Origin of the sequence: Pseudomonas sp. LTJR-52 (assembly GCF_003691465.1) — a bacterium.
Taxonomy (GTDB): Bacteria; Pseudomonadota; Gammaproteobacteria; order Pseudomonadales; family Pseudomonadaceae; genus Chryseomonas; species Chryseomonas luteola.
The window spans coordinates 4112501-4170171 of sequence record NZ_CP033105.1 but is presented as its reverse complement, the minus strand read 5'-3'; the positions used below and the strand labels follow the sequence as shown (position 1 = coordinate 4170171).

At 54.6% G+C, this 57671-nt stretch carries 51 protein-coding genes, 2 tRNA genes and 1 rRNA gene (2 of these 54 running past the window's edge); 33 read left to right on the top strand and 21 right to left on the bottom strand.

Annotation, left to right across the window (positions count from 1 at the left end; all coding sequences use genetic code 11):
• Window positions 1-253, bottom strand: the 5' portion of a protein-coding gene (gene yhbY, locus EAW52_RS19440) for a ribosome assembly RNA-binding protein YhbY (RefSeq protein ID WP_122043672.1). It extends 59 nt beyond the left edge of the window; only the first 253 of its 312 coding nucleotides appear in the window; it begins with the start codon at window positions 251-253; its stop codon lies off the left edge, out of view.
• A 255-nt stretch (window positions 254-508) separates the two neighbouring features.
• Between yhbY and EAW52_RS26890 the strand changes: the two genes are divergently transcribed.
• The 17 genes from EAW52_RS26890 (at window position 509) to EAW52_RS19355 (ending at window position 16344) form a co-directional block, all read left to right on the top strand.
• Window positions 509-826, top strand: a complete 318-nt coding sequence (locus EAW52_RS26890) for an SAM-dependent methyltransferase (protein ID WP_083397986.1) — start codon at window positions 509-511, stop codon at window positions 824-826.
• Between the two features lie 78 nt (window positions 827-904).
• On the top strand, window positions 905-2815 hold the full coding sequence (gene ftsH / locus EAW52_RS19430) for an ATP-dependent zinc metalloprotease FtsH (protein WP_019366086.1): 1911 nt from the start codon (window positions 905-907) through the stop codon (window positions 2813-2815).
• Window positions 2816-2822: 7 nt separating this feature from the next.
• Complete coding sequence (gene folP, locus EAW52_RS19425) at window positions 2823-3671, top strand: dihydropteroate synthase (RefSeq protein WP_122043671.1); 849 nt, start codon at window positions 2823-2825, stop codon at window positions 3669-3671.
• A 15-nt stretch (window positions 3672-3686) separates the two neighbouring features.
• Complete coding sequence (gene glmM / locus EAW52_RS19420; RefSeq protein ID WP_122043670.1) at window positions 3687-5024, top strand: phosphoglucosamine mutase; 1338 nt, start codon at window positions 3687-3689, stop codon at window positions 5022-5024.
• A gap of 66 nt (window positions 5025-5090) precedes the next feature.
• Window positions 5091-5849 carry a triose-phosphate isomerase gene (gene tpiA / locus EAW52_RS19415; protein WP_122043668.1) on the top strand — a complete coding sequence of 253 codons (759 nt, stop codon included), beginning with the start codon at window positions 5091-5093 and terminating at the stop codon, window positions 5847-5849.
• Entirely contained in the window at window positions 5849-6235 is a 387-nt protein-coding gene (gene secG / locus EAW52_RS19410; RefSeq protein ID WP_122043667.1) for a preprotein translocase subunit SecG, read from the top strand. The genes tpiA and secG overlap by 1 nt, the downstream gene beginning before the upstream one ends.
• A 12-nt stretch (window positions 6236-6247) precedes the next feature.
• Window positions 6248-6333, top strand: a tRNA-Leu gene (locus EAW52_RS19405).
• 84 nt (window positions 6334-6417) lie between these two features.
• Window positions 6418-6494, top strand: a tRNA-Met gene (locus tag EAW52_RS19400).
• Window positions 6495-6622: 128 nt separating this feature from the next.
• The gene (rimP, locus tag EAW52_RS19395; protein WP_010796808.1) at window positions 6623-7081 is read left to right on the top strand and encodes a ribosome maturation factor RimP; all 459 of its coding nucleotides are present in this window, start codon (window positions 6623-6625) and stop codon (window positions 7079-7081) included.
• A 47-nt stretch (window positions 7082-7128) separates the two neighbouring features.
• Window positions 7129-8610: a transcription termination factor NusA gene (gene nusA, locus EAW52_RS19390; RefSeq protein WP_122043666.1), complete on the top strand. Its 1482-nt coding sequence runs from the start codon at window positions 7129-7131 to the stop codon at window positions 8608-8610.
• Between the two features lie 26 nt (window positions 8611-8636).
• Complete coding sequence (infB, locus tag EAW52_RS19385; protein WP_010796810.1) at window positions 8637-11231, top strand: translation initiation factor IF-2; 2595 nt, start codon at window positions 8637-8639, stop codon at window positions 11229-11231.
• A 94-nt stretch (window positions 11232-11325) separates the two neighbouring features.
• The gene (gene rbfA, locus EAW52_RS19380; protein ID WP_019366080.1) at window positions 11326-11706 is read left to right on the top strand and encodes a 30S ribosome-binding factor RbfA; all 381 of its coding nucleotides are present in this window, start codon (window positions 11326-11328) and stop codon (window positions 11704-11706) included.
• Window positions 11707-11708: 2 nt separating this feature from the next.
• Window positions 11709-12623 carry a tRNA pseudouridine(55) synthase TruB gene (truB, locus tag EAW52_RS19375; RefSeq protein WP_010796812.1) on the top strand — a complete coding sequence of 305 codons (915 nt, stop codon included), beginning with the start codon at window positions 11709-11711 and terminating at the stop codon, window positions 12621-12623.
• A gap of 95 nt (window positions 12624-12718) precedes the next feature.
• Entirely contained in the window at window positions 12719-12988 is a 270-nt protein-coding gene (gene rpsO, locus EAW52_RS19370) for a 30S ribosomal protein S15 (protein ID WP_010796813.1), read from the top strand.
• A gap of 153 nt (window positions 12989-13141) precedes the next feature.
• On the top strand, window positions 13142-15247 hold the full coding sequence (gene pnp / locus EAW52_RS19365) for a polyribonucleotide nucleotidyltransferase (RefSeq protein WP_122043665.1): 2106 nt from the start codon (window positions 13142-13144) through the stop codon (window positions 15245-15247).
• Window positions 15248-15482: 235 nt separating this feature from the next.
• Window positions 15483-15845: a BON domain-containing protein gene (locus EAW52_RS19360; protein ID WP_019366077.1), complete on the top strand. Its 363-nt coding sequence runs from the start codon at window positions 15483-15485 to the stop codon at window positions 15843-15845.
• 55 nt (window positions 15846-15900) lie between these two features.
• Complete coding sequence (locus EAW52_RS19355) at window positions 15901-16344, top strand: PA2169 family four-helix-bundle protein (RefSeq protein WP_122043663.1); 444 nt, start codon at window positions 15901-15903, stop codon at window positions 16342-16344.
• Here the strand turns inward: EAW52_RS19355 and EAW52_RS19350 are convergent, their stop codons facing one another.
• The 16 genes from EAW52_RS19350 to dksA all read right to left on the bottom strand — a co-directional run bounded on the left by EAW52_RS19350 (window position 16345) and on the right by dksA (window position 36509).
• Window positions 16345-16656 (bottom strand): DUF2845 domain-containing protein, encoded by a 312-nt coding sequence (locus EAW52_RS19350; protein WP_019367431.1) that lies wholly within the window; start codon window positions 16654-16656, stop codon window positions 16345-16347.
• Window positions 16657-16665: 9 nt separating this feature from the next.
• A complete protein-coding gene (locus EAW52_RS19345; protein WP_010796818.1) occupies window positions 16666-16959 on the bottom strand; it encodes a DUF2845 domain-containing protein in 294 nt (97 codons plus the stop codon).
• Window positions 16960-16967: 8 nt separating this feature from the next.
• Window positions 16968-19826 carry a DUF748 domain-containing protein gene (locus EAW52_RS19340; protein WP_122043661.1) on the bottom strand — a complete coding sequence of 953 codons (2859 nt, stop codon included), beginning with the start codon at window positions 19824-19826 and terminating at the stop codon, window positions 16968-16970.
• 80 nt (window positions 19827-19906) lie between these two features.
• Window positions 19907-20923 (bottom strand): class I SAM-dependent rRNA methyltransferase, encoded by a 1017-nt coding sequence (locus EAW52_RS19335; RefSeq protein ID WP_122043660.1) that lies wholly within the window; start codon window positions 20921-20923, stop codon window positions 19907-19909.
• A 71-nt stretch (window positions 20924-20994) separates the two neighbouring features.
• Entirely contained in the window at window positions 20995-21873 is an 879-nt protein-coding gene (locus EAW52_RS19330) for an oxygenase MpaB family protein (protein ID WP_122043659.1), read from the bottom strand.
• An 87-nt stretch (window positions 21874-21960) separates the two neighbouring features.
• Complete coding sequence (gene acs, locus EAW52_RS19325; RefSeq protein ID WP_122043657.1) at window positions 21961-23910, bottom strand: acetate--CoA ligase; 1950 nt, start codon at window positions 23908-23910, stop codon at window positions 21961-21963.
• Window positions 23911-24070: 160 nt separating this feature from the next.
• The gene (gene pgi, locus EAW52_RS19320) at window positions 24071-25735 is read right to left on the bottom strand and encodes a glucose-6-phosphate isomerase (protein ID WP_122043656.1); all 1665 of its coding nucleotides are present in this window, start codon (window positions 25733-25735) and stop codon (window positions 24071-24073) included.
• A 182-nt stretch (window positions 25736-25917) separates the two neighbouring features.
• Window positions 25918-26772 (bottom strand): pantoate--beta-alanine ligase, encoded by an 855-nt coding sequence (gene panC, locus EAW52_RS19315; RefSeq protein ID WP_122043654.1) that lies wholly within the window; start codon window positions 26770-26772, stop codon window positions 25918-25920.
• Window positions 26769-27569, bottom strand: a complete 801-nt coding sequence (gene panB / locus EAW52_RS19310; RefSeq protein WP_122043653.1) for a 3-methyl-2-oxobutanoate hydroxymethyltransferase — start codon at window positions 27567-27569, stop codon at window positions 26769-26771. The genes panC and panB overlap by 4 nt, the downstream gene beginning before the upstream one ends.
• A gap of 255 nt (window positions 27570-27824) precedes the next feature.
• A complete protein-coding gene (gene folK, locus EAW52_RS19305; RefSeq protein WP_122043651.1) occupies window positions 27825-28310 on the bottom strand; it encodes a 2-amino-4-hydroxy-6-hydroxymethyldihydropteridine diphosphokinase in 486 nt (161 codons plus the stop codon).
• A 3-nt stretch (window positions 28311-28313) separates the two neighbouring features.
• The gene (locus tag EAW52_RS19300) at window positions 28314-29717 is read right to left on the bottom strand and encodes a polynucleotide adenylyltransferase PcnB (RefSeq protein ID WP_122043650.1); all 1404 of its coding nucleotides are present in this window, start codon (window positions 29715-29717) and stop codon (window positions 28314-28316) included.
• A 688-nt stretch (window positions 29718-30405) separates the two neighbouring features.
• Complete coding sequence (locus EAW52_RS19290; RefSeq protein ID WP_019367421.1) at window positions 30406-31836, bottom strand: sigma-54 dependent transcriptional regulator; 1431 nt, start codon at window positions 31834-31836, stop codon at window positions 30406-30408.
• A 62-nt stretch (window positions 31837-31898) separates the two neighbouring features.
• Entirely contained in the window at window positions 31899-34856 is a 2958-nt protein-coding gene (locus tag EAW52_RS19285) for a sensor histidine kinase (RefSeq protein WP_122043647.1), read from the bottom strand.
• Window positions 34840-35016 carry a hypothetical protein gene (locus EAW52_RS19280; protein ID WP_010796831.1) on the bottom strand — a complete coding sequence of 59 codons (177 nt, stop codon included), beginning with the start codon at window positions 35014-35016 and terminating at the stop codon, window positions 34840-34842. Before EAW52_RS19280 ends, EAW52_RS19285 begins: the two co-directional genes overlap by 17 nt.
• Window positions 35017-35120: 104 nt before the next feature.
• Window positions 35121-36008, bottom strand: coding sequence for a tRNA glutamyl-Q(34) synthetase GluQRS (gene gluQRS / locus EAW52_RS19275; protein ID WP_122043646.1), 888 nt, complete (start codon window positions 36006-36008; stop codon window positions 35121-35123).
• Between the two features lie 57 nt (window positions 36009-36065).
• The gene (gene dksA / locus EAW52_RS19270; protein WP_010796833.1) at window positions 36066-36509 is read right to left on the bottom strand and encodes an RNA polymerase-binding protein DksA; all 444 of its coding nucleotides are present in this window, start codon (window positions 36507-36509) and stop codon (window positions 36066-36068) included.
• A gap of 238 nt (window positions 36510-36747) precedes the next feature.
• On the opposite strand from dksA, the gene EAW52_RS19265 reads away from it, so the two are divergent.
• From EAW52_RS19265 to deoA, 6 genes are all read left to right on the top strand, one after another.
• On the top strand, window positions 36748-37920 hold the full coding sequence (locus EAW52_RS19265; RefSeq protein WP_122043645.1) for a pyridoxal phosphate-dependent aminotransferase: 1173 nt from the start codon (window positions 36748-36750) through the stop codon (window positions 37918-37920).
• Between the two features lie 21 nt (window positions 37921-37941).
• A complete protein-coding gene (gene sfsA, locus EAW52_RS19260) occupies window positions 37942-38649 on the top strand; it encodes a DNA/RNA nuclease SfsA (protein WP_122043643.1) in 708 nt (235 codons plus the stop codon).
• Window positions 38650-39016: 367 nt separating this feature from the next.
• Entirely contained in the window at window positions 39017-39955 is a 939-nt protein-coding gene (locus EAW52_RS19255; RefSeq protein ID WP_122044869.1) for a nucleoside-specific channel-forming protein Tsx, read from the top strand.
• Between the two features lie 59 nt (window positions 39956-40014).
• Window positions 40015-40428 carry a cytidine deaminase gene (locus tag EAW52_RS19250; protein ID WP_074829428.1) on the top strand — a complete coding sequence of 138 codons (414 nt, stop codon included), beginning with the start codon at window positions 40015-40017 and terminating at the stop codon, window positions 40426-40428.
• Between the two features lie 66 nt (window positions 40429-40494).
• Window positions 40495-41760 (top strand): NupC/NupG family nucleoside CNT transporter, encoded by a 1266-nt coding sequence (locus EAW52_RS19245; RefSeq protein WP_122043642.1) that lies wholly within the window; start codon window positions 40495-40497, stop codon window positions 41758-41760.
• Between the two features lie 69 nt (window positions 41761-41829).
• Window positions 41830-43137 (top strand): thymidine phosphorylase, encoded by a 1308-nt coding sequence (gene deoA, locus EAW52_RS19240; protein WP_122043641.1) that lies wholly within the window; start codon window positions 41830-41832, stop codon window positions 43135-43137.
• 236 nt (window positions 43138-43373) lie between these two features.
• On the opposite strand, the gene EAW52_RS19235 is transcribed toward deoA, so the two are convergent.
• From EAW52_RS19235 to EAW52_RS19225, 3 genes are all read right to left on the bottom strand, one after another.
• Complete coding sequence (locus tag EAW52_RS19235) at window positions 43374-44171, bottom strand: Crp/Fnr family transcriptional regulator (protein ID WP_010796840.1); 798 nt, start codon at window positions 44169-44171, stop codon at window positions 43374-43376.
• A 75-nt stretch (window positions 44172-44246) separates the two neighbouring features.
• Window positions 44247-44534 carry a TfoX/Sxy family protein gene (locus EAW52_RS19230; RefSeq protein ID WP_010796841.1) on the bottom strand — a complete coding sequence of 96 codons (288 nt, stop codon included), beginning with the start codon at window positions 44532-44534 and terminating at the stop codon, window positions 44247-44249.
• Window positions 44535-44649: 115 nt separating this feature from the next.
• On the bottom strand, window positions 44650-46191 hold the full coding sequence (locus EAW52_RS19225) for a bifunctional aminoglycoside phosphotransferase/ATP-binding protein (protein ID WP_122043639.1): 1542 nt from the start codon (window positions 46189-46191) through the stop codon (window positions 44650-44652).
• Window positions 46192-46308: 117 nt separating this feature from the next.
• Between EAW52_RS19225 and mrcB the strand changes: the two genes are divergently transcribed.
• From mrcB to EAW52_RS19210, 3 genes are read left to right on the top strand one after another with little or no spacing between them, the layout of a single operon-like run.
• Window positions 46309-48630, top strand: coding sequence for a penicillin-binding protein 1B (gene mrcB, locus EAW52_RS19220; RefSeq protein WP_162997660.1), 2322 nt, complete (start codon window positions 46309-46311; stop codon window positions 48628-48630).
• A gap of 11 nt (window positions 48631-48641) precedes the next feature.
• On the top strand, window positions 48642-49379 hold the full coding sequence (locus tag EAW52_RS19215; RefSeq protein WP_019367410.1) for a M48 family metallopeptidase: 738 nt from the start codon (window positions 48642-48644) through the stop codon (window positions 49377-49379).
• Window positions 49379-49705, top strand: coding sequence for a YqcC family protein (locus EAW52_RS19210; protein ID WP_010796845.1), 327 nt, complete (start codon window positions 49379-49381; stop codon window positions 49703-49705). The genes EAW52_RS19215 and EAW52_RS19210 overlap by 1 nt, the downstream gene beginning before the upstream one ends.
• 3 nt (window positions 49706-49708) lie before the next feature.
• Here EAW52_RS19210 and EAW52_RS19205 read toward each other — a convergent pair whose 3' ends face one another.
• Window positions 49709-50158 (bottom strand): DUF4124 domain-containing protein, encoded by a 450-nt coding sequence (locus EAW52_RS19205; protein ID WP_122043638.1) that lies wholly within the window; start codon window positions 50156-50158, stop codon window positions 49709-49711.
• Window positions 50159-50545: 387 nt separating this feature from the next.
• On the opposite strand from EAW52_RS19205, the gene EAW52_RS19200 reads away from it, so the two are divergent.
• The 7 genes from EAW52_RS19200 to EAW52_RS19170 form a co-directional block, all read left to right on the top strand.
• Entirely contained in the window at window positions 50546-52273 is a 1728-nt protein-coding gene (locus EAW52_RS19200) for an acetolactate synthase 3 large subunit (protein ID WP_010796848.1), read from the top strand.
• 2 nt (window positions 52274-52275) lie between these two features.
• The gene (gene ilvN, locus EAW52_RS19195; protein WP_010796849.1) at window positions 52276-52767 is read left to right on the top strand and encodes an acetolactate synthase small subunit; all 492 of its coding nucleotides are present in this window, start codon (window positions 52276-52278) and stop codon (window positions 52765-52767) included.
• A 39-nt stretch (window positions 52768-52806) separates the two neighbouring features.
• Entirely contained in the window at window positions 52807-53823 is a 1017-nt protein-coding gene (ilvC, locus tag EAW52_RS19190; RefSeq protein WP_010796850.1) for a ketol-acid reductoisomerase, read from the top strand.
• 168 nt (window positions 53824-53991) lie between these two features.
• The gene (gene pssA, locus EAW52_RS19185) at window positions 53992-54858 is read left to right on the top strand and encodes a CDP-diacylglycerol--serine O-phosphatidyltransferase (RefSeq protein WP_019367407.1); all 867 of its coding nucleotides are present in this window, start codon (window positions 53992-53994) and stop codon (window positions 54856-54858) included.
• A 63-nt stretch (window positions 54859-54921) separates the two neighbouring features.
• Entirely contained in the window at window positions 54922-55932 is a 1011-nt protein-coding gene (gene msrP, locus EAW52_RS19180; RefSeq protein ID WP_122043636.1) for a protein-methionine-sulfoxide reductase catalytic subunit MsrP, read from the top strand.
• Window positions 55932-56549, top strand: a complete 618-nt coding sequence (gene msrQ, locus EAW52_RS19175; protein WP_122043635.1) for a protein-methionine-sulfoxide reductase heme-binding subunit MsrQ — start codon at window positions 55932-55934, stop codon at window positions 56547-56549. The genes msrP and msrQ overlap by 1 nt, the downstream gene beginning before the upstream one ends.
• A gap of 471 nt (window positions 56550-57020) precedes the next feature.
• Window positions 57021-57671: ribosomal RNA gene (locus EAW52_RS19170) — 16S ribosomal RNA — on the top strand; it runs 886 nt beyond the window's last position.

Genomic DNA, 57671 nt, shown 5'->3' with positions numbered 1-57671 from the left:
AGATAAGTGCCATTTTGCCAATGGTTTGAATCAGTTCGCATTTGGCGGACTGGCAAAGTTCTTCCATTAGGGTTCGCCGATCTTCGCGCTCGCTTAAATTGAACTTGACCTTGATGAGCTCATGATCGTTGAGTGCCCGCTCAAGCTCAGCCAGTACACCTTCAGTAAGACCATTTTCACCTACTATCAATACAGGCTTTAAATGGTGCCCAATAGATTTGAATTGCTTTTTCTGCTCTTGATTGAGAGCCATAATTAAACCCCAGGGAAAAGGTATCTATTGTACCCTAGCGGCTAGGTATAGCCCAGAAGGACAGGATAAATTACACGTGGCTCAATTAGAAAAGCAGCGTGTTTTTGCTCAGGTAACATTGTTCAGAGTGTTTTCACGCAACATAAGGTTTTGAACGAATTAGCAAGGCGATTAGTGGAGCTTCCGAAGACCTTGTTATTTCTGATGGGGCCCCAATATGTGGGGTTTGAGTACAGTAAGTCAGCTGCAAGCTAAATATTTTGTAAGCTGGCGCCTGATCTTGCGCAGTGTCTACTGCGTCCGGCTGGTGAATTCTTAATCAAAATATTTCAAGACGAGGGGTTTGGCAGTTACCTGAAGCTGGAGCGGGAGAACTTCGACAAGGTTGTTATGCGCACGTCTTCTGCGTCACAAGATCGTCTGCATGAGCAGTATTTGCTGGTGCGAGGCTTAAAGGTAACGCGCAGTCAGATGCAACGGCAGACTCTTCTGAAAGTCTCAGCTAAAGTGAGAAGAGCGACGGATCTCATAAAGGGTTACAGACGGCCGCTGCTCAGCGTCAGCGTTGTGTAGTAACTTACCGGCCAATAGCCGGTTTCGATACGAACGGTTCCAAGCGAAGCCGGCTCAGAGGGTAGTCAATTGAACGATATGGCAAAGAATCTGATTCTGTGGCTCATCATTGCGGCCGTACTGGTCACGGTGATGAACAATTTCTCCAGTCCCAATGAGCCGCAAACGCTCAATTACTCTGACTTCATTCAGCAAGTGAAGGACGGTCAGGTTGAGCGTGTGACTGTCGACGGTTACGTCATTACGGGAAAACATCGTGGCGGCGATACTTTCAAGACGGTTCGGCCTGCTATTCAGGACAACGGTCTGATTGGTGATCTGGTCAACAATAATGTGGTCATCGAAGGCAAAATGCCTGAACAGCAGAGTATCTGGACGCAGCTACTTGTAGCGAGCTTCCCGATTCTGGTGATCATTGCCGTGTTCATGTTCTTCATGAGGCAGATGCAAGGCGGCGCAGGTGGACGCGGTGGCCCCATGAGCTTCGGCAAGAGCAAGGCGCGACTACTATCTGAGGATCAGGTGCGAACAACGTTCGCAGATGTTGCTGGCTGTGACGAGGCAAAAGAAGAAGTTACTGAGTTGGTAGAGTTTCTACGTGACCCCGGTAAGTTCCAGCGCCTGGGCGGACGTATTCCTCGTGGTGTGCTGATGGTAGGTCCGCCCGGTACAGGCAAGACCCTGTTGGCAAAGGCTGTTGCCGGTGAGGCCAAGGTACCTTTCTTCACTATTTCAGGTTCCGACTTCGTTGAAATGTTCGTGGGCGTTGGTGCTAGCCGCGTTCGTGACATGTTTGATCAGGCGAAAAAACATGCGCCCTGCATTATTTTTATCGACGAGATCGATGCGGTTGGCCGCCACCGTGGAGCAGGTATGGGCGGTGGTCATGATGAGCGTGAGCAGACCCTGAACCAGTTGCTGGTTGAGATGGACGGCTTCGAAATGAATGACGGTATCATCGTCATAGCTGCTACCAACCGTCCTGATGTACTTGACCCTGCTTTACTACGCCCGGGTCGCTTCGATCGTCAGGTCGTAGTAGGTCTTCCAGATATTCGTGGTCGTGAGCAAATCCTTAAGGTTCACATGCGGAAAGTTCCAATGGGAGACCGTGTGGATGCCGCTGTTATTGCGCGTGGCACCCCGGGGTTTTCGGGCGCTGACCTTGCCAATCTGGTAAACGAAGCCTCTCTATTTGCAGCGCGTTCCAATAAGCGCACCGTAGATATGCGTGAATTCGAGTTGGCTAAAGACAAGATCATGATGGGCGCAGAGCGCAAGACAATGGTCATGTCCGAGAAGGAGAAGCGCAACACTGCTTATCACGAGGCGGGGCACGCTATCGTAGGTCGCCTGGTGCCTGAGCATGACCCTGTCTACAAGGTCTCGATTATTCCTCGTGGACGCGCTTTAGGTGTAACCATGTTCCTGCCTGAGGAAGATCGTTACAGTCTGTCCAAGCGGGCATTGGAGAGTCAGATCTGCTCGCTGTTTGGAGGGCGGATCGCTGAGGAGATGACGCTTGGCTTCGAAGGTGTCACTACTGGCGCTTCGAATGACATCATGCGCGCTACTCAATTGGCTCGCAATATGGTCACCAAGTGGGGCTTGTCTGAAAAGCTCGGCCCGCTGCTCTACGGTGAGGAAGAAAGTGAAAGCTTCCTGGGTCGTGGTTCGGGTGGTGGTAGCGGCAGCATGTCAGGTGAGACAGCCAAAGAGATCGACTCTGAAATCCGGCGAATCATCAATGACTGTTACAACACAGCCAAGCGTCTGTTGGATGAGAATCGAGACAAGCTGGAAATGATGTCTGACGCTCTGATGAAGTACGAGACAATTGATGCTGATCAGATCGACGACATCATGGCTGGTCGTGTACCGAGGGAGCCGCGTGATTGGCAAGACGGTTCAGGTCCTACCGGCACTAATGCTACTCAGGGAGATAGTCGTCCCGAAACACCAATAGGTGGACCGGCAGGCGAGCACTAATTTCTCCATGATTCCTGTTTCAATCCAAGCCCGACTGCTTTGCGGCAGTCGGGTTCTTGATTTATCACATCCCCATGTCATGGGGATCCTCAATGTCACCCCTGATTCCTTTTCTGATGGCGGCCGGTTCAATACCCTGGATAGCGCGCTGTTTCATGCACGTGCTTTGGTATCGGCAGGTGCCACCCTTGTTGATATTGGCGGCGAGTCAACAAGGCCTGGAGCTCCTGCTGTTTCAGAGGACGAAGAGCTCAGTCGAGTAGTGCCTGTAGTTGAAGCTATATCTAAAGAGTTGGACGTTATCATTTCGGTTGATACCTCTTCACCTCAGGTGATGCTTGAAAGTGCAAAGGTGGGGGCGGGACTGATTAATGACGTGCGTGCCTTGAAGCGTCCCGGTGCGCTTGAGGCTGCCGCTGCAACAGGCTTACCTGTCTGTCTGATGCATATGCAGGGTGAGCCTGGGACAATGCAGCAAAACCCTCATTATGAGGATGTGGTTACCGATGTGATTGCCTTCTTGAGTGAGCGGGTTGCTGCTTGTGAAAATGAAGGGATTCGTCGCGACCAACTTATTCTTGATCCTGGCTTCGGGTTTGCCAAAACGCTTGAGCATAACCTTGTTCTGTTCAAGCGTATGCCAGAGTTGTTTGAGCTAGCGTTGCCGCTGTTAGTAGGCGTTTCACGTAAGAGCATGATCGGGGCGGTCCTGACCAAGCCTGTCGAAGAGCGTTTATATGGCAGTCTCGCTTTAGCTGCACTCGCGGTTGCCAAGGGAGCCAGTATTATCCGGGTGCATGATGTAGAGCAGACGGTTGATGTTATAAAAATGATTGCTGCGGTAGAGCAGGCTTAAGGCAAGGCGATAGCAATGGCTAGAAAGTATTTTGGAACAGATGGAATTCGTGGTCGCGTAGGTGAGTATCCCATTACGCCTGACTTTATGTTGAAGTTGGGATGGGCTGCGGGCATTGCGTTTCGTAGTCAGGGTATCTGTCGTGTCTTAGTAGGTAAGGATACGCGTAACTCTGGTTATATGTTCGAATCTGCACTTGAGGCCGGCCTTTCAGCCGCTGGCGCAGATGTCATGCTTTTGGGGCCGATGCCAACGCCAGGTATCGCTTATCTTACGCGTACATTCCAGGCTAATGCCGGCATTGTTATCAGTGCCTCCCATAACCCGTTTTACGATAACGGGATCAAGTTCTTTTCCGGGTTGGGCACTAAGTTGCCTGATGAGGTAGAGCTGATGATTGAGGAGTTACTGGATCAGCCGATGACTGTTGTGGAGTCTGCTCGCATCGGTAAAGTGTCTCGTATCAATGATGCCGCAGGGCGCTATATAGAGTTTTGCAAAAGTAGTGTGCCAGCGGGTACCAGTTTTGCTGGTATGCGGATCGTGGTCGACTGTGCTCACGGTGCGACTTACAAGATTGCCCCAAGTGTCTTCCGTGAGCTGGGTGCTCAGGTTAGTGTTATCGGTGCTCAGCCAGATGGTCTCAACATCAACAAAAATTGCGGCTCTACTCATTTAGGCGAGCTGCAGAAGGCTGTGCGGGATCAGCATGCTGACCTTGGTATTGCCTTTGATGGCGATGGTGATCGTGTGTTGATGGTTGATCATACAGGCGCAATCGTTGATGGGGACGAGCTCTTGTTCCTGATTGCAAAGGATCTCAAAGGCCGCAACCGCCTTGATGGTGGGGTCGTGGGTACTCAGATGAGCAATCTAGGGTTGGAGCTTGGTCTGGCTGAGTTGGGAATTCCATTTGCCAGGGCCAAGGTCGGCGACCGCTATGTCATGGCTGAGCTCTTGTCCAAGAAATGGACGCTAGGTGGCGAGAGTTCTGGTCACATTGTATGTTGCCAGTACACCACAACGGGCGATGCCATTATTTCCGCTTTGCAGGTTTTGATGGCATTGAGGCGCGCTGGGCAAACATTGGCGGAGGCGCGTAAGGGCCTTAAAAAGTATCCTCAAGTGCTTATCAATGTGCGCTACTCCGGAGACGTAGACCCCTTGGCGCATCCTGGCGTACAAAAAGCATGTACAGAAGTGACCGAGCAAATGGCGGGTAAAGGGCGTGTTTTATTGCGTAAGTCGGGAACAGAACCGCTTGTTCGAGTAATGGTTGAAGGCAGCGACGAACGCCAGGTTCACAAGCATGCAGAGGCCTTGGCTAAGCTGGTAAGTGAGGTATGTGCTTGATTTGGCTTGTCAAAGCAAAAAAACTTAGATAATATCTGCGCCCACTTCGCTCACTGAGGCATTAGCATGCGCAAGCCTTTGGTCGCTGGTAACTGGAAAATGCACGGAACCCGTGCAGATGTAGCCGAGCTGATAGAAGGGTTGAGTAAGCTCGCCTTGTCTGATGAAGTTGAGATGGTAGTGTTTCCGCCATTTCTGTTTATTGATCAAGTAGAGGTAGGCCTTGCGGATAGTAGTATAGGCCTCGGTGCACAAGATTGTGCCGTGCAGCCTGAGCAAGGTGCACTCACTGGTGAAATAGCAGCTTCTCAGTTGCGTGATGTGGGTTGTAGATATGTCCTTGTAGGGCATTCCGAGCGTCGTTTGATCTTGCTAGAAGATGACGATACGGTTGCAAAAAAGTTTGCTTCAGCCCAAAAGATGGGTATAGTGCCGGTCCTTTGTGTTGGTGAGACTCGAGAGCAGCGAGAAGCTGGTAAGACCTTTGACGTTGTTAAAGGGCAGCTCAAATCTGTAATAGATGCGCTGGGTATCGAGGCTTTTGAGTCTGCAGTTGTAGCCTATGAGCCTGTATGGGCGATAGGTACAGGATTGACAGCAACTCCTGATGAAGCTCAGGCGGTGCATCAGGAAATGCGACAGTTTATCCACTCTTATAGCAGTGTTGTGGCTGATAAAGTTCGGCTGCTATACGGTGGGAGTGTAAAGGGCGGTAATGCTGCCGAATTGTTCGGTATGCCTGATATCGATGGCGGGCTTGTAGGCGGAGCCTCCCTAAATGCGAATGAATTTGGCGTGATTTATCACGCTGCTGGAAGTAAATGATGTTAGAAACTCTAGTTGTTGTCGTGCATCTGCTAATGGCGCTGGGACTGGTTGTTCTGGTTCTTCTTCAGCAGGGTAAAGGTGCGGACGCTGGTGCTTCTTTTGGTGCAGGTGCTTCGGGTACCGTTTTCGGAAGCCAAGGTTCTGCTACCTTTTTGAGTCGTTTTACTGCTATACTGGCGGCGGTTTTTTTTGCTACTAGTTTAGGTTTGGCTTATTTCGCTAAGGAGAAAGCCAACGCGTTGCAGGAAGTGGGACTTCCTAAGCCTGCAGCCATGCAGCAGACGCCTGAAGTTCAGAAGCCTGCGGCAAATGATGATGTTCCCATGTCACAGCAGAAACCTTCGATATCCTCAGAAGGTGATGTTCCGGGAAATCAGAAATAGTAAGAAGTTTTTGCCGAAGTGGTGGAATTGGTAGACACGCTATCTTGAGGGGGTAGTGGCCAACGGCTGTATGGGTTCGAGTCCCATCTTCGGCACCATATTTAGACACTGAACATAGTGTCGCGAGCGTAAGTAGATTGACCTGAAAGAGACTCTTTCTTATACTTTCGCTCCAGCTTTGACGCGGGGTGGAGCAGTCTGGTAGCTCGTCGGGCTCATAACCCGAAGGTCGTAGGTTCAAATCCTGCCCCCGCAACCAGTCAACAAAAGCCCCTTTATAGGGGCTTTTTGTTAACTGAACAATCAGGTCGCGCGTTCTTGCAGCGACCACAAGGGATGGGCGTTATCGCCCATTTTTTATTTGCACAGCATGCGTGAGGCAACCAGGTGTCGAGCAAGCTAGAACAGTTGCAAGCCATGCTGGCCCCCGTCATCGAAGCGCTTGGCTATGAATGCTGGGGCATCGAGTACATTTCCCAGGGCCGGCATTCTCTGCTAAGGGTCTATATCGATCATTCAAACGGAATTCTGGTTGAGGACTGTGAAAAAGTCAGTCGTCAAGTTAGCGGGATTTTAGACGTAGAAGATCCTATTCCGGGCGAATACACCTTGGAGGTTTCATCTCCAGGTATGGATAGACCTTTATTCACTCTTGAGCAATTCAACGCTTTTGTCGGTGAGCAAGTAAAAATAAGGCTTCGTTCGCCTTATGAAGGCCGCCGCAATTTTCAAGGCCTTTTGCGCGGTGTGGAAGAGCAGGATGTCGTGGTTCAGGTTGATGACCATGAATATCTGCTTCCCGTCGAAATGATCGATAAGGCTAATGTCATTCCCCGATTTGAATAAGGCGCAAATCCGCGGATCCCAAAGGATTGCGACAGGCGAGGCGTACGATGAGTAAAGAAGTTCTACTGGTAGTGGAATCGGTTTCCAATGAAAAAGGTGTTCCGCCCGGTGTCATTTTCGAGGCATTGGAGCTAGCCCTGGCCACTGCCACAAAGAAACGCTACGAAGAAGATGTAGAGTTGCGTGTGGCTATTAATCGCCACAACGGTAGTTATGAAACGTTTCGTTGCTGGACAGTTGTCAAAGATGAAGATTTTAATAATCCAGCAGCAAACCTGACGCTTGATGAAGCTCAGGAAATCAATCCAGATGCCAAGATTGGCGATCTGATTGAAGAAAAGATCGAATCCATAGAGTTCGGCCGTATTGCGGCTCAAACAGCCAAGCAAGTTATTGTTCAGAAAGTGCGTGAAGCTGAGCGTGCTCAGATCGTGGATGCTTACCGGGAAAAAGTGGGTGAGATCATTTCCGGTACAGTCAAAAAGGTTACGCGAGACAATGTAATTGTCGACTTGGGTAACAATGCGGAAGCCTTACTGGCTCGTGATCAGATCATCCCGCGGGAAAACTTCCGTGTTGGCGTTCGGGTTCGTGCACTGCTCAAGGAAATCCGTACGGAAAACCGTGGCCCTCAGCTGATCCTGTCGCGCACAGCGCCTGAAATGTTGATTGAGCTGTTCCGGATTGAAGTACCGGAAATATCTGAGCAGCTGATTGATGTTATGGCTGCTGCTCGGGATCCAGGCTCGCGTGCCAAAATTGCCGTGCGTTCGAAAGACAAGCGTATCGATCCGCAGGGTGCCTGTATCGGCATGCGGGGATCGCGTGTCCAGGCTGTGTCTGGCGAGTTGGGCGGTGAGCGAGTAGACATCGTTTTGTGGGATGACAACCCTGCTCAGTTCGTTATCAATGCCATGGCGCCTGCTGAGGTTGCGTCAATCATTGTTGATGAAGATACCCACACCATGGATATCGCAGTTGCCGCTGATAATTTGGCTCAGGCTATTGGTCGTAGTGGCCAAAACGTTCGCCTTGCAAGTCAATTGACAGGATGGACGCTGAACGTGATGACCGAAGAGGACATCATGGCCAAGCAGCAGGCAGAGACAGGCGATATTCTTCAGCAGTTTGTAGACGAACTGGACGTAGATGAAGAGTTGGCTCAGGTGTTGGTTGAAGAAGGTTTTACCACGCTCGAAGAAATCGCCTACGTTCCCATGGAGGAAATGCTCAATATTGATGGTTTCGATGAAGACATCGTCAATGAGCTTCGTAATAGGGCTAAGGACCGCCTGTTAACCCGTGCCATCGCGACGGAAGAACAACTGGCTGATAAGAAGCCGGAAGAAGATTTGCTTAGTCTCGAAGGCATGACTGAGGAACTCGCGCTTGAGCTGGCGCAGCGAGGCGTTGCCAATCGCGAAGATCTTGCCGAGCAGTCCATTGATGACCTGCTCGATATTAACGGCATGAATGAAGAGCGTGCCGGCAAGTTGATCATGGCTGCCCGTGCCCATTGGTTTGAGTGAGCGGTGCTGCCTGAGGAGAAGAGTGCATGACGCAAGTCACGGTGAAAGAACTGGCCCAAACGGTCAATACACCGGTTGAACGCCTGCTGCAGCAAATGCGGGAAGCGGGTCTGTCCCATAGCAGTGCAGACCAGGTTGTGACCGACACTGAAAAGCAAAAACTGCTGTCTCATCTGAAAGGAAACACCAAGCTGGACGAACCGCGTAAAATAACGCTCCAGCGCAAGACTCAAACGACATTGAAGGTGTCTGGAAGCAAGACGGTTAATGTCGAAGTCCGTAAAAAGAAGACCTACGTCAAGCAAAGTCCCGATGAGTTGGCGACCGAACAGCAGCGTGAGCTTGAGGCGCAGCGCGAGGCCGAAGAGGCTGCTCGCTTGAAGGCCGAAGAAGAAGCTCGCCAGCGAGCAGAAGAAGAGATTCGCTTGAAGGCCGAAGAGGAAGCTCGCCTTAAAGCTGAAGAAGAAGCTCGCCAGCAGGCTGCTGCCAAGGCCGCTCAAGAAGTGGCAGAAGCGGCTGCGAAAGCCGCTACAGAAACCAAGCCCGAGGAAGTAGTGGAAGAAGTGGTTGCAAATAAAGCAGCACCGGCAGCGCCGGCAGCTGCATCTGATGAGCGTAAGCGCGAAGAACCGCGTCGTCCCGTAGCGCCGCCTGTAGCAGGCAAGCGGGATGAGGATGAGCGTCGCGATCGCAAGCATGCACAGCACCGTCCTTCCTTGAAGGAGAAGGATAAGGTTAGTAGTCCGCGCGTTGTTCGTAGCGCCGGCGATGATGAAGATGATGGTTTTGGCGGTCGCCGTGGCGGCCGAAACAAGTCCAAGCTCAAAAAGCGTAACCAGCATGGCTTCCAGAACCCTACAGGGCCGGTTGTTCGTGAAGTCGCTTTAGGCGAAACAATTACTGTTGCCGAGCTGGCCCAGCAGATGTCTGTCAAGGCAGCTGAAGTCATCAAGTTCATGTTTAAGATGGGCTCGCCTGCCACGATCAACCAGGTGCTGGATCGTGAAACCGCTCAGCTGGTTGCTGAGGAGCTTGGTCACAAGGTTAAGCTGGTTAGCGAAAATGCGTTGGAAGAGCAGCTGGCTGAGTCCCTCAAGTTCGAGGGCGAGCAGGTTCACCGTGCGCCGGTGGTTACGGTCATGGGTCACGTTGACCATGGTAAGACTTCCTTGCTGGACTACATCCGTCGCGCCAAGGTTGCAGCAGGCGAAGCGGGTGGCATTACCCAGCATATCGGCGCCTACCATGTAAACACTGATCGTGGCATGGTGACGTTCCTGGATACCCCTGGACACGCAGCATTTACCGCCATGCGTGCTCGTGGTGCTCAGGCAACCGACATTGTTATTCTGGTTGTCGCTGCCGATGACGGTGTCATGCCACAGACAGAAGAAGCTATTCAGCACGCTAAGGCTGCTGGTGTGCCGATCGTTGTTGCAGTAAACAAGATCGACAAGCCTGATGCAGATCCGGACCGTGTTAAACATGATCTGGCTGGGCGTGATGTCATCCCAGAAGAGTGGGGCGGTGATACTCAGTTTGTTCATGTATCTGCCAAAGCAGGTACTGGCGTTGATGAGCTGTTAGAAGCCATTCTTCTGCAGGCTGAAGTTCTTGAATTGACTGCAACACCTTCGGCTCCAGGTCGTGGTGTAGTAATTGAGTCGCGCCTTGATAAGGGTCGCGGACCGGTTGCTACTGTTCTGGTGCAAAACGGTACTCTGCGTCAGGGTGATATGGCCCTGGTCGGTGTTAACTTCGGTCGTATCCGTGCCATGCTCGATGAGAACGGCAAGCCGATCAAAGAGGCAGGCCCATCCATCCCCGTCGAAATTCTTGGCTTGGATGGCACGCCGGATGCCGGTGATGAGCTGACTGTTCTGACCGATGAGAAAAAAGCGCGTGAAGTTGCCTTGTTCCGTCAGGGTAAGTTCCGTGAGGTCAAGCTGGCACGTGCTCAGGCAGGCAAGCTCGAAAATATTTTCGAAAACATGGGCCAAGACGAGAAAAAGACTCTTAACATCGTTCTCAAGTCCGATGTGCGCGGTTCTCTAGAGGCTCTGCAAAGCTCGCTAAGTGGTCTGGGTAACGATGAAGTTCAGGTGCGTGTTGTTGCTGGTGGTGTAGGGGGTATCACTGAAAGTGATGCGAACCTAGCGCTGGCTTCTAATGCGGTTCTCTTCGGCTTTAACGTTCGTGCCGATGCTGGTGCTCGTAAGATCATTGAGCAGGAAGGTTTGGATCTACGTTATTACAACGTGATCTACGACATTATCGAAGATGTTAAGAAAGCGCTAACGGGTATGCTGGGCAGCGATGTTCGCGAGAACATTCTGGGCATTGCAGAAGTTCGTGACGTCTTCCGCTCGCCGAAGTTTGGTGCTGTTGCAGGCTGTATGGTTGTTGAAGGCATGGTCCATCGCAATCGTCCGATTCGTGTTCTACGTGAAGATATTGTGATCTTTGAAGGTGAACTTGAATCTCTGCGTCGCTTCAAAGATGACGTGGCTGAAGTTCGTGCCGGCATGGAATGCGGTATCGGTGTGAAGAGCTATAACGACGTTAAGGTCGGCGATAAGATCGAAGTTTTCGAGAAGGTCGAAGTAGCACGCTCGCTGTAATTCACGCAAGCGAAAAGCCAGGAGCTGGAAGTTGCCGCAAGGCAGCTTCCAGCTTCGTCTTTTTAACAGCACCTGGCTTTAAGAGAGAGCGAAGATGGCTAAAGAATACACTCGTACTCAGCGCATCGGTGATCAGATGCAGCGTGAGTTAGCGCTTTTGATTCAGCGGGAAATTAAAGATCCTCGTCTGGGCCTGGTAACGATTACTGACGTCAATGTGGCGCGTGATCTTTCCCACGCCAAAGTATTTATTACTGTTTTGGGTAAAGATTCGTCTGAGGATATTGCCCAGAATTTAGGGATTCTGAATGAAGCCTCTGGCTTTTTGCGTCAGCAGTTAGGACGCGCAATGAAGCTTAGGACGATCCCGCAAATGCGCTTTCATTATGATGAGAGCATCCGTCGCGGAGCGGAACTGTCTGCGTTGATCGAGCGTGCAGTATCTGAAGATCGTCGTCACGAGGATGGAGAGTAAGCGTGGCGCAAGTGAAACGAATCCGTCGATCGGTTAACGGTATTCTGGTACTCGACAAGCCGCGAGGCCTGACCTCTAATGCGGCCCTGCAGAAGGTACGCTGGTTGCTTAATGCTGAAAAAGCGGGGCATACCGGTAGCCTTGATCCATTGGCAACAGGTGTTTTGCCGTTGTGCTTTGGTGAGGCAACAAAGTTCTCCCAGTATCTGCTTGATGCGGATAAAGGGTATGAAACGGTTATGCAGCTAGGTGTCACTACAACGACAGGTGATGCCGAGGGAGAAATCGTTGACCGTCGAGAGGTAAACCTTGACGCCTCGGCTGTAGAAGCAGCCCTGCCAGTGTTTCGAGGTGATATCCTACAGGTTCCGCCTATGTATTCGGCGCTGAAGCGAGACGGTCAGCCGCTCTATAAGCTGGCTCGTGCAGGCGAGGTGGTGGAGCGTGAACCGCGTTCTGTTACTATTAGCCGTCTCGAGCTGCTGGCGCTGACAACGGATCGCGCTACACTCGATGTGCACTGTAGCAAGGGCACCTACATTCGGTCCCTGGTCGAAGACTTAGGCCAGACGCTTGGTTGCGGAGCTCATGTAGCGGAACTACGCAGAACTCAGGCAGGCCCCTTCGCTCTGGCTCAGTCTGTAAGCCTTGAGGTGCTTGAAAAAGCGCACGAAGAAGGTGGTGCAGAAGCGTTGGATGCCTTCCTGCTCCCGGTTGATAGTGGTCTGGAGCACTGGCCGCTGCTACAACTGACCGAGCACACAGCCTACTATTGGTTGCATGGTCAGCCGGTGCGAGCGGCGAACGCGCCCAAATTTGGCTGGATGCGAGTACAGGATAATGAAGGTCGCTTCATCGGTATCGGTGAGGTGACTGACGACGGGCGTATTGCGCCGCGTCGTTTGGTTCGGTCGTAAGACTGATATGAGGGTGGCTGTTAACAGGCATGGTCATTCCTCTTCTCTAAACACGGGGGTAGTTCCCTCGGCCTGTTATATCTAGGAGCCCTATCATGGCACTTAGCGTTGAAGAAAAAGCCCAGATCGTTAACGACTACAAGCGCGGCGAAGGCGATACCGGTTCTCCGGAAGTGCAGGTTGCTCTGCTGTCTGCCAACATCGACAAGCTGCAGGGTCACTTCAAGGCCAACAGCAAGGACCACCACAGCCGTCGTGGTCTGATCCGTATGGTTAACCAGCGTCGTAAGCTGCTGGACTACCTGAAGGCCAAGGACACTACTCGTTACAGTGACCTGATCAGCCGTCTGGGCCTGCGTCGTTGATCACGATGCAAGCTGGACGCTAGTCGCTTAAAAGCTGGGGGTCGGCTATGCCGGTTTCCAGCTTTTTTGCTTCATGCGTCCCTGAGATCGCGCCGGGTCCGATACCCCGCCGCTCTCAAGATTTCCCCAAGGGCAATACAAGAAGGAAATACTGTGAATCCAGTAATTAAGACATTCAAATTCGGTCAGCAGACCGTAACCCTGGAGACGGGCCGTATTGCGCGTCAGGCCAGTGGTGCAGTACTTGTCAGTACTGAAGACGTTAGCGTTCTGGTCACTGTTGTGGGCGCCAAGTCTCCAGCAGAAGGCCGCGACTTCTTCCCGCTGTCTGTCCACTATCAGGAAAAGACGTATGCGGCAGGTCGTATCCCCGGTGGCTATTTCAAGCGTGAAGGTCGTCCAAGCGAAAAGGAAACATTGACCTCCCGCCTGATCGATCGCCCGATTCGTCCTCTATTCCCCGAAGGCTTCATGAACGAAGTACAGGTTGTCTGTACTGTAGTTTCTACCAACAAGAAGTCTGATCCGGATATTGCTGCCATGATCGGTACGTCTGCCGCTCTGGCTATTTCCGGCATTCCGTTCGCAGGCCCGATTGGTGCTGCACGCGTAGGGTTCCACCCAGAGCTGGGCTATATCATCAACCCAAGCTATGAGCAGCTTCAGAGTTCCAGCCTGGACATGGTTGTTGCAGGTACCTCTGACGCGGTTCTAATGGTTGAGTCCGAAGCGGACGAGCTGACTGAAGACCAGATGCTGGGCGCTGTACTGTTTGCCCATGAAGAGTTCCAGGTTGTCATCGAGGCAATCAAGGCATTTGCTGCTGAAGCAGGCAAGCCTACGTGGGACTGGCAAGCTCCGGTCGAGAACACAGCTTTGGTTAACCAGCTGCGTGCCGAATTTGGTGAGGCAATCTCTCAGGCTTATACCATTACCATCAAGCAGGACCGTTATGCGGCTCTGGGTGAGCTGCGCGATCAGGCTGTTGCTAAGTTTGCAGGTGAGGAAGAGGGTCAGTACAGTGCCGCCGAGGTCAAGGAAATTTTTGGCCTGCTGGAGTATCGCACTGTACGTGAGAACATCGTAGGCGGTAAGCCGCGTATCGATGGTCGTGATACCCGTACTGTTCGTCCGCTGAATATTGAAGTGGGTGTGCTGCCCAAGACTCACGGCTCCGCATTGTTTACGCGTGGTGAAACTCAGGCGCTGGTAGCGACTACCCTGGGTACTGCCCGCGATGCTCAGATCCTCGACATGCTGGAAGGCGAGCGCCGTGACACCTTTATGCTGCACTACAACTTCCCGCCTTTCTCGGTCGGTGAGTGCGGACGTATGGGTAGCCCAGGCCGCCGTGAAATCGGTCATGGCCGTCTGGCACGCCGTGGTGTGCAGGCTATGCTGCCTTCTCAGGAAGAGTTTCCTTACAGCATTCGTGTTGTTTCAGAGATCACTGAGTCAAACGGCTCAAGCTCCATGGCTTCTGTCTGCGGTGCCTCGTTGGCATTGATGGATGCTGGTGTTCCAGTTCGCGCTCCGGTTGCTGGGGTTGCGATGGGCCTGGTAAAGGAAGGCGACAGATTTGCTGTTCTGACCGATATTCTAGGTGATGAAGATCACCTCGGCGATATGGACTTCAAGGTGGCCGGTACTGACAAGGGCGTTACCGCTCTGCAGATGGACATTAAGATCAACGGTATTACCGAAGAGATCATGGAAGTCGCTCTGGCTCAGGCTCTGGAGGCTCGCCTCAACATCCTGTCCCAGATGAATCAGGTAATCGCCAAGCCGCGTGCAGAGCTGTCTGCCAATGCACCGACCATGATTGCCATGAAGATCGAGCCGGACAAGATCCGCGACGTCATCGGTAAAGGCGGCGCTGTTATTCGTGGTATCTGTGAAGAAACCAAGGCGTCGATCGACATCGAAGATGATGGCAGCGTCAAGATTTACGGCGAAACCCGTGAAGCTGCCGAAGCCGCCAAGCAGCGCGTTCTGGGTATTACTGCAGAAGCTGAAATCGGCAAGATCTACGTTGGTAAGGTCGAGCGTATTGTCGATTTCGGTGCGTTCGTAAATATCCTGCCTGGCAAAGATGGTCTGGTACACATTTCCCAGATCAGCGATCAGCGCATCGAAAAGGTTTCCGATGTACTGAAAGAAGGACAGGAAGTGAAGGTATTGGTATTGGACGTGGATAACCGCGGCCGTATCAAGCTCTCTATCAAGGATGTCGCAGCAGCTGAAGCTTCTGGCGCCTGATAGTTAGTAAGTTGAAAGCCCAGCCTTGGCTGGGCTTTTTTATGTCCGTTGTTCATGCAACTTGCATGTATTGCATGGACGATTTATTGCAATGTGCAACGATTTATTAAAAAGCCAAATCGTTAAGTTATTGATATTTAATAACTTTTTTGTGAGGCCGAGTTGGCATGCTGATTGCGATCATGATTAGTGCTAGCGCCAGGATACGGCGTACACTCAAAACAGGAGTCACACCATGAAGAAGACTTTCAGCCATTTCGCTCTTGCCGCCGCCGCTTTTACCGCTCTAAGCATGCCGTTTGCCGGAGGTGCGTTTGCTGCCACAAACCATCAAACGATGACGTTGGCCGCTAATGACAACGTGGAGAAGGCAGAGGAAACAGTTTCCGACACATGGATCACTGGAAAGGTGAAATCTTCTTTCCTTGCTGATGATCATATCAAAGGGACCGATATCAAGGTTGAGACCAACAAAGGTGTAGTCTCCCTTTCCGGTACCGTTGCGACAGACGCTCAGCGTGAGCTGGCTGTTGAAAAAGCAAAAAATATCAAAGGTGTTAAAGCCGTATCGGCTGATGGCTTGAAATCGGCCGAGTAATCTAAGGTGGCGGGCTTTGAAGCCCGCCACTTTTAGTATCTATGAGGTAAGTGCCATGTCTGGAAAAGCAGATGCCTTTGTGGATCTGATTGAAGTTTCTCGTAATGGCAGAACATTCTACGAGTCAGCGATCAATGCAGTGAGCAGTCCCCAGCTCAAAGCGTTGTTCTCTGAGATGGCTCAGATGAAAGCGGGTCTGGTTATCCTGTTAAGTAGCCAGACATCCTTGCATGGCAGGCAGCCTGCTAATGACAGTCTTTTTGTAAGCTCCTTTAAAGAGCTTTATGAACAGACCAGAGCTGCTCTGGCAGAAGCGGGGGATACCACCTATATTCAAGTGTTAGAGGAGTCTGAGGACCAGCTTCTCCACCTGCTGGAACAGGCCATACACGATATGCCCGAACTGGAAGCCAAGCCGCTGGTTCAGGAGCAGCTACAAAAAGCCAAACTGTGCCATGATCACCTTTTAGAGCTCAAGCTTCGCCTTAACGTGGCGTAATTATTGCCCGCGCTTGCTTTCAATCTTGAACAGCCGGTCGCCGCGAAACGTCAAATAGTGATACATGCCGTTCCATGGGCCATACACCCATTCTTCGACTTTAACGTCGCTACGTCTTCTGTAACTATCTACGACCTCAATGTAACCCAGGTTAGCACGGCTGCTGGGCCTTCCACATTTACGGTAAATTTCGCTGATATGGTCATCTGTATTGACCAGCTGACTACCGCATCGTAAGGACTCGGCATGAGCAGGCCACACTATGGTAGAGAGGATGAGCAGTACAGAGACTCGAAGAGCATTAAAGGGCATGAACAGGCTCTAATCACGTGTGAATTCGATGCTGACAAGCCGGTTGGCTTCAAATGTCAAAATGTAGGTTCCACCATTCCAGGGACCGTAAACCCATTCTTCCCGTGTCGATTCCCTACGACCATAGTCACCCTGCGTGTAGCCTATAAAATCTCGATGCGCAGGTTCGCCGCATTTCCGTTGTACCTCAAACGTACGGTCGCCCCGGTTAACCAAGTTACTGCCGCAGCGGAGCGTGTCACCTAGCGCCACCGAGGCGGAGAGCGCTAGTAATAGGGCTATGGCGGTTGTGGTGTATCTCATCTGCTGTCCTAGCTACTGCCAAGATGAAGTTGTGCCGCGATACGCCCATTATTGCCTTGCTGGCTTGTATTGACATCAATTAAATAAATACGGCCTTCCTCAAGCCCGGTCTTTTCTACGAGGTATTGCTTGATGTTTTGAGCACGCGCCTGTGCCAGTCGTCGCAGAAGCAGATCACTCGTTTTCCATGAATCAAGAATGGCGGCACTCAGACGCTGCTGCCGCTCGGTATCGCTCAGGTGTGTCCACTCGGCAGGCGGCTGTTGTTTAAGGCGGGTACGGTAAATCCCTTCTAGCAAGGCAGGTCGCATATCTTCCGGTACGGCAAGCTGGGTGGCATCTGCGGGAACCTTGTCGCCTCGCCGCTGCAGCAAATTGTAGTACTGTGTCTGGAATTCGCGCTCCAAGCGCTGCGCAGAAAGTGAAGGGCCGTCGATCTCAACCGCACTACGGCCTTCTACATCCAGTTGCAGCTGCGGACGCCTTTTTAGCGCCTGGGCCAGCGTATCGAGCGACTGACGCGCCTCACCCGTCAAGTTGACCGAGGCCGCTTCAAAGGGTATCTCGTTGAGATCCGTTTCTGCTCGACCTGCCAAGCCTGCCAGCATCTTGAAGGGCGATTGGACGGCCCTTGCAATGACGTTGCGCATCGTTTGCCAGATGATGGGCGCCACGCTGAAGTTAGGGTCGTTGAGGTTACCCGCGACAGGGAGAGTCAGGTCAATTCTGCCGTGGGAGTCCTTGAGTAGCGCAACCGCAAGCCTGACAGGCAGGTCGACGGCATCAGGGCTGTCAATCCGTTCACCTAGCTCAAGCTGATCCAATACCAGATGGTTTTGAGCATCCAGCTTGCTGTTGTCGATCCGGTAGTTGAGATCCAGGTCCAGGCGCCCTTTGCGGATGGCATAGCCGGCGAATTTTCCGGAATAGGGCGTAAGGGTTGTAAGTTCAACATGACGGAATGCTGCTGTCACGTTGAGTTTGTTGAGCGGATCCAGTGGGTTCAGACGACCTTTGATATTGACGGGTGCAAAGCGATCCACCTTGCCGGTCAGGCTTATTTCCGCCGGATCGGAGGCCTTTGTATCCAGCGTGCCGATCTGACCGTTCAGCTCCTGAATAGCCGTTATGAAGCTGGGCGTAAGGCTATAGTCTGCAAAATTGGCCGAGCCGTTAACGACATGAATACCGCCGATGTGCAGGGTTAGCGGAGTGGTGTTGTCAGGTGCTTCGTCTTTGGGTTGAGGAATCAGCAGCTGACGAAAGTTGGTGGTCAGGTCTTCGTTGATAATAAGACGGGCATAGGGACGCAGCAGGGTAATGTCATCAATGGCGAGACGCTGGCCATGCTCGTAGCTGATACCTTTGAGCGTAAGCGTTTGCCAGCGCAGGAAGTCACGCTGGCGCTGGGTATCTAGAGTATGTAGCTGGGTGAGCTGGGCCTGCCCGGTCACGGACAAGGCAAGAGGCGCTGTATCATGGAGGGAGAGGTTGATGTCGCTTGCCAGCATGCCGCTCCGCACTTCAAGGCGGATATAGGGAGCAATATAGGCTTGGGCCAGACGCAGGTCGATATCATTATTCACGATATGCAGGCGAGCGGTCACAGGATTCAATGTCAGCTCACCGCTAACCTCAAGCTGCCCATGTAGACCAACTTGAGCGTTGAGGTTGACCGTGGTCGGCATTTGGTCTGCCAGATCAAGGTTGGACAACGCCAGGTTGATGTCTTTTATGTCCAGACCTACAGGTGCTGAAGCGGCCAGGTCTTTCAGATGAAGGCGGCCGCCTTGTAGATCAGTCTTGCCAATGCTGATCTGCCAATTCGGTGCGTCGGGCAACGCCTCGGGTTGCTCTGGGAAGGTGAACAGCTTGGCCCAATCCAGCTGACCGTCCCGATCCCGAGAGACCCAGGCCTCCAAGTTTCGGGTCTCGAGCTTTCCCAGATGAATCTGGCGTTTGGTTAGGTCCAGTGTGGCATCGGCAATAGCGAGGTGGTTTAGATATATTTGTGGCGTGGCATTGACTGCTTTGCTGGAAAACTCATCAAGGCTCAGGCTGGTCTTGGACAGTTGTAGTTGAAAGGTTTTTCCTGTTTCGAGGTGGTACTGAGCATGCCCATTCAACCGACCCTTATCGAGTGAAAGCGGTAGCGCTTCGCTGACGTAGGCCCACCAGGGGGCCAGCGCAGCCTCCTTGAGTTCCAGGGAGCCATTAAGGGTGAAAGGGACCAGTTGGAGCGCTCCTTCGCTTGTGAGTGCACCATCCTGGCCTGCTTGGGCACTCAGGCTGTAGCGGCCTGGATTTCCTGTGCGGGTGCCGATGTTTTCCAGGGTCAGATCAATGGGGTTGAAACTGACTTCGACGGGCTGTTTGAGCTGTTGATCTCGGTAATGCACTTGGGCCCTCTGAAGGACAAGAGCATCGATGGTCAAGGGAAAGGGTGGCTCGGTTGCGTTTGCCGTAGGCTTGTCTTGAGGGTCGGAATCCTCAGGCGTTTTAAACAGCTCGGTAAGATTTAGCGTACCGTCTTTCTCGAGCGTGACGTCGACAACGGGCTCTTCCAGCTCCAGACGCGCCAGATGCGCTTCCCTTCGCCATAAGCTGTTCAGTTCAAGGTCAGCATAGAGGCGCTTGGCTGCCAAGACGGGGTGTTCGGGAGAACCAATGCGAAACCCCTTCAGTTCTACTTCAAATGTGAAGGGATTGAAGGTGATCTCATTAATCTGAGCAGGCTGCGTGGTGTAACGCGTCAACTGTTGGTTTGCAACGTGCAATGCAACGCGCGGGAGAATCAGAAAACCAAGCAGGCAATACAGCAGGAGGAGCGACAACACAATGGCGGCGCGTTTCAATGCTTTGGGCATGGCGTCTATCCATCAAGAGTGCTCTCCAGTATCGCACGTGCCGCTGTGGTGCCAACGGCAGCATGCGTAAAGCGTGATCGTTACAACTGTAAAATCAAGGTCTTAAGGGGCGGTTGGCCGTCAAAGGACGGGAAGTCCTCGTCTGGCGCGATAACCTGACAGTCACGTACCGGTCTTCCTTGTTTGCTGGCGCAGCGCAGGACAGACTCGCGCCATTCTGCCATGGAGACTTTGGCCAGGTTGTTACAGCACACCAGGGTGCCGTTTTCGGCAGTAGCTAGGAGCGCTGGTTTGAGCAGGCTTTGATAGTCACGCTGAAGGTCTACCGTTCCAAAGGCACTTTTGGCCCAAGCCGGTGGATCAAGAAACACAAGGTCGAATTGCTTTGGGTCCAGGCGAGGATAACTCGGCAAGCGCTGGCCTCGACGATGAGTGATAGGTAAGCCGGCTAGCTGGCGAATAGCGGGGAAATAGTCCGACTGAACGAACTGCATGGGCGGCAATGAAGGATTGAGAGTACCGTTTTCCTGACCTACAGCCAGATTGCGCGTAGCGAAGTCCAGATTCCAGACCTCCTGCGCTCCACCAGCCGCAGCGCAGAGTCCTACACCGCAGGTATAGGCAAAGAGATTCAGGACTGACTTGTCCTGGCTGTTCTGCTTGACCCAGCCTCGCGCGTTACGCAAATCAAGAAAGAGTAACGGGTCTTGGCCGGCATGGCGGCCCCGCACAAGATAGGTCAAGCCCCATTCGTGAGCGGCGGTGGCCTCCAGTGCATCTGGTTCGGTTGTATGGGCGGTGCTGCTTCGATCAATCCGGGAATTGCCTTGCGACCGGTCGTTATAAACGAGAAATAATTCCTGGCCCAAAAAACGCTGAACCTGTTGATGCAGTGCAAGGATTACGTCATTTTCAACAGGGGCGTGAAAGCTCTGAATCAGTAACTGCGGGCCGTACCGGTCGAGCGTAAGTCCTGCTGCTCCCTCCTGTGATCCATGAAACAGTCGATAGCAGTCCGTACCCTGGGTGTGGAGTCGTGCCAGGAGCGACTCACGGCGGGACAATGCTGCGTCCAGAGCGGAGAAAAGGGTTTGCATGGGCAGGCCTTGAAGCGAAGAGCAATAAAGGCGTACAGAATACAGATTATTGTGGGCTGCCGTGCGACCGATCAGGGCTTGTTGGGCTGACCCATGCGGCGGCGCGCCCGATGTGAGGAGCCGTTGCGAACCGCCCAGCGTAACAGGGGAGCTGTACGATTGACGCCGGCCCTTACCAGATGCCGCTCCGCGTGGCCGGGCAGAATATCCAGTTGCTGAGCGGCCCATTCGGGTAGCAGATCAATCCCTGCTCTCATGATCAGTGAACCGAATGGCTTGGCCAGCGCACTGGGGGCTGGGGCTGAGAGCAGGATCTGCGTAATCTCACGCGTACGTTCATCGCAGACCAGCTCTGGGCGCATCGTATTGAGGTAATGTTCGATTTCTATCCGTGATGCGGGGACTTGCTGGGCGCCTAGTTGCCTGGCAATCAGAGAAACTTCGCGGTAATAACGGTCCTGCTCCGCAAGAGAAAAGTGGGGATTGAAATAGCGAAGATAGGCTTTCAGGAAGCTGCTCACTTCCGCAACATGTACCCATGTCAAAAGATCAGGGTCATCGGCTGCGTAAGGGCGTCCATCCAGGGCAACTCCTTTGATATGGCTATGAATCATCCGGACTTTTTCGATCAACCGTTGTGCATCGGCCTGGTTGCCAAAGGTAGTGGCGGCAATGAATTGGCCGGTACGCCGTAATCGGCCCAGCATATCTTCTCGAAAGCGGGAGTGATCCCAGACACCTGCCAGTGCCAAGGGATGCAGCATTTGCAGAAGCAGGGCGGCGACCCCGCCGATCATCATGCAGGTAAAGTCACTGTGTACCTTCCAGCAGGCGGAATCAGGTCCGAACAGGCCAGGGTCCCCAGGTGGGTTTTCGTAATCGACTCCGCCCAGGCTTAGCCCGGTAAGGCTCATGACCTGACTTTCAATACGGCGTCGCAGGATTTCCATTACAGCCCCAAATGATGCTTCATCACGTAAAGCTTAATGGATAACGAGCCGCCAGACATCCAACGCTATGCCCGGCGGCGGTTTTACTCACTTTTTGGCTGCAAGATTCTGCCGATGCTCAATCAGCTCCTGCACGACGGAAGGATCAGCCAGGGTGGAGGTATCGCCCAGAGTGTCCAGCTCATCACAGGCAATCTTGCGCAGGATACGTCGCATGATCTTGCCAGAGCGTGTCTTGGGTAGCCGCGGCGCCCATTGGAGGAAGTCCGGTTTTGCAAAGCTGCCAATCTCGGAACTGACCTGAGCCAGCAGGCGCTTTTTCAGCTCATCCGTGGGTTGCACACCGCCCATTGGGGTGACAAATGCATAGACGCACTGGCCTTTCACATCATGGGGGCAGCCTACTACAGCGGCCTCGGCCACTTCGTCATGTAAAGCCAGCACGCTTTCTACTTCTGCCGTGCCGATCCGGTGGCCGGATACGTTGATTACGTCATCCACGCGGCCGGTAATCCAGTAATACCCATCTTCATCACGGCGGGCACCGTCACCGGTGAAATAGTAGCCGGGGTAGGCCTTGAAGTAGGTATCGATCATACGTTGATGATCGCCATAGATGCTTCGGATCTGGCTGGGCCAGCTGGCCTTGATAGCCAGAACACCTGCGGCAGGACCTTCGATCTCCTTGCCCTTGTCGTCCAGAAGAACAGGCTGAACGCCAAAGAAGGGGCGTGTAGCCGAGCCGGGCTTGAGGTCCGTTGCGCCAGGGAGCGGTGCGATCAGGATGCTGCCTGTTTCGGTCTGCCACCATGTGTCGACAATAGGGCAGCGCTTCTCACCTACGACGCGGTAGTACCATTCCCACGCTTCAGGGTTGATGGGTTCGCCTACACTACCCAGCAAGCGGAGGCTGGCGCGGGAGCTTTTGTGCACATGGGCGTCTCCCTCACGCATTAGCGCCCGAATGGCGGTAGGGGCTGTATAGAAGATGTTGACCTGATGCTTATCCACGACCTGCCAAAAGCGTGAGGCATCCGGATAACTGGGCATGCCTTCGTACATCAGCGTTGTTGCCCCATTGGCCAAGGGACCATAGACGATGTAACTGTGGCCGGTTACCCAGCCGACGTCCGCGGTGCACCAGAAGATCTCACCTTCGTGATAATCGAATACATACTTGAAGGTCATTGCAGAGCCCAGCAGGTAACCCCCGGTGGTATGCAATACCCCTTTGGGTTTACCGGTCGAGCCCGAGGTGTAGAGGATGAAGAGCGGATCTTCCGCATCCACCGGTTCGGCTGGACATTCATCACTGACGTTTTGCACGGCGTCGTGGTACCAAACGTCCCGACCTTCGGTCCATGCAATATTGCCCTTGGTGCGCTGTACTACGATCACGTTGGAAACATTCGGGCATGAGGCCAAGGCCTTATCCACATTGTTTTTGAGCGGGACACATTTGCCGCCGCGGGTCCCTTCATCGGCGGTAATGACGGTACGGCAATCGGCATCCAGGATACGGTCGCGCAGGGCATCGGGAGAAAAACCGCCAAACACCACGGAGTGGACCGCACCCAGCCGGGAGCAGGCCAGCATGGCATAGGCCGCTTCGGGAATCATGGGGAGATACAGGCACACACGGTCGCCTTTCTTGACGCCATGCGCTTTCAGAACGTTAGCCAGCCTGCAAACATTCTGGTGCAACTCACGGTAGGTGATCTTCTGGGAATCGGAGGGATTGTCGCCTTCCCAGATAATGGCGACCTGGTCCGCACGCTTGTCCAGATGGCGGTCGACACAGTTGTAGGACACATTCAGTTGACCACCCTTGAACCATGAGGCTTCACCCTTGGCCAGATCGCTATGGTGAACTTCATCCCACGGTTTGAACCAGTCAAGCATGGCTTTAGCCTGCTCACCCCAAAAGCGCTCAGGGTCTTCAATGGACTGGCGATAGAGACGCTCATAGCCTTCTTTATCCAGAAGGGCTTGCTTTTGCACTGCTTCGGGCACGGGGTAGCGATGGTGTTCCGACATGGCGGGCTCCTGTTGTGGTTGTTCTCCGCTTCCATCCACATTAGGCGCTATTTGGGCGATGGGGTTCAGCCAGGCGATAGAGTGTGTGTATTTCTGGCCGAAAGTCGTAGGTGAAAATAAAAAACGCCGCAAGAGCGGCGTTTTGAGCGGAGCGGATTGGTCAGCCGCGATGGTGCTGGCGGAAGTACTCGATCAGGCCTTGAGTCGAGGCATCTTCCGCAGCCTCTTCTCCATTGCCAACCAAATGCTGATAGACGCTGTTACCCAGCTCTTTACCCAGCTCTACGCCCCACTGGTCAAAGGCATTGATACCCCAGATCACGCTTTGTACGAATACCTTGTGCTCATAGAGCGCCACCAGGGCGCCTAGGCTGCTCGGGGTTACGCGCTCGAATACCAGCGTATTGCTGGGGCGGTTGCCCGGGATGACCTTGTGCGGAGCCAGGAATGCTACTTGCTCATCAGGTAGGCCCTTAGCGCGCAGTTCGGCTTCCGCTTCTTCAAGCGTCTTGCCGCGCATGAGGGCCTGGCTCTGGGAGAGGCAATTGGCATACAACCAGGGGTGATGGTCAGCAATGGGATGATGGCTGGAGGCCGGCACGATGAAATCGCATGGAATCATCGGGGTGCCCTGGTGCATCAGCTGGTGATACGCGTGTTGCCCATTGGTGCCTACGCCACCCCAGATGACCGGGCCGGTTGCCGTGGCGACGGGAGTACCGTCCTGGCGAACACGCTTGCCATTGGACTCCATATCCAGCTGCTGCAAATGCTTAGTGAAGTCGCGCAGATAGTAATCGTAGGTCAGTACAGCGTGGCTCTGAGCATCCCAGAAGTTGCCATACCACACACCCAGCAGGCCCAGCAGCACGGGCAGGTTGCTTTCGAAGGGCGTGTTCAGGAAGTGCTGGTCCATAGCATAGGCGCCGGCCAGCAATTCCTTGAAATTGGATACACCGATGGCAATGGCAACAGGCAGGCCAATTGCCGACCACAGCGAGTAACGGCCGCCGACCCAATCCCACATCGGGAAAATGTTTTCTTCGCTGATCCCGAATTCAACGGCTGTCTTCACGTTGCTGGAGACCGCAATGAAATGCTTATGCAGATCCTGCTCGGCGCAACCCTGACCGAGGCACCAGGCACGTGCAGCCTGGGCGTTTTTCAGGGTTTCCAGGGTACCGAAGGATTTGGAGGAAACGATGAATAAGGTCGTTTCGGCTTCCAAGCCGGTCACCAGCTCATGGAATTCGCTGCCATCGATGTTTGCGAGGTAATGGCAGCGGACCTGCGACTGTGCGTAAGGCGTGAGTGCCTCGGCAACCTGCTGGGGCCCGAGGAAGGAGCCGCCGATGCCAATATTGACGACATCTGTGATCGGCTTGCCTGTGTGTCCTCGCCAGAGGCGGTTATGGATACGGTTGACCAAGTCGATCATGCGGCCCAGTACGCGATGTACCTCCGGCATGACATCCTGCCCGTTCACCATCACCTTGTCGCCTAGCGGGCGGCGCAGGGCTGTATGGAGTGCAGGACGATTTTCCGAGGAATTGACGGGCTCGCCTGACAATAAAGCCTTGATCGCGCCTTCAAGGTTTGCTTCGCGTGCCAGGTTGATCAGCAGGTCGCGAGTCTGCTGAGTTAGCAGATTCTTGGAGTAGTCCAGAAACAGCCCGCAGGCGCTCAATGAAAATTGCTTGAAGCGTCCTGGGTCCGCCGCGAACGCATTACGCATAGTGAAGGACTGCATCTCCTGACGATGTTCTGTCAGTGCCTGCCAGGACTTCAACTCGGTAACGTTGATAGGCTGTTTGTAATACTCCATTGGGATTCGCTTCCTTCTGTAGGTATTGTCGTACGTTGTGCACTACATCTTGGGATAAAGCTTGTGGCACGCCCGGCTATAGCACGCCAGATAGAGCGCGTCAGTCAAGCTAATGATGGCCGTCAGACACGAAAAAGCCCGGGGTGTTCCGGGCTTTAGCGAAGCGGTGCTCATCCTGCTGATTAGATATCAAGTTCGAATGACAAATTATCAATCAACCGCGTGTTTCCAACATAGACGGCCAATAGTATTACCAGTTGCCGATCGGCTTCTGCCGCCGGGCGCAATGTGCCTTGCTGACGAAGCTCCAGATAATCCACTCGCAGGCCATCCGCTTCAAGCTGCTGTCTGGCCTCGTCGAGCAGGGCAGGGTAATCGCGGCGACCTGCCTGGATACGCTCGGCCACTTGTTTCAGCAGGCTATACAGGCAAGGGGCCGTGGCGCGCTGTTCGCCATTGAGGTAGCCGTTACGTGATGATAGTGCCAGCCCATCGGTGTCTCGAACGGTAGGCTGACCTATGATCTCGATAGGCATGTTCAGGTCATTGACCATCTTGCGGATAACGGCAAGCTGTTGGTAGTCCTTTTCACCAAACACAGCGACATCAGGCTGGACCATGTTGAACAGCTTGCTGACAACCGTGGCGACGCCTTCGAAATGACCGGGACGGCTGGCGCCACACAGGCCTTCCGAAACGACCGGGACGTTGACCCGCGTCTGGTGGTCCATCCCTTCGGGATACATCTCCGATACGGCAGGTGCAAACAGAACTGTGCAGCCGGCCGCTGCCAGTTTCTCCTGGTCAGCGGCAAGCGTTCTCGGGTATTTGTCCAGGTCTTCAGTGGGACCGAACTGCAGCGGATTGACGAAAATACTGGCAACCACGAAATCGCTATGGGCCCGCGCTGTATCAACCAGGGCGACATGGCCTGCATGCAGGTTGCCCATGGTGGGAACAAAACCGATGCGCTTGCCTGAGCGGCGGGCCTCGGCGACTGCGTTTCGCAGCTCGCTGATAGTGTGTACGGTAATCATGCCGAAAATCCGTGTTCTGGTGCGGGAAAGGTGCCGCTCTTGACGGCCTGGACATAGGCTGTGAAGGCTTCCTGGATACTGCTCTGGCCGGCCATGAAATTCTTCACGAACTTGGGTGAGCGGCCTGTCAGAGCAAGGCCTAGCATGTCGTGCATGACCAGTACCTGCCCATCCGTGTCCGCGCCAGCACCGATACCGATGACCGGTATGTTGGCAGCGCGTGTGATGTCGGCCGCCAGCGGGCTGGGGACACACTCAAGCACAATCATGGCAGCTCCGGCTGCCTCAAGCGCCTTGGCATCTTCACGCAGCTGCTGGGCGCGAGCCTCATCACGCCCTTGTACCTTGAAGCCACCAAACACATTTACTGACTGAGGCGTAAGGCCCAGGTGCGCGCAGACCGGAACGCCCCGTTCAGCCAGCTGGCGAATGGGTTCTGCCAGCCAGGCAGCGCCTTCCAGCTTGATCATGTGCGCGCCGGCCTGCATCAGTGTGCCAGCGTTCTGGAAGGTCTGCTCCAGTGTCGAGTAAGCCATGAAGGACATATCGGCCACGATAAGTGCGCCACGATTGCCGCGTTTTACACAGGTCGTGTGATAGGCCATATCGGCTGTGGTAACAGGCAGTGTACTGTCGTGGCCCTGAAGGACCATGCCCAGGGAGTCGCCTACCAGCAGTATTTCGACGCCCGCCTGGCTAGCCGTATGGGCAAAGGTCGCGTCATAGCAGGTCAGCATGGTGATTTTTTCACCGCGCTGTTTCAGCGCCTGCAAAGTGGTGAGGGTAACCTCAGGCATATCAAACTTCCTCTTCAGGCTGTGTCCTGAATGGCTGGGGACATAACAGTCGTATCTTTTTGTTCTGGTTGACGGCTGTAGCAAACTACAGATCTCATCGCTTGCCTGCCAATTCTGCAGAGGACACAGCCTGTCTGTAGGCGGTAACAAAGGGATGGCCAGGCAAGTGGGTGCCTATAGTCTCGGCGAGTTCAGGGGAAGTCAATCACGATGTGTTACCGGAACGTTACGGTAACACTATGACTTGCAAGTCCCTTATTCCAGTCGCTCCAGGCCCACGAACGGGCACTGGTCCAGCAGAGCCTGCAACAGGCTGCCATCGGGCAGGCGCAACTCACCCGAGGCAATTTCGGCCAGAGGGTAGAGAACGAACGCCCGGGCATGCATGTGATAGTGCGGTACGGTCAGGCGGGGCTCATTGATCGTGTGGCTGCCGAATAGCAGGATATCAAGGTCTAGTGTTCTGGGGCCCCAGCGCTCATCCTTGCGGACTCGACCCTGCTGTTGCTCGATGGCTTGCAGCTCATCCAGCAGCGCAAGTGGTTCCAGAGCGGTATCAAGCGCCGCGACAGCATTTACATAGCGGGGCTGATCAGCCGGACCCAATGGGTCGCTTCCATAAAAGGAGGATCGGGAGACAAGTCGGCTTTGCGGAAGTGTATTCAACGCCGCCAGCGCTGATTCAAGCTGGGTGCGGGGCTCCGTCAGATTACTGCCGAGCCCGATGTAAACACGCTCCATCGATTACTCCGCTGGCGGGGTAGGTTTGTCGGTGCCAGGTGTGCGACGCTTGCGTGACCCACCGCCACGGCGGCGCTTGCGGACCGCGCCCTTGCCGTCTTCCTGACTCAATTCACGAATCATCTCTCGACGTTGACTGTCGCTGACTTCCTGATAACGCGTCCACCATTGACCTAGGTTACCGGTACGCTCGCCGGCGCTCTCACGCAACAGGAGGAAGTCATAGCCTGCCCGGAAGCGGGGGTTTTCCAAGAGCATATCGGCGCGTTTGCCTTGACGGCGAGGCAAGCGTTCCTGCATGTCCCAGATCTCGCGCATGGGAATAGTAAAGCGCTTGGGAATGGCGATCCGGCGACACTGTTCAAGCGTAATGTCGTGAGCCGCTTCCTGCATGGCTGGAATCGGTGGCAGCCCCTTTTCCTGATGGTAATCCACGCGGGCGGGAAGGGCAGGCCAGAGCAGCGCTGCAAACAGGAAGGCGGGTGTTACCGGCTTGCCTTCACGAATACGTGCGTCCGTATTGGCCAACGCCTGCTTGATGAGACGGCCTGTGTATTCAGGGTTCTTTTCGAGCGCTTCAGCTGTTGCCGGGAACAGAGGGGCAAAGAGATCATAGGTGACCAGCAGCTCATAGGTGCGCTCTGCGTTACCGCTCAGGAACAACTTGAGCACTTCATCGAAGAGACGGGAGGCTGGGATGTCCCTCAACAGGTGTGCCAGGCGGCGAATAGGTGCTGCTGTCTGCTCTTCGATCTCGAAGCCCAGCTTAGCCGCGAAGCGCACGGCTCGCAGCATGCGCACTGGATCTTCCTGGTAGCGCTGCTCGGGATCTCCAATCAGGCGAATCAGGCGATTACGAATATCCGAGGCGCCATTGGCATAGTCGAAGATACGTTCCTGGGTAGCTTCGTAGTACAGGGCATTGATCGTGAAGTCACGCCGCTGTGCATCCTGCTCCTGATTGCCGTAGATGTTGTCACGAAGGATGCGCCCACTTTCGTGGCGGGCGGAGTGAACGGAGTCTTCATCCTCTTCTTCTTCGGGGTGATTGGCACGGAAGGTCGCCACTTCAATGATCTCTCGGCCAAAATGCACGTGGACCAGCTTGAAGCGACGTCCAATGACGCGTGCATTGCGAAATTCAGCGCGTACCTGCTCAGGCGTTGCGTTGGTCGCGACGTCGAAATCCTTCGGCTCAACGCCCAGCATCAGATCTCTTACGCAACCACCGACCAGATAGGCTTGGTAGCCAGCCTTCTCCAGCCGATCCACAACGCTCAGGGCATGGCGACTAATCTGTTCACGCTCCAGCGCGTGCTGGCTACGAGGAATCACGATAGGTAGTTCAGGCTTACTGGGTGCGCGACGTAATGGCGAACGCAGGGACTGGATCAGCTTTTTCAGCATTGATAGCACTGTTCTTGAGGTCGGCGGAGCGAGCGGAAACCCGCGGTTATGGCGGATTCTAGCATTATAGGAGGGGATCTTGAATGATGGCTGGCGTGAAGCTTAAGGCACTGGGGGAGCCGAAGCTCCCCCCCAAATTGGTACGTGCTTTGTTTTTATTGTTATATCGAACCTGTTGTTTTTCTTGTCTGGTCCGTCCTGGTCGGATACCTGCCGCCAGGAGGGCTCCCAAATTCGGGGCCAAGAGCAAACGGATTACTTTGGACGCTGATGCCGTCATGATCACAATTGATCTATCCAGTGCAGGTGCTGCCTCAGGGCAGTTTTATTGTTCTCGGCCTGGTACGGGGCAAATGCTCCGCAATCGACTCTTCTCCAAAATGATCAGTTAGCTACGCCTCCGCCTGCTTGTTCTTATTGTGCTGGAGTCGTTACGTCTTATTTTTATTAGGGGTTTTACTGATTTTTTATTTTTGTTGTGCCAGATATAAAGCAGATGCTGTGCCAACTTTTAAAAATCGTTTTAAAACAATGGCTTATGAAAATATGTAGTGTTTTTTGAGGCGGGCAACATGAGAAATTCGTTACCGTTAACCTCGCCTGATGTTACGGCGGTAACACATTCTGAAATGATGGCCCTGTGTTACCCACAAAAAAAACGCATCGGTAACGATGCGTTTTCTGTCTATCAGGACAGGTCGGTGCTGGTAGCGCCCGTTTTTCGGCGCGGAATACCAAGCCGTTGACGTCGCTCCCACAAGCACTTGCGACTTATGCCAAGCTTGCGGGCTAACTCGGTCTCAGTCATGTGGTCCTGGTGCTCAAGCACAAAGTGCTGGAAGTAGTCCTCTAGGGAAAGGTCTTCCGTAGGCTCATGGCTGACATTGGAGGAGCCCAGAGGCGTCTCGAGTGGATCCAGGAAGTGTTCGGAAAGGTCCAAATCTTCCAGTTCAATATCGATGCCGAGCAGGTCCGGCTCGATTTCGTTCTTCTCGCTGAGAATGACGGCTCGTTCGATTGCATTCTCCAGCTCCCGAACGTTACCCGGCCAGCTGTAATGGCGAATGGCGAGTTCAGCTTCCTGGCTGAAATGCATGGCCTCACGACCCATGCGGTTGGACTGGCGTGCCAGAAATACGCGGGCGATTTCCAGCACGTCATTGCTTCGCTCACGCAACGGCGGAAGGCGCAGGGAAATAACATTCAGACGATAATAGAGGTCTTCCCGGAATTGCCCGGTCTTGGCCAATGTCTTCAAGTCACGGTGAGTGGCTGCAATCAGGCGGACATTGACCTTTTGCGACTGCACCGAGCCGACGCGGCGAATCTCGCCTTCCTGCAAGACACGCAGCAGGCGTGCCTGAGCTTCCAGCGGCAGCTCGCCGATTTCGTCTAAAAAGAGCGTACCGCCATCAGCTGCCTCGACCAGGCCGGTGCGGCTTGCGCTAGCACCTGTAAAGGCACCTTTCTCATGGCCGAACAGTTCGGACTCGATCAACGTTTCGGGAATGGCAGCGCAGTTCACAGAAATCAGAGGCGCTTTTACCCGGCGTGACAGGTTATGAAGTGCACGAGCCACCAGCTCCTTGCCCGTACCGGACTCCCCCTGAATGAGCACGGTGGAATCGGTAGGGGCAACCTTGCGAATCTTGCCGTACAGATCCTGCATGGGAGCACAACTGCCGATGATACCAATGTCGCTGTCGTGGACTGGCAGCGCTTCGCCGCGAGTGGCTGGACGCTCCGGCGGTGTCTGCTGCGGGGCCTGTTCGCGCTCGATGAGAATGCGCGCAACCGCTTGCAGCATCTCGTCATGGTCGAATGGCTTGGCGATGTAGTCGACAGCGCCTTGCTTCATGGAGTCTACGGCAGAGCGCAGGCTGGCATAGCTGGTCATGATCAGCACCGGCTTGCCTGCCGCCAGGTCGATCAGCTCAGTCCCAGGGGCACCGGGCAGGCGCAGGTCACTGATAATCAGGTCGAACGATGGAATGTCGTAACGATCCTGCGCTTCCTGCACAGAGCCAGCCTCGCTGACCTGAAACTGATTGCGCTCGAGCAATCGGCGCAGGGCCGAGCGAATGATGGTTTCGTCTTCGACGATCAAAATATGTGCCATATTGGGCTCTCTCGACGGTGGCAGAGCGGAGGCGCCAGGCAGTGGCGCATCTCGTTTCCGCTCTACGTTCCGGTTACGGCTCGATCAGGTTGTTCAAAATGACGCGGCAAATTCACACGTATACGCGTACCGCGGCCTTGCACAAGGTCGATCGGGCTGTCGATCATTATGTCTCCATAATGCTCTTCCACGATGGAATAGACCAGAGCAAGGCCAAGTCCCGTCCCTTTACCAGGGTCTTTGGTTGTAAAGAAGGGCTCGAAAAGACGGCTGATTATGGCTTTTGGGATGCCGGAGCCTTCGTCCTCGACGATAAGCGTTACCGTCTGCCCACGGGCTTCGCTACGCACCTTGATCGTGCCGGTGGGTGGCGAGGCATCGCGAGCATTGGACAATAGATTGATCAATACCTGAGCAAGCCGCTGCGGGTCGCCTTTGACCCAGTGCTCCGGATCGCACAGGTTCTGGAACTCGACATCGACGCTGCGGCGGTTAAGCGACAACAGCGAGATGGCTTCTTGTGCAGTATCTAACAGTCTGACCGGCTCTGGGTCATGTTGCCGACCACCGGCATGGGCAAAGCTCATCAGCGATTGAACGATGCGGGTGATGCGGCGTGTCTGCTCGACGATCTGTCCGCTAATCTCCTGAATTTCTCCATCCGCTTCGCGTTCTTCCTGAAGGATCTGTGCCAGGCAGGCAATACCGGTAACCGGATTACCAATCTCGTGGGCGACTCCTGCTGCGAGGCGGCCAATAGAGGCGAGGCGCTCGGAGTGAATCAGTCGATCTTCGAGCAGCTGGGTCTCACTGATGTCTTCCACGACCAGAACGTTGCCGCTGTTACCGGGGGCAAGGGGCTCGTCGATGGCCGCCTTGTGCAAATTGAGCCAGCGCTGGTTGCTGTCGAGTGCTAGGCGCTGTTTGTATAGATGCTGGTCGGGAGAGCGGAGAAAGCGTTCGAACAGGGCTTTCCAGGGCTCAGGTAGTGCCGAAAGGCGCGAGCCTACAACTTGCACTGAGTCGATGTTTGTCAGCCGCTCCATGGCCCGGTTCCACATCAGGATCTCGCAGTCCTGGGCTAGCGCGCAAACACCCATGGGCAGTTCCTGCAGGGTTTGCCGGTGGTAACGACGCAAGGCGTCCAGTTCGGCTGCAAGACCTGTAAGACGGGACTGATAATCTTCCAGACGGCTTTCAATAAAATGGATGTCTTCGGTGACATAGGCCTCGCTGCCTTCCTTGTAAGGCAGGAACGTTTCGACGATATCCTGGGCGACCCGTGGCCCCATCAGGCCTGACAGGTTGGCCTCGATACGGTCTCTGAGCCGACGTAGCGCGTACGGGCGACGCTCGTCGAAGGGAAGCAGCAGATCGCTTAGGGCGCGCTCTACTTCCTTCTGGGCGGTCTTGGCACCCAGGGGCTTGGCCAGCTGAGTAGCGAACTCCTGGGGCGAGGCGGCAATCAGCTCCCGTCGCTGGGGCCGTCTGACATTGTCTACCGCACAGGCTTCCGCCGCGCTTTTTTCCTCATCGCTGGCTTCGGTGAACAGAGAGACCAGTGCAAACACTAGAACGTTAGCGGCCAGTGACGCCAGGGCTGCCAAGTGCCAGTTGGTGGCATCGATGTAGTAGGAGAAAGGACCGACTTCGAAGCCTTTCATGAAGCCAAGCGCCGGCAGCAGCATGGTCAGCGTCCACAGGCCCATGCCGGTCAGAAGGCCTGCGATGAAGCCGCGGTGATTGGCGGTCTGCCAGTAGAGAACGGATAATGCGCCTGGTAGAAACTGCACCGTGGCCACAAAGGCAACAATGCCAAGACTCGACAGGTCGCTATGATTACCGATCAGGCGGTAAAACCCATAGGCAGCCATGATGATGGCTGCAATCAATCCGCGGCGCGTCCAGCGTAACCAGCGATAGATATTGCCGTCGGTAGGTGGCTGATACAGGGGCAGCACCAGGTGGTTGAGCACCATGCCAGACAAGGCCATGGTCATCACGATGATCACGCCGCTGGCGGCGGACAGGCCTCCTACAAACGCTACCAGCGCCAGCAGCGGTTTATCCAGCGCCATGCCCACGCCCAATGTGAAATATTCCGGGCTCGTTGGAGCACCAAGAGCAAGACCGCCCCAGAGAATCGGTGGAATAGCCAGGCTCATCAATAACAGGAACAACGGAAGGCCCCAGCTGGCGCTGACAAGGGCACGGGGGCTCAGGTTTTCCGTGAACGCCATGTGATACATGTGTGGCATCACGATGGCCGCCGCAAAAAAGACAAGGAGCAGGATCCGCCAGGGGCCTTCCTGCAAGGGCGTATGCAGTGTGGAAAGTGCTGTCTGATTCTGGGTCAGCCAGGTTTCAAGCCCAGAGGGACCGTCGAACACGGTATAGAGCGTTACCAGGCCAACAGCACCTAGCGCGATGAGCTTGACCAGCGATTCGAAAGCAATTGCTACCACGAGTCCTTCATGGCGTTCGCGAGCGGTAATTTGCCGTGCGCCAAACAGCATGGCGAACAGCGTAATCAGAAAGCAGAAGGCCAGTGCCGGGCCGTCCTGTGCCGGTGCGCTGATCAGAATGCCGGTACTGGTAGCGACCGCCTGGATCTGAAGGGCCAATAATGGCAGAACGGCAACCACCATCAGCAGGGCCGTGAGTGCGCCTGCCCAGGTGCTGCGAAAGCGAAAGGCAAAAAGGTCGGCTAGCGAGGACAGCTGATAGACGCGAGTCAATCGCAGAATGGGATAGAGCAGCACGGGGGCCAGTAGAAATGCGCCACACAAGCCCAGGTAATATGATAGGAACCCATACCCATAGTCATAAGCCAGGCCAACCGTTCCGTAAAAGGCCCAGGCGCTGGTGTAGACGCCCAAGGACAGGGTATAGATGATCGGATGTCTGACCAGGCGGCGGGGGACCCAGCCTCGCTCGGTCATCCAGGCTACGCCAAAGAAAATCAGCAGATAACCTGCGCTGATGGCAAGCAGTTGGGAAATACTAAAGCTCATCGGCATCGCGTTGGCTCTGAAGAATAAAAGTAACCACGATCAGAATCAGCCAGAGTAGGTAAGGGCGATACCAGGCACCAGTCGGGTCGATCCACCAATCCATGATGGCAGGGGAAAACAGGTAGATGCCCACAACCAGGAGCAGGACCAACCGGTAGATATACATACTGCATTCTCAAATAGGCCTTGGCTGGATGGTAGCCGATGGATGGGGGAGCCTGCATCCGTTAGCGCAGGTCTGCCTTATCCGTTTTGAGACAATCTGCGTTGTTACCGGAGTTCAGCTTCGGCAAGTGTATGGGTATGTGGTATCCGGGCAGGCTGCCAGGATTGTATACCCCAGGCCAGAATCTCTCGGGCGCTGGCGCTATGGAGCTCGGAAGATGGCTGCTGGCCTAGCGCACGCAGGGCTCTGAGCAGTAGCGGTCCGGCTTGATCGTGCGGAAGAGGCGGGGAGCGGTACGATTTGCCCAGCTTGTGTCCGTCAGGCTGAATGATCAGCGGGACGTGCAGGTAGCGAGGTAGGGGAAAGCCTAGCAGTTCCTGCAGATAGAGCTGACGCGGCGTGGAGTCGAGAAGGTCTGCACCTCGGACGATATCGGTAATGCCCTGCCAGGCATCGTCCAGTACCACGGCGAGCTGATACGCAAACAAGCCATCACGCCGACGGATAATAAAGTCGCCTACGTTCCGTCCTAGATGCTGACGGAATTCGCCTTGTACTCTGTCGGTAAAGGCATACTCGAGCTCAGGAACCCGGATGCGTATCGCGGCCATGTCATGGGCATGCTGGGCGTTACGGCAGTGACCAGGATACAGTCCCCCATAGCCTTCCAGCTGTTTGCGCGAGCAGGTACAGGCATAGGCCAGGCCGCTATGCAGCAGGCGCGCTACGGTAGCCTCATAGGCATCATGACGATCACTTTGCCGCTCTACGGCGCCATCCCATTCGAAGCCATAGCGTTCCAGCGTGTCGAGAATGGCTGTTTGGGCGCCTGGAACCTCACGAGGCGGATCGAGATCCTCCATGCGTACAAGCCAGCGTCCTCCTGCGGCACGGGCGTCCAGATAAGACGCAACGGCTGCAACCAGTGACCCGAAATGCAGGTAACCGCTAGGTGTCGGGGCAAACCGGCCTATATAGGATGAGGTCGTCATGGTGGGGAATGACAATCGTTAAAAAGCAAGCGGGGCGCCTGAGCGCCCCTTGATCGGTCAGGAACCGATCTGCTTTTCCTTGATTTCCGCCAGTGTCTTGCAGTCGATGCACAGACTGGCAGTCGGACGTGCTTCAAGGCGGCGGATACCGATTTCGATACCACAAGAGTCGCACCAGCCGTATTCGTTGTCTTCGATCAGCTGAAGCGTCTCGTCGATCTTCTTGATCAGCTTGCGCTCACGATCACGGGTACGTAGCTCGAAGCTGAACTCTTCTTCCTGGGTCGCACGGTCGGCCGGGTCGGCATGGCTGCCGGCATCTTCCTTCATGTGACTTACAGTGCGGTCTACTTCTTCCCGCAGTTCCTGCTTCCATTTATTCAGGATGTTAGTGAAATGGGCGCGCATGCGCTCACTCATGTACTCCTCGCCAGACTCCTCCTGATAAGGTTCGAAGCCACGGGTCAAAGGGGTGTTTTGCTGTTTTTCGTCGGTCGCCATGGATGACCCTCTCACTTTCGCTAATCCTGTCCGCAGGCTGGATACGTCTACTGGGCAAGAGGCCCCCGCGGATGCAAGCGGGCGAACTTACCAGAAGCCTTGGTGCGGCGCTACTACCTGAAGTCCTTGTTATCAAGCCCCAAGGCATATCTTGTGGGTCTTGCTCGAATTATATGTATTGGTGCCGTCTTTATAGCCTTGGTTAGAATCCCCTCTCTCTAACAAGTTCGGATAGACCATGACCAAATCATTTAGTGCGCGTAGCCGTGCCATTGAGCCCTTCCATGTCATGGCCCTGCTGGCTCGTGCCAATCAGTTACAGGCCGCTGGGCATGATGTCATTCACCTGGAGATCGGCGAGCCGGATTTCACGACAGCAGAACCCATCATCCAGGCTGGGCAGGCGGCGCTGGCGAATGGTAATACCCGTTACACCGCTGCGCGCGGTCTGCCTGAGCTGCGCGAAGCCATTGCCGAGTTCTATGCCAAGCGCTATGCCGTCAATATTGATCCCGAACGCATTATGATTACGCCCGGAGGCTCAGGCGCACTTCTGCTAACCAGTGCGCTTCTGGTCGACCCGGGCAAGCACTGGCTGATGGCTGATCCCGGTTATCCCTGTAATCGCCATTTCCTGCGCCTGATCGAAGGGGCGGCCCAGTTGGTTCCAGTCGGTCCGCAGACGCGCTACCAATTGACGCCTGAGCTCGTCGACGCCCATTGGACGCGAGACAGCGTAGGTGCTCTAGTAGCATCGCCTGCCAATCCCACGGGAACGGTCCTGCACAGGGATGAGTTGGAGGCGCTCTCCAAGCGTCTAAACACGCGAGGCGGTCATCTGGTGGTGGATGAGATCTACCATGGTCTGACCTATGGGTTGGACGCGGCAAGCGTGTTGGAAGTCGATGACGAGGCCTTCGTTCTGAACAGTTTTTCCAAATACTTTGGAATGACCGGCTGGCGCCTGGGCTGGCTTGTCGCACCGTCGGAGGCTATTCCAGAGCTCGAGAAGCTGGCACAAAATCTTTATATCAGCGCACCCACGATTGCTCAGCATGCGGCCTTGGCCTGTTTCAAGCCAGATGCGATCGAGATTTTCGAGGCCCGACGTACAGCGTTTCAGCAGCGTCGCGACTTCCTGCTGCCAGCCTTGCGGGCGCTGGGCTTTGGAATTGAGGTCGAGCCGGAAGGCGCGTTTTACCTCTACGCCGATATGTCTGCCTTTGGCGGCGATGCGTATGCGTTTTGCCAGCATTTCATCGAGACCGAGCATGTAGCCTTTACTCCGGGGCTCGACTTCGGACGCTACCGTGCCGGTCAGCATGTCCGCTTTGCCTATACCCAAAGCCTGCCGCGGTTGGAGGAGGCCGTCACACGCATTGCTCGCGGCCTCAAAACCTGGCGTCCCTGATCATCGAAGCGGAAGTAGTCCATGCAGTTTGATCCACCCCTAGAAGAGGGGCTTTTGATCCGGCGTTATAAACGTTTTTTGGCTGATATCGAGACGGTGACGGGCGAGACCCTGACGATTCATTGCCCGAATACCGGATCGATGCTCAATTGTCAGGCAGAGGGCGCTCGTGTCTGGTTCAGCCGTTCCAATGATCCCAGGCGCAAGCTTCCTGGGACATGGGAGCTTGTAGAGACGGCCCACGGGCGGCTCGCCTGCATCAATACCGGCAGAGCGAACCGGTTGGTGGAGGAAGCGCTATTGGCTGGGGTAATTCCAGAACTTGCCGGCTTTAGCACGTTGCGTCGTGAGGTGGCTTATGGCACTGAAAATAGCCGGGCGGATTTTCGTTTGACGTATCCCTCAGGAGAGGTTTTTGTCGAGGTGAAGAGCGTAACGCTCGGCTACAACATGGACTGTGTGGCAGCTTTCCCGGACGCCGTTACGGTTCGGGGAGCCAAGCATCTACGTGAATTGTCGGCGCTGGCGCGTGAGGGCGCGCGTGCGGTGCTGTTGTATTGCGTCAATCTCACAGGTATAGATGCGGTTCGTCCTGCCGATGATATCGATCCTGCCTACGGACGTGCATTGCGCGAGGCGCTGGAGGCCGGAGTCGAGATTCTGGCTTACGGTGCTGATGTTACGCCACAGGCCATACAGGTGACTCGTCGGCTTAAGGTCGTGATGTAACTCTCGGTGGGATGAGCTCGACCACGCCGTTGTGCCCTTCACAGGGCACGAATGAGTCATGACGGTGCAGCGACCAACGGATTCACTAATGTAAGGCCGACTGATTCCGGTGTGCATGGGGAAAATGCGGGCCGGCAGCAGCTCTTGCCTGAATCCTGTTCAGCGAGTCAGGTTTGGCACATCCCGTGCTTACGCTCCCTCCCACTTTACAAACGTATCAATACGTAACCTTTTTGTAATGCGGTTACTCCGCACAGAGTAAAGCCTATGGCCTTCTGCTGTGCCTAATCTGGCGGGTGATGTAACCCTTTGAAGGAGTGCAACATTGGAGTACGCGGTTATTTCTCGTTTCTTCACCTGTTTATCTATGACCAAGCGGACTCAAAAGGTCTTGTTAGGTGTCTCGCTGACTGCGGGCATTGGCATGCCCGTGTTTGGAGCGACGCCACCTGCGCAAGGAGAGGAGAGTGCCCAGGGCGAGGACCTCAGCTACGAAGTCGCTACGCCGGAGAAAGGAACCTATCTGTCCTCCTGGTATAACCAGAACGTGACACTGATCGGTAGCAAGGACATCAGCTTCGGTCCACGTCCCGTCGATGATATCTATCTCGAATATGAATACTTCGGGCGTAAAGGGCCTTTCGAGCTCTATGGGTATGTCGATATTCCCAAGGTGTTAGGGATCGGTAACAGTCACGACAGCGGTGTATGGGATAAAGGCTCTCCCGTGTTCATGGAGCATGAGCCGCGGGTATCCATCGATGAGCTGCTGGATCGCAAGCTGGGGTTCGGCCCTTTCAAGGAGTTCTATGTTGCGTTTGACTGGATTTATGATCACGGTCATAACCGCGAGAACCGGGGCAACACGCTTTATAGCGGCCTGGGAACGGATATCGAGACGGGGACGCGTCTCAACCTCTCCGCTAACCTGTATGTGCGTCGTCAGTGGGAAAATTATGGCGCTGCCAATGAAAACTCCTGGGATGGCTACCGGGCGCAGCTAAAGTACATTCTACCCTTGGGGACGTTCGACAACGGAGCGTCCCTGACATATGTCGGCTTTACCAACTTTGACTTCGGCTCGGATCTGCACGACAAGGCAGGCCCTGCTCGTACCGCCAACGCGACCGTCGCTACCAACGTCCTTTTGTATTCCTTTACGCACCTGCGCCTGATGGCAGTGGGGCGCTATTTCCATAATGGCGGACAATGGAAGGATGGCACCGAACTGAATTTTGGTGACGGCCCCTTCAGGGCTCGCTCGAACGGTTGGGGCTATTACTTCGGCGTGGGTTATCAATTCTGATTCATAAAACGAGGCTGGAACGTTTAAAGTGCCGGCCTTTTATCTGCGAGGACCTCCTTATGAGCGAGCATGCCGCCACTGAGCATGAACAATTGTTGGAAGAAGCCAAGCTGGCTGCTGACCAAACTTACTCACCGTATTCTCAGTTTCCCGTGGGCGCTGCACTGTTGACCGAGGACGGGCGCGTAATTCATGGCGTAAACGTCGAAAATATTTCCTACGGCCTCACCAACTGTGCCGAGCGTAGCGCATTGTTTTCGGCCATCAGTCAGGGATTTGCTCCACGCAGCTTCAAGGCAATTGCCGTTTATGCTCCCAAGGTTCCTCTGATCAGCCCGTGCGGTGCCTGTCGTCAGGTCCTGCTCGAACTTATGGCGCCTGATGCGGTGATCATCTGCCAGGGTAGCGACGCGTCGGCCACCAAGGTCTGGACACTCAAGGAATTGCTTCCGGGCGCCTTTGATTCTTTCTAACGTCACCGAAGGCTTGCCGGCGTTCGAGTCGGCGCTTGAGGTCCTATTGTGTTCGGAGACAACACCATGATCAGTCTTGTCGGGATGGCTGTGCTCGTCGCTATTGCCGTCGTGCTATCCAGCCATCGCCGCGCTATCCGGCCGCGTACGGTTCTCTGTGCCTTTGGCATTCAGGTCGCGCTAGGGGCCTTTGCACTCTATATTCCCTGGGGGCAGACCGTGTTGGCATCGATCTCCAGTGGCGTCTCGTCGCTACAGCTCTATGCGGACAAGGGCATCGAGTTTCTCTTCGGCGGGTTGAGCAGTGCCCACATGTTCGAGGTGTTCGGCAATGGCGGCTTTGTATTTGCCATCAAAGTACTGCCGGTCATTGTCTTCTTTGGAAGCTTTATCTCCGTACTCTACTACCTGGGGATCATGGGTTGGATCATTCGGCTGATCGGAGGGGGCTTGAGGCTGATGCTGGGGACCAGCCGGATTGAGTCGATGGCAGTAACGTCGGCCATCTTTATTGGTCAGTCTGAGGTACCGCTTGTCGTTCGGCCATTTATCGCCGATATGACCCGGTCAGAGTTATTTGCAGTGATGGTTGGCGGGTTTGCAGCCGTTGCCGGATCGGTATTGCTGGGCTATGCCGGGCTGGGTGTTGATCTCAAATATCTGATCGCTGCCAGCTTCATGGCCGCACCGGGAGGCTTGCTTATGGCCAAGCTGATGGAGCCTGAAACCGAGGCGACCCGGGACGAAACCATCGTGGGTAATCTGGGGCAGGGCGAGAACCGGCCAGCCAATGTCATTGATGCCGCCGCAGAAGGCGCTCAGGCGGGTTTGAAGCTTGCCGTGGCCGTAGGCGCAATGCTGCTGTCGTTCATTGCACTCATTGCCATGCTTAACGGATTGCTCGGCTGGGCTGGCAGTTGGCTGGGTTATCCGCAGATTACGATGCAGCTAATTTTGGGTTATCTGCTGGCGCCTGTCGCATTTCTCCTCGGCGTGCCGTGGAATGAAGCGGTTCAGGCAGGCGGTTTCATTGGCCAGAAAATCGTTCTGAATGAGTTCGTGGCCTATGTGGATCTTGCCAACTACATGGATCCTGCCAAGGCAGCGGCTGCAGGCGTGCAGGTCTTGTCTACCCATACACAAATCATTGTGACTTTTGCTTTGTGCGGCTTCGCCAACTTGGCATCCATTGCCATTCAATTGGGTGGTTTGAGTTCCATTGCTCCGCAACGCCGCTCTGAGCTGGCACGGCTTGGACTGCGCGCCATGATTGGCGGGACGCTTTCCAACTTCATGAGCGCCGCGATTGTGGGATTTTTCATCTCGATATGAACCAGGCGGCGCGGCAGTTATCTGCTGCGCCTACCTCGTGATGGTGGATTAGCCTGGAGGACTGCCAGGATGTGGTTGGCTCAGGAAGTGATTCGTCGCAAGCGTGACGGCTTGGTACTGGAGCGCTTGGATATCAAGCGTTTCGTTGCAGGAATAACGGACGGAACCCTTAGTGAAGGACAGATCGCGGCCTTCGCCATGGCTGTTTTTCTCAAAGGCATGACAGTCGATGAACGCATTTCCCTTACGACTGCCATGCGCGATTCGGGACAAACGCTCTCCTGGAGCCTGCCCGGTCCTGTAGTCGACAAGCACTCCACCGGCGGTGTGGGTGATGTGGTAAGCCTCGTTCTTGCGCCATTGCTGGCAGCTTGTGGCTGTTACGTGCCGATGATCTCAGGTCGCGGCTTGGGCCATACCGGCGGTACGCTTGACAAGCTGGACAGTATTCCCGGTTATAACTGCCAGCCATCACCTGAGCAGTTGAGGCAAGTCGTGGCTGAAGTGGGCTGCGCCATCATTGGGCAGACCGCTGACTTGGCACCGGCGGATAAACGGCTTTATGCCATTCGCGATGTGACCGGTACGGTTGAGTCCATTGATCTTATTACCGGGTCGATCCTGGCCAAGAAGCTGGCGGCAGGACTGGATGTTCTGGTCATGGACGTCAAGATGGGTAACGGTGCCTTCATGGCAGAGACTAGCCAGGCGCAAGCGCTGGCGCAGAGCATTGTCGCGGTAGCCAACGGGGCAGGTGTCAAAACGCGGGCATTGGTTACCGATATGAACCAGCCGCTGGCACGCAGTGCGGGAAACTCCCTGGAAGTGGCTGAGGCTATCACGCTTCTCAAAGGCGAGATCCGTAGTCAGCGACTTTGGGAGGTAACAATGGCCTTGGCTGCACAGGCCCTGGTTTTGGCAGGGCAGGCCAATACAACAGTCCAGGCCCATGAACAATTGCTCGGGGTCTGGAGAGACGGTTCCGCCCTAGAGTGTTTCGCTCGTATGGTGGCCGCGTTGGGCGGCCCGGTTAATCTGACCAAAGCACCGGAGCGGTATCTACAGCAAGCGCCTGTCGTCATGCCTGTTTTCAGCGAACGACCGGGACGTGTGGTGTCCATTGATACACGTTCGGTAGGCCTGGCTGTTGTAGTCCTGGGTGGCGGTCGTCAGCACCCAGCCGATCAGATCGATCTGTCGGTTGGTTTAAGTGAGCTGGCTTTTGTAGGCGAGGCCGTAGACGAGCAGAAACCTCTCTGCTGGGTTCATGCTGCCAATAAGGACAAAGCCCAGGAAGCAGCTGTCTCGATCAAGCGTGCCTACCGCTTGGGAATGGAGAGCCCTGTGCCCGGCAGACTGATTCACGAGTACATCTGAAGGCTGGATAACCAGTTACGCACTCAGCGCAGTCGCTTTTCTCCAGACAAAAAAAGACCCGGCAGAGCCGGGTCGAAACCGTGATTAGCCTGATGAGGAGATAACCTGAAAGGCCGACCTGCTAGTCTCTCAGTTATCAGAGCCAGTCTCGCGACCAGCTGATTCAAATAATAGCTATTCTCATTTCTGTGTCAAGCTATTCGAGAATATTTCTTATTCTCAAATAGGAAGCAGGCTTATGATTTGAGCTGCTGGCGCAACTGCGTGACTTCCTTGTTAAGCAGATCGATGCGGCGAGCCATATTCTCAATAAGGTTGTGAGCGATACGGGGCGTGCTGTACATCAGGCTTAAAAACTGATCCTTGGGAATGATCATCACTGTGCAGGGCTCGGTCGCTACTACAGTCGCACTGCGTTTCTCCTGGGTGAAAACCGCCATGGCGCCAAAGATTTCGTCTTTGCACACATCGCCTACCTTCTGATCATTGACCCGCGCCTCGGCGTGGCCTTCGATAATAATGAAGACGTGGTCAGCCTCATCCCCCTGACGAATCAACTCTTCGCCTATGGCAAATTGCTTGAAGCCTGTACTGGGGCGTACTTCCTGGGGCTTGAGTCGCACCAGTGCATCGGAAAGCAGCGCGTTTTGACCAATAAGGTATTGAAGCAGCAGCTCCTGGCGCTGTTCGCTGCTGTGGATATGGCGAAACACATCCGAGCGCCGGTAGGGAATGAGCGTGACGGGCTCGTCGCTTTTATAGGTGCACTCGGGAAGATCGAGCCCTTGTCTCATGCCAACCAGGTCGCCTTCCTGCAAATAAAACAGGGGACGCCCCTCCACTAAGGCATGCACCATGCCTTTCTGTATCAAAAAAAGATGGTTGGCTGGCTCGAGCTCGCTCAAGCCATACAGGCAGTAAACGGAAATAGGCTCGCCTGAAGGGGAAAGTCCTTCGAGCAACTGCGCCGGAATACCCTGTAGACGGCTGATCAGCTGGTCGGCATAGGTAGGCTGCTCGCCAAGGAGATACATGGCCCTGAATCCTTTATATCAGAGGTGTGAAATAGCTCGCACAATAAGCAAGCCGGTGGACGGCGTAAATCCTCATCAGCGGAGCTTGTGAGCTATCTCGTGTTCCTGAGCCAAGGCTCTGGCCTGAGCGAGTAGGGCCTGCTTGTGTTGAGGTGTCAGTTCATTCCAGTGAATGTTGAGCAGAGCGCCCTCCAGGGCATAAAGCAGAACTTTCGATGTACGAAAACCGCGTGCACATACCGCCATGTAAGCTCCCGCCGAGCCCCGATTGCGCAACTCGTCTACCGTACGGATACCTACCGCATGTAACCAAAGTACTGACGTCTTGCCGAGATTCTTCAACAACAGTAAGTCATTACTCATCGTGCCCTCCAGGCCCGTTTTGCCTAGTGCTCACTGAATGCACTCGCCTGAGTACCTCTTCAGTGTAGCGGTCTCTCCGGGCGCTGGAGGAGGAAACGATGTGTGGAGCCTGCAGTTAGTTGACCGGTAGCTTGTCTTGCATGGCCTTGACGAGCGCATCCAGGTTGGTCGGATCGGTCATGTCAACATGCCGTGTTCGGATCAATTCCTGCTCTGTCAGCGCTTCACGGCCTTGCTGCTGAGCCTGGACGACCGCCAGGGTTGCATCAGACGGATCACGGCCTTCAGCCTGGCGCTCGGCAAGCCACTGGGTAATCACGGTATCCGGGGCGTGGCAGTCGATAATCAGGAAGGGGACGGCTGCCGTTTCTGCCACCTGAGCAGCTGCTTCGCGCTGGGCCTGTTTCAGATAGGTTGCATCCAGTACTACCGGATAGCCGGCCTGAAGGATATCTGCCGCCAAGTGATGCAGGCGATCATAGGTTGCCTTCCCGGACTCAGCGCTATACAGCACGTCAGGCGTAGCGTCCTGAATCAACCGCTTGCGCTCGACATCCGAGCGAATACGAATCGCGCCCAGTGCCTCCACCAGTTTGAGCGCTGCGCTGCTTTTGCCTACAGCGGATACACCGTGGGTAATGGCCAACAGGCAGTACGGAATGGCGCAGTAACTTTCTGCCAGAGACGCATAATTGCGGTAGCGTGTCAGGATTTCAGCCTTTTGAGCCAGATCGGAGGTCTGGCCGTACTGGAAGAGGTTGACCTTGGCCCGAACCATGGCCCGGTAAGCCTTATAGAACGGCAGAACATGCAGCCCGTCATAATCGCCGGTCATCTCGAAATAAGCATTGATGAAGCGGCGGGCCAGCGTCTTGTGCTTGCGGTCTTCCAGGTCCATCGCCAGGAAGGCGGTATCGGCAATCACATCCGTCATACGGAAAGGCTCGTTGAACTCGATACAGTCAAAGAGTACGACCTGTCCGTCCAGTTGGGTCACATTAGCAAGGTAGATGTCGCCGTGGCATTCACGAATGAAGCCTTCCGCCTTGCGCCGCTCGAATAGGGGATGCAGCCGGGCAAAATGTTCCTCTGCCCAGGCCTCCAGGTGATCCAGTTGGGCAAGGTCTTGTGCATGCTCAAGCATAGGGCGGATCTGCTCGAAGTTCTGACGCACAGGTGCCATCACCGCATCGGGCGACCCCAGTTCGTTTGAAGCATCGACAACCGGTGCGCTCAAATGGAAGCGCGCAATCTGCTCGGCCAGTGCATCAATATGCTGCTCGGTGAGTTCGCCGCGCTTTTCAATCTCGCTCAAGAGCTGACTCTGAGGAAACTCGCGCATCTTGATGGCATATTCAATAACCGGACCTTCGCCACCTATCTGGGGTGACTCCGGACGGCCTGTAATGGGAACGACATCCAGATACAGTCCTTTCGTCAGGCGTTGGTTGAGGCGTAGTTCCTCGCTACAGAAATGCTCTCTGGCTTTCAGGTCGGTAAAGTCAAGAAAGCCGAAGTTCACCGGTTTCTTGATCTTGTAGGCATACTCCCCTGTCAGAACAACCCAGGAAATATGCGTCTCGATAACATTGAACGCGGTAACCGGGTGCGGATAGAGGGCCGGGTTCTGCAGCGCAGCGATCAGGGTCTGACTCACAAGCGGTCCTTAGCGTAGCCATGAAAAAGTGATCGCCATTATGGCCGCTGTGAGTGACCCTGCAAACCGCTGGCTGGCGTCTGCCCGCTAGAAGCAAAGTGCGTATAATGCGCCGCCATGAAACGCACCCGATCCTCTCGCTCAAAAAAACCGTCCCGCCAATTCTTCAACTGGCGCTCCCTGTCCGGCTGGGCTCTTAAATTAGGCCTGGTGGGCTTGGTCGTCCTTGCGGGATTTTCCATTTATCTCGACGCTATCGTGCAGGAGAAATTTTCCGGTAAGCGCTGGATGGTTCCTGCCAAGGTATATGCACGGCCGCTTGAGCTGTTTACAGGGCTTAAGCTCAGCAAGGATGACTTCCTGACCGAGCTTGATGCACTAGGCTATCGCCGTGAAAAAGCCATTCAGGGGCCGGGTGACGTCTCGGTAGCAGGCTCCAGCGTCGAGCTGGATACCCGAGGCTTTCAGTTTTACGAGGGTGAGGAACCTCCTCGCTCGATCAAGGTGAACTTCTCTGGCGATTTTGTCTCGGGTCTGAGTAGCAAGGACGGCTCGGATCTGGCCGTGGCGCGTCTTGAGCCTCTGTTGATAGGCGGCATATACCCTGCCCACAACGAAGACCGTATCCTCGTTAAGCTGGATCAGGTTCCGCCTGCACTTATCAATGGACTGGTCTCGGTCGAAGACCGTGAGTTCTGGGATCACCATGGTGTTTCGCTAAAGTCGATTGGGCGAGCAGCCTGGATCAACGTCACCACAGGGCAGTTGCGTCAGGGTGGCAGTACACTGACCCAACAGTTGGTCAAGAACTTCTACCTCACCAGTGAGCGCAGTCTGACTCGTAAGCTTACCGAAGCCCTGATGGCGGTATTGCTGGAGCTGCATTACGACAAGAACGAAATCCTTCAGGCCTACCTCAATGAGGTTTTCCTAGGGCAGGATGGCACCCGCGCCATTCATGGTTTCGGTTTGGCCAGTCAGTATTTCTTTAGCCAGCCGTTGTCCGAGCTCAAGCTGCACCAGGTCGCTCTGCTGGTAGGAATGGTAAAAGGACCTTCCTACTACAACCCGCGGCGTTATCCGGAGCGTGCCCTGGCTCGTCGTAACCTAGTCATCGACCTGATGGCCGAACAGGGTGCAGTCACAAGGGAAGATGCGGAAGCGGCCAAGCAGCGGCCCTTGGGGATCAGCAAGGCAGGCTCGCTGACAAACAGCTCCTATCCTGCCTTTATCGATCTGGTTAAGCGTCAGCTCCAACAAGACTACCGGGAAGAAGATTTGACTGGTGAAGGGCTGCGTATTTTCACCAGCTTCGATCCAATTCTTCAGCTCAAGGCCGAGACTTCAATGACCGAGGCCTTGAAGCGCCTCGACGGCCGCAAGGGTGTGGAAGGCATTGAGGCGGCCATGGTGGTCACCAACCCTGAAACCGGTGAAGTTCAGGCATTGCTGGGCGGGCGTGATCCTCGCTTTGCCGGCTATAACCGGGCACTGGATGCAGTTCGGCAGGTCGGCTCCATCATCAAGCCTGCGGTATACCTGACAGCACTGGAAAGGCCGAGTCAGTACACCCTGACCACGTTCATCAAGGACGAGCCGTTCTCCGTTAAGACAGGTGATGGTCAGGTTTGGCGTCCGCAGAATTACGAACGTGATTCCCACGGGACGATTTTCCTATATCAGGGACTGGCTCATTCCTACAACCTGTCTACTGCCCGACTGGGCCTGGATCTGGGCGTGCCTGAGGTGCTCAAGACCATCGAGCGTCTGGGAGTGAGTCGCTCGTTGCCGCCTTATCCTTCAACGCTTCTGGGTGCTGGTGCGTTAACTCCCATGGAAGTCGCCACCATGTATCAGACGCTGGCCAATGGTGGGTTCAATACACCGCTGCGTAGCATTCGTAGCGTTCTGGCATCTGACGGTGAGCCGCTCAAGCGTTATCCGTTCCAGATTCAGCAACGTTTCGATCCGGGGGCTATTTACCTGACCCAATACGCGATGCAGCGTGTCGTGCGCGAGGGCACAGCTCGCTCGGTCTATAACCAGCTGCCTTCATCCTTGAATCTGGCGGGCAAGACCGGTACGACCAACGATTCACGAGACAGTTGGTTCTCGGGCTTCAGTCAGGACTTGCTTGCCGTAGTCTGGCTGGGTCGTGATGACAATGGCAAGACGCCGTTGACCGGCGCGACAGGAGCCTTGCAGGTATGGACCGGGTTCATGAAACGCGCCAAGCCAACCTCATTGGATCTGCCGCTGCCCGATAATGTTGTTCAGGCATGGGTTAATCCGGCCACCGGGCAGGGGACCGATCCAAATTGCCCTGGCGCGGTCCAAATGCCCTATATTCAGGGAAGTGAGCCGCCCCCAGGGCCGGCATGTGGTGGACAGAACCCTTCCGACTCTGTCATGGACTGGGTCCGCGGTTGGTTGAATTAAGAGGGTAGAACGTGACTAAAGCGGTATGGGCGGCACTGGCCGCTACGGTAGTTCTGGCAGGTTGTGCCACGCCACAGCAAGGTGCTATTCCGGTTGTGGACTCAAGCACGCCTGTTTCCAATCAGGAGCTGGCGCGTAGTGGCGGTCGCATGCCGACTAATTCACCGCCGCCTATGGCTGCCCAGGCGCCACAGCAGGATGGCGGTGTAACGGTGATGGTGCCCGGTGATAACCCGGCGCCCATCCAGACCTTTGCGGCAGCTCCGGCTACAGCGCCTATTTCGACGGGGCCTATAACTGTGGGACCCTCTACCGGTGCGCCAGCTGCTCAGGGGTATGACAGCTACTCAGCGCCCCAGCCGGCACCCAGCGCGCCTACGGGAATTCCTTCCAGTCGTAGCAGTGCGCTGTCGGCCGATGAGCAGCTCGATGGTCCCGTATTGGCCTTGCTGACAACAGCACAGCAACAGCAGGGCGGCGGTGACCTTAACGGAGCGTCCTCAAGCCTGGAGCGTGCCATGCGCATAGCGCCTCGCGAGCCGCAAGTGCTATATCGGCTGGCTGAAGTCCGCCTGGCCCAAGGCGATGCCGCGCAGGCTGAGCAGCTGGCTCGACGTGGACTGACGTACGCCAATGGCCGTCCCGCCCTGCAAGCCAGTCTGTGGGAATTGATCGCTCAATCGCGCGAACGCCAAGGCGATGCCGCGGGTGCGGCTACAGCACGTCAGCGTGCCAAGGTGGGTGCCTGATGGATGCTCGCCTGTCTGATCTGGCGGAGCAATTGCTTCTGATCGAGCGAGAGTTGCGTGTGCTGGGGTGGTGGGAAAGCGTGCCGCCCAGCGATCAGGACCTGGCCAGCCAAGAGCCGTTCTGTGTAGACACGTTGAGCTTTGCGCAATGGCTTCAGTGGATTTTTCTACCACGGATGAAGGTTATCATTGAGTCGGACAGCGGGTTACCTGGACGCTCAGGCATCCGTCCTATGGCGGAAGTGGTCTATCAAAACGACATGCGCAACGTGGCAACGCTTTTGGAGGCGCTGGGCGAGTTCGATCGTCTGATCGAACATCGCTAAGGCTTAATTGCAGTTCTGATTGATCGAGAATTCGGCTTCGCTGATACGCTGCTGGCGTTCCTCCTCGGTGAGCCGTCTCATTTGACCCCGACCTTCTTCGACCATGACCCGAGGATTACTGCGCAGCTGTGCCAGGTTGGTTCGCGCAGCCTTGCAGTACTCCTCACGCTTCTTTTCTTGTTCTCTGACGTCTTGCTGAACCTTCTGCTCGATAGAGCGCTGTTCTGCATTGTTCACGGCGTCGCCCGTACCATTCCCGGCTCCCGGTGTATTGGCCTGGCCTGAAAGACTGGGTGCCGGTTTTAGCTTCATTTCATCTGCATTGCGATCAGCAGGCGGTTGCGCGCTGAAGTGGGTGACGCCTTGGGCATCGACCCACTTGTAGACCTGAGCGGCGTGAACGGAGCCCATCAAGACAAAGGCACTGCTAATGGCTAAAAACGTACGCCACATGTTGAATCCTTTAGCGTAAGGGTTAGAGCGCTCTACTATAGCGAAACTTGCCTTTAAAAAATGAGACTTCGATCTGTGCATAAATTAAGTGCATAGACGGCTTGACTTGCACCGGCTGAATGCGAAGAATCCAAAGTTCGCTGTAGAAAGCCGGCCCAAAGCTAGCTTCTCGGCAGACCATGAGGTGCCTACCCGCGCCGCCGCAGTCATACCCGTAACGCGTTACCTCGCGCTGGGTGGAGGAACTCGGTAACTCTAGAGCTCTTCCAACACGGCTTTCTTGGCAGCTGTCCCGTCGGCGATCACCGTCGCCCATGCTCTGCCTTGCAGTCGATCGAACCCCGAAAGCCCACTCGTGGGCGCTCGTATTGCGTTGAGAGGTGAAACGTGGAGCTCTTATCCGGCGCTGAAATGGTCGTCCGTTTTTTGCGTGACGAAGGCGTTAAATACATCTATGGGTATCCTGGTGGTGCCCTGCTGCACATCTACGATGCCCTCTTTAAAGAAAAAGAAGTAACCCATATTCTTGTTCGCCATGAGCAGTCAGCCACGCATATGGCAGACGGCTATGCGCGTGCGACCGGAAAGGCAGGCGTCGTTCTGGTAACGTCAGGCCCCGGTGCCACTAACGCCATTACAGGTATCGCTACGGCGTATATGGATTCCATTCCGATGGTGATCCTGTCTGGGCAGGTTGGCAGCAACATGATCGGCTCCGATGCGTTCCAGGAAGTCGACATGGTGGGGATTTCCCGGCCTATCGTTAAACACAGCTTCATGATCAAGCACCCCTCCGAAATTCCAGAGGTCATGAAAAAGGCCTTCTATCTGGCGGAGTCGGGTCGTCCCGGGCCGGTTGTGGTTGATATCCCGAAGGATATGACCAGCCCCACGGAGAAGTTCGAATACGTATACCCCAAAAAGGTCAAGCTGCGCTCCTATAATCCGGCTGTTCGTGGCCATTCAGGACAGATTCGCAAGGCCGCTGAAATGCTGTTGGCGGCCAAGCGGCCTATTCTGTATTCGGGCGGCGGCGTCATCATGGGGAACGGTGCAGCCCAGCTGACCGAGCTTGCCAAGATGCTCAACCTGCCAGTTACCAACACGTTGATGGGGCTGGGCGGTTTTCCAGGCAGTGATCGTCAGTTCCTGGGTATGCTAGGTATGCACGGCAGTTACACAGCCAACCTGGCAATGCACCATAGCGATGTCATCCTGGCAGTAGGTGCCCGCTTTGATGATCGCGTCATCAATGGCGCCAAACGTTTCTGCCCCAATGCCAAGATCATTCATGTCGATATCGATCCTGCCTCCATCTCCAAAATGATCAAGGCGGATGTTCCGATTGTTGGACCTGTCGATAGCGTTCTGACGGAAATGGTTGCCATCCTCAAGGAAATTGGCGAGAAACCCGCGGCAGAAGCTCAGGCCAATTGGTGGAAGCAGATTGAGGAATGGCGCAGCTCGCAGGGCGGCCTGTTCCCCTATGACAAGGGGGATGGAAGCATCATCAAGCCGCAGACGGTGATCGAGACGCTTTACGAAGTAACCCATGGAGATGCGTTCATCACCTCTGACGTAGGTCAGCATCAGATGTTCGCTGCACAGTACTATCTGTATGACAAGCCAAACCGCTGGATCAACTCCGGTGGCCTGGGCACCATGGGGTTCGGCCTGCCAGCGGCCATGGGCGTCAAGCTGAACTTCCCTGACGTCGACGTCGCTTGTGTAACAGGCGAGGGCAGTATCCAGATGAATATTCAGGAGCTGTCCACCTGTCTGCAGTATGACCTTCCCGTCAAGATCATTACGCTGAACAACCAGGCCCTGGGCATGGTTCGCCAGTGGCAAGACATGCAGTACAACAGCCGTTACTCGCATTCCTATATGGAATCGCTCCCTGACTTCGTCAAGGTGGCTGAGGCATACGGGCATGCCGGTATGCGTATCACGCGTCTGGCTGATCTCAAGCCCATGATGGAAGAGGCCTTTGCCATGAAGGACCGTCTGGTCTTCCTGGATATTCAGGTCGATACCAGCGAGCACGTCTATCCGATGCAGATTAAAGATGGGTCGATGCGCGAAATGTGGCTGAGCAAGACGGAGCGGACTTAATCATGCGGCACATCATTTCCCTTCTGCTAGAAAACGAGCCAGGCGCATTGTCCCGTGTGGTCGGCCTGTTCTCGCAGCGCAACTACAACATCGAAAGCCTGACCGTTGCTCCGACAGAAGACCCAACGCTCTCGCGTCTGACGCTGACAACCGTGGGGCACGATGAAACCATCGAGCAGATTACCAAGAACCTCAATAAGCTGATCGAGGTTGTAAAGCTGGTGAATCTGTCCGAGGGCTCCCACATTGAGCGTGAGCTTCTGCTGATCAAGGTCAAGGCGACCGGAGCTCAACGCGATGAAGTCAAACGCACCACGGATATCTTCCGTGGACAGATAGTGGATGTAACGAGTAGCGTCTATACGATTCAGCTGGCTGGTACGAGTGAAAAACTCGACAGCTTTATCCAGGCGATCGGTACGACGTCTATTCTGGAAGTCGTACGCAGTGGTGTCACAGGGATTTCCCGTGGCGACAAGGCTCTGAGCATTTAAATTTGATAAAGCCACGCGGCTAATTCTAAGGAGAATTTCATGCGCGTTTATTACGATAAAGATTGTGATCTTTCCATCATTCAGGGCAAGAAAGTCGCCATTATCGGCTATGGCTCTCAGGGCCACGCTCATGCAAACAACCTGAAAGACTCAGGTGTAGACGTTGTCGTCGCGCTGCGCCCGGGCTCTGCCTCTGCCAAGAAGGCCGAAGCGGCTGGACTGGCTGTCAAAAGCGTTCCAGAAGCCGTTAGCTCTTCCGATGTCATCATGATTCTGACGCCTGACGAATTTCAGGCTCAGCTGTACAAGAATGAAATCGAACCTAACCTGAAGCAGGGCGCTACCCTGGCGTTCGCTCACGGCTTTGCAATCCATTACAACCAGGTTGTGCCGCGTGCGGATCTGGACGTCATTATGATTGCACCCAAGGCCCCGGGTCATACTGTTCGCTCCGAGTTCGTCAAGGGCGGCGGTATTCCTGACTTGATCGCCGTTTACCAAGATGCTTCCGGCAATGCCAAGAACGTAGCGCTGTCCTACGCTTGCGGCGTGGGCGGCGGCCGTACCGGTATCATCGAAACCACATTCAAGGACGAGACCGAGACCGACCTGTTCGGTGAGCAGGCTGTCCTGTGCGGTGGTACCGTTGAGTTGGTTAAAGCAGGTTTCGAAACACTGGTTGAAGCGGGCTACGCTCCTGAGATGGCCTACTTCGAGTGCCTGCACGAGCTGAAGCTGATCGTGGATCTTATGTATGAAGGCGGTATCGCCAACATGAACTACTCCATCTCCAACAATGCGGAGTATGGCGAGTACGTGACAGGTCCTGAAATCATCAACGCCGAATCTCGCCAAGCTATGCGCAATGCGCTCAAGCGTATTCAGGATGGCGAATATGCCAAGATGTTTATCAGCGAAGGCGCAAGCAACTACCCATCCATGACGGCATATCGTCGCAATAATGCGGCGCACGGTATCGAGCAGATCGGTGAAAAACTGCGCGCCATGATGCCTTGGATTGCTGCTAACAAGATCGTCGACAAGAGCAAAAACTAATCATTAGGGCCATTAAAAGTCCTGTTGATCTCAGTTTCGGAAAAACGCGGCTACGGCCGCGTTTTTTCGTTTCAGCTCGTCTTCTGATATAAAAGCTGTAACGTGTTAAGGATGAACCCTGAGAGGAGGGGATCATCCAAGACTTCAAGTCCTATGCAAGGAATTTTCATGAGCGAGCGTCCCGACGAAGCTAACGAAACAGCTTCCTCAAGCACTGAAAGCATTATTCCCGTCGATGAGCATTTCGAAGAAACACACGATGCCCAGGGACGAAAGATTCGCCGTCGAGGCGTCTATTTACTTCCGAACCTCTTCACGACAGCCGCGCTTTTTGCAGGACTTTATTCAATCATCAAGTCCATTGCGGCACAGACTGCGTTTATCCAAGGGCAGTCGGAAGAGGCTGCTGTAGGGTTTGCTGCAGCAGCGGCAGCCATTTTTATCGCCATGATCCTTGATGGACTGGATGGTCGTGTTGCGCGCTTGACCAATACCCAGAGTGCTTTTGGGGAACAGTACGATTCGCTGTCCGACATGGTGGCCTTTGGTGTGGCGCCGGCCATTCTTGCATTTGAATGGGCTCTGATCAGTCTAGGCAATGTAGGTTGGGCTGTGGCCTTTATCTATGTGGCAGGTGCAGCACTTCGACTAGCGCGTTTCAACACTCAGATCGGCTCCGTCGATAAGCGTTATTTCATTGGATTAGCCAGTCCGTCCGCCGCTGCGCTAGTTGCTGGAACAGTGTGGTGCTTTAGCGACTTTGGTATTCAGGGCTCCAAACTCTCATTCCTGGTTGCGTTCATGGTTGCTGCTGCAGGAATGCTCATGGTTAGTAATTTCAAGTACTGGAGCTTCAAGACCCTGGATATGAAAGGGCGTGTTCCTTTCGTGGGCATCCTCATCGCTGTCCTGATCTTCGCCATTATCTTTACTGATCCGCCACGTGTCCTGCTGCTGGGTTTCCTTGCTTATGCTGTGTCAGGTCCCGTCAAGGCATTAATGCGCTTCCGCCGTCATCGCGACCGCACGCATTGATTAATTCCCTGATTATCTCCACAGTGAGACTACGTATCGACAGTAGTCGCTGTGGAGATTGCCATGCTGATCAACGTCCCTCCGCGTTCTGCCTGCAAGCCATCTGAAATCACTCCAGAAAATATCTATTTGTCTCGCCGTCAATTCATGAGTGCAGCCAGTGCTGCTGTTACTGCTACGATGCTGCCCGGCTGGGCGCTTGCTGACGGATCTGTTTATTCAGATGTGGAACCAGGCAAAGCGCCTGATTGGTTTGCCGAGAAGCAGTCTGCTATTCATTGGAAAGCGGTAGATGTAAAAGGTGAGTCTATAACGCCTTTCAAAGACGCTACGCAATACAATAACTTTTATGAGTTCGGCCCTGATAAAGGGGATCCCTATGCCAATGCAGGGCAGATGGTGATCGAGCCTTGGACAGTCAAGGTAGACGGAGAGGTTGGTAAGTCAGGTACCTACTCGCTGGAGGACATTATCCGGCCTCAGCAGTTGGAAGAAAGGATATACCGCCTGCGTTGTGTCGAAGCCTGGTCCATGGTTATCCCGTGGCTGGGTATTCCACTGGCAGATGTCATTAAACAGTTCCAGCCAACAGCTAATGCCAAGTACGTTCGTTTTGAAACATTGAATGATCCCCAGCATATGCCAGGGCAGCGTTCCAGTTTCTCGCTACTGGATTGGCCTTATCGAGAAGGTCTGCGTATGGATGAAGCCATGCATCCATTGGCTATATTGGCGGTAGGCATGTATGGGCGAGTACTGCTTAATCAGAACGGCGCACCCATTAGATTAGTTGTGCCATGGAAGTATGGATTCAAAAGTATCAAGTCGATTGTTCGCATCAGCTTGGTGAGTGATCAACCGCAGACAACCTGGCAAAGCATGGCGCCAAATGAGTATGGCTTTTATGCCAACGTCAATCCGCAGGTCGATCATCCCCGTTGGAGTCAGGCTAAAGAGCGACGGCTTCCTAGCGGTCTATTTAGTCCTAATATTAAAGAAACACAGATGTTTAACGGTTATGCAGAGGAGGTTGCTGGCCTATACGCCGGAATGGATCTAAGGACGCAGTATTAATGATGTTGCAAGTATGGCGATTGGTCGTTTTTATCAGTGCGTTTTCGGTGCTTGGTGTTTGGCTGTACGAGGTATGGAGTTCTGCCTTGGGTCCTGACCCTGGTAAAGTAATCATTGATAGGCTTGGCCTGGGGGCGCTAGTACTCTTACTGATAACGCTCAGCTTGACGCCCTTGCAGAAAATGACGAGCTGGAAAGGATGGGTATTGGTTCGCCGCCAGTTAGGCCTGTGGACATTCACCTATGCAGCGCTTCATTTCTGCTCTTACCTGGCCTTTGTATTAGGCTGGGATTTTTCCCGCTTGGGTATTGAATTGCAGAAGCGTCCCTATGTGATTGTAGGGTTCATTGCCGTGCTGGGGCTGCTTCCTCTAGCTCTGACCTCGAACCGTTACAGCATGCGTAAATTAGGCAAGCAGTGGAAGCGGCTGCATCGTCTCATTTATATAGCATTGGTTATGGCCTTGCTGCACATGTTCTGGATAACTCGCTCGGATATCCGCGAGTGGCTGATATACGCCTCGATAGGAGGCCTGCTGCTTGTGCTTCGCTTACCATTCATCGCCACTCAGCTAAGACAAAAGAAGATTTTTCAGTCCAGCCAAAATAAAGCTTGACCTGTGAGCGGAGGGGCCTATAATGCGCCCCACTTCCGCTGCAACGGAACAGCAAAAAGCCTTGTAGATCAATGGCTTAGCTGTTTAGTCAAGGTCAGGCCTCCGGTCTGGCAGAAGTGGAAAGAGGGAAGCGGTAGTTGACAAGCCCCTGGGCTTGTGTAGAATACGCCTCCCGCTGCCAGAACAGGTTTTCTGATCCGGCAGGTCCGGCAAGCGGTTCGGCTGGTTAGACCGGTTGAACAAAAAGCTTGACAGGACAAGAGGTTAGCGTAGAATGCGCGCCTCGGTTGAGACAAGGTCTTAACCAACCGCTCTTTAACAAGTTGAATCAAGCAATTCGTGTGGGTGCTTGTGCTGTAAGACTGATGGATCGACAAGATTATCAGCAAGACAAGTAACACTCGTGAATTCGAGAGTTTATTTGCGATTGCTGAGCCAAGTTTAGGGTTTTCTCAAAACCCGGATATGTTTGAACTGAAGAGTTTGATCATGGCTCAGATTGAACGCTGGCGGCAGGCCTAACACATGCAAGTCGAGCGGATGAGGAGAGCTTGCTCTCTGATTCAGCGGCGGACGGGTGAGTAATGCCTAGGAATCTGCCTGGTAGTGGGGGACAACGTTTCGAAAGGAACGCTAATACCGCATACGTCCTACGGGAGAAAGTGGGGGATCTTCGGACCTCACGCTATCAGATGAGCCTAGGTCGGATTAGCTAGTTGGTGGGGTAACGGCTCACCAAGGCGACGATCCGTAACTGGTCTGAGAGGATGATCAGTCACACTGGAACTGAGACACGGTCCAGACTCCTACGGGAGGCAGCAGTGGGGAATATTGGACAATGGGCGAAAGCCTGATCCAGCCATGCCGCGTGTGTGAAGAAGGCCCTCGGGTCGTAAAGCACTTTAAGCTGGGAGGAAGGGTTGTAACCTAATACGTTGCAGCTTTGACGTTACCAGCAGAATAAGCACCGGCTAACTCTGTGCCAGCAGCCGCGGTAATACAGAGGGTGCAAGCGTTAATCGGAATTACTGGGCGTAAAGCGCGCGTAGGTGGCTTGGTAAGTTGAATGTGAAATCCCCGGGCTCAACCTGGGAACTGCATCCAAAACTGCCTGGCTAGAGT

Coding starts and splice junctions, on each gene's coding strand:
- ftsH (WP_019366086.1), top strand. CDS start 905: ATGGCAAAGAATCTGATTCTGTGGCTCATCATTGCGGCCGTACTGGTC.
- folP (WP_122043671.1), top strand. CDS start 2,823: ATGATTCCTGTTTCAATCCAAGCCCGACTGCTTTGCGGCAGTCGGGTT.
- glmM (WP_122043670.1), top strand. CDS start 3,687: ATGGCTAGAAAGTATTTTGGAACAGATGGAATTCGTGGTCGCGTAGGT.
- tpiA (WP_122043668.1), top strand. CDS start 5,091: ATGCGCAAGCCTTTGGTCGCTGGTAACTGGAAAATGCACGGAACCCGT.
- secG (WP_122043667.1), top strand. CDS start 5,849: ATGTTAGAAACTCTAGTTGTTGTCGTGCATCTGCTAATGGCGCTGGGA.
- nusA (WP_122043666.1), top strand. CDS start 7,129: ATGAGTAAAGAAGTTCTACTGGTAGTGGAATCGGTTTCCAATGAAAAA.
- infB (WP_010796810.1), top strand. CDS start 8,637: ATGACGCAAGTCACGGTGAAAGAACTGGCCCAAACGGTCAATACACCG.
- rbfA (WP_019366080.1), top strand. CDS start 11,326: ATGGCTAAAGAATACACTCGTACTCAGCGCATCGGTGATCAGATGCAG.
- rpsO (WP_010796813.1), top strand. CDS start 12,719: ATGGCACTTAGCGTTGAAGAAAAAGCCCAGATCGTTAACGACTACAAG.
- EAW52_RS19360 (WP_019366077.1), top strand. CDS start 15,483: ATGAAGAAGACTTTCAGCCATTTCGCTCTTGCCGCCGCCGCTTTTACC.
- EAW52_RS19355 (WP_122043663.1), top strand. CDS start 15,901: ATGTCTGGAAAAGCAGATGCCTTTGTGGATCTGATTGAAGTTTCTCGT.
- EAW52_RS19350 (WP_019367431.1), bottom strand. CDS start 16,656: ATGCCCTTTAATGCTCTTCGAGTCTCTGTACTGCTCATCCTCTCTACC.
- EAW52_RS19345 (WP_010796818.1), bottom strand. CDS start 16,959: ATGAGATACACCACAACCGCCATAGCCCTATTACTAGCGCTCTCCGCC.
- EAW52_RS19340 (WP_122043661.1), bottom strand. CDS start 19,826: ATGCCCAAAGCATTGAAACGCGCCGCCATTGTGTTGTCGCTCCTCCTG.
- EAW52_RS19335 (WP_122043660.1), bottom strand. CDS start 20,923: ATGCAAACCCTTTTCTCCGCTCTGGACGCAGCATTGTCCCGCCGTGAG.
- EAW52_RS19330 (WP_122043659.1), bottom strand. CDS start 21,873: ATGGAAATCCTGCGACGCCGTATTGAAAGTCAGGTCATGAGCCTTACC.
- acs (WP_122043657.1), bottom strand. CDS start 23,910: ATGTCGGAACACCATCGCTACCCCGTGCCCGAAGCAGTGCAAAAGCAA.
- pgi (WP_122043656.1), bottom strand. CDS start 25,735: ATGGAGTATTACAAACAGCCTATCAACGTTACCGAGTTGAAGTCCTGG.
- panC (WP_122043654.1), bottom strand. CDS start 26,772: ATGATTACCGTACACACTATCAGCGAGCTGCGAAACGCAGTCGCCGAG.
- panB (WP_122043653.1), bottom strand. CDS start 27,569: ATGCCTGAGGTTACCCTCACCACTTTGCAGGCGCTGAAACAGCGCGGT.
- folK (WP_122043651.1), bottom strand. CDS start 28,310: ATGGAGCGTGTTTACATCGGGCTCGGCAGTAATCTGACGGAGCCCCGC.
- EAW52_RS19300 (WP_122043650.1), bottom strand. CDS start 29,717: ATGCTGAAAAAGCTGATCCAGTCCCTGCGTTCGCCATTACGTCGCGCA.
- EAW52_RS19290 (WP_019367421.1), bottom strand. CDS start 31,836: ATGGCACATATTTTGATCGTCGAAGACGAAACCATCATTCGCTCGGCC.
- EAW52_RS19285 (WP_122043647.1), bottom strand. CDS start 34,856: ATGCCGATGAGCTTTAGTATTTCCCAACTGCTTGCCATCAGCGCAGGT.
- EAW52_RS19280 (WP_010796831.1), bottom strand. CDS start 35,016: ATGTATATCTACCGGTTGGTCCTGCTCCTGGTTGTGGGCATCTACCTG.
- gluQRS (WP_122043646.1), bottom strand. CDS start 36,008: ATGACGACCTCATCCTATATAGGCCGGTTTGCCCCGACACCTAGCGGT.
- dksA (WP_010796833.1), bottom strand. CDS start 36,509: ATGGCGACCGACGAAAAACAGCAAAACACCCCTTTGACCCGTGGCTTC.
- EAW52_RS19265 (WP_122043645.1), top strand. CDS start 36,748: ATGACCAAATCATTTAGTGCGCGTAGCCGTGCCATTGAGCCCTTCCAT.
- sfsA (WP_122043643.1), top strand. CDS start 37,942: ATGCAGTTTGATCCACCCCTAGAAGAGGGGCTTTTGATCCGGCGTTAT.
- EAW52_RS19255 (WP_122044869.1), top strand. CDS start 39,017: ATGACCAAGCGGACTCAAAAGGTCTTGTTAGGTGTCTCGCTGACTGCG.
- EAW52_RS19250 (WP_074829428.1), top strand. CDS start 40,015: ATGAGCGAGCATGCCGCCACTGAGCATGAACAATTGTTGGAAGAAGCC.
- EAW52_RS19245 (WP_122043642.1), top strand. CDS start 40,495: ATGATCAGTCTTGTCGGGATGGCTGTGCTCGTCGCTATTGCCGTCGTG.
- deoA (WP_122043641.1), top strand. CDS start 41,830: ATGTGGTTGGCTCAGGAAGTGATTCGTCGCAAGCGTGACGGCTTGGTA.
- EAW52_RS19235 (WP_010796840.1), bottom strand. CDS start 44,171: ATGTATCTCCTTGGCGAGCAGCCTACCTATGCCGACCAGCTGATCAGC.
- EAW52_RS19230 (WP_010796841.1), bottom strand. CDS start 44,534: ATGAGTAATGACTTACTGTTGTTGAAGAATCTCGGCAAGACGTCAGTA.
- mrcB (WP_162997660.1), top strand. CDS start 46,309: ATGAAACGCACCCGATCCTCTCGCTCAAAAAAACCGTCCCGCCAATTC.
- EAW52_RS19210 (WP_010796845.1), top strand. CDS start 49,379: ATGGATGCTCGCCTGTCTGATCTGGCGGAGCAATTGCTTCTGATCGAG.
- EAW52_RS19205 (WP_122043638.1), bottom strand. CDS start 50,158: ATGTGGCGTACGTTTTTAGCCATTAGCAGTGCCTTTGTCTTGATGGGC.
- ilvN (WP_010796849.1), top strand. CDS start 52,276: ATGCGGCACATCATTTCCCTTCTGCTAGAAAACGAGCCAGGCGCATTG.
- ilvC (WP_010796850.1), top strand. CDS start 52,807: ATGCGCGTTTATTACGATAAAGATTGTGATCTTTCCATCATTCAGGGC.
- pssA (WP_019367407.1), top strand. CDS start 53,992: ATGAGCGAGCGTCCCGACGAAGCTAACGAAACAGCTTCCTCAAGCACT.
- msrP (WP_122043636.1), top strand. CDS start 54,922: ATGCTGATCAACGTCCCTCCGCGTTCTGCCTGCAAGCCATCTGAAATC.
- msrQ (WP_122043635.1), top strand. CDS start 55,932: ATGATGTTGCAAGTATGGCGATTGGTCGTTTTTATCAGTGCGTTTTCG.